The organism is Providencia sp. PROV004, from assembly GCF_011045615.1.
GTDB lineage: Bacteria > Pseudomonadota > Gammaproteobacteria > Enterobacterales > Enterobacteriaceae > Providencia > Providencia rettgeri.
Window position 1 is genome coordinate 3,683,111 of sequence record NZ_CP042859.1, and the last position, 56,728, is coordinate 3,739,838.

Below are 56,728 nucleotides of genomic sequence, written 5' to 3' on the forward strand. Positions count from 1 at the left end.
GCTGGTCTTGATGGCCTACGTGCCGCAAAAGAGGCGAATATCACCCATGTGACCTACCTGTCACGTAAAAGCCCTGCAAGCTGGCGCAATGGCGCGGCTGAGCGTTATGTCGATTTATCACAAGTGACACAGCCCACGGTGTTCTTTAGTGGCAGTGCCCGTGAAGCGGCACTGAATTTTCCAGCGAATGCCAATGTGGCTGCCACTGTTGCACTGTATGGCATAGGGATGGATGCCACCCAAGTACAATTGGTTGTTGACCCGACTACCACACAAAACTCACACCGCATTGATGTTACGGGCGATTTTGGCCATTTCTGCATTGAACTCAATGGAAATCCACTACCTTCAAATCCGAAAACATCGATGTTAGCTGCTTTAAGTGCTGTTGAAATTTGTCGTCGAGTCGCTGAACACCGAGCTATTTAATAGGAGCCCTATTATGAACAAAATGGATATTTTTGTTGGCGGTAAATGGCAGCTAGGTCGCGGGCCTGAAATGCAATCGCGTTTTCCGGGGGATAACCAGGTGATTGCAATCCTTAACAGTGCAAGTTTGGAAGATGTCGAAGATGCCGTAATTACGGCAGATAAGGCATGGAGATCGCCTTCTTGGCGTAATCTTCCCGCTCACCAGCGGGCAACTATCTTGTACAACGTGAGTCGCTTAATTGATGAAAACTGCGAAACATTAACTCAATTACAAACTTTGGATAACGGCAAGCCTTGGGCAGAAGCACGTGGCTTAGTGATGAGCGCAGCAGCAACCGCTCGCTACTTTGCGGCGGTTTGTGAAGTTTCAGGTGGTGAACTTCCTCCTCGTCGCCAGCCAGAGCTGATGACCATAAGTACCTACCAACCTATTGGCGTGATCGCTGCAATCACGCCATGGAACTCCCCGATTGCCAGTGATATGCAAAAAATTGCCCCAGCGATTGCGGCCGGTAACGCGGTCATCTTAAAACCCGCGGAAGCCACACCTCTAATTTCATTAAAATTGGCTGAGTTATTTGAGCAAGCAGGTTTACCCAGCGGCCTGTTGAGTGTGCTACCGGGTAAAGGTTCGATTGTCGGTGATGCACTGGTTCGCCACCCTCTGGTGAAAAAAATCTCCTTTACAGGTGGCACCAATACCGGACGACAACTGGCTCATATTGCAGCGGATAAACTTATCACCACGTCACTTGAACTTGGGGGAAAATCCCCAACTATCGTGTTGTCAGACGCTGACCTTGATATCGCTGCACATGGTGTTTGTTACGGTATCTTTAGTTCGATGGGGCAAGCATGCATCGCCGGTTCGCGCCTATTTGTGGCTAAAGATATCTACTCATCCTTTATGGAAAAGCTAACACAATTGACCCGCAACCTGATTATTGGTGACCCAAGGCAAGAGCGTGTTCATCTAGGGCCATTAATTTCCCCTTCGCACCGAGATAGCGTCAGAAACTATGTCGAACAAGCCGTTCAGCAAGGGGGGAAGATCCGTATTGGTGGAACTGCACCCGCTGACCCGGCACTCAAAGATGGCAACTACTTTTTACCGACGATTATCGAAGGCTTAAATAACCAATCTACGGTTTGCCTAGAGGAAATTTTCGGCCCCGTGCTCGTCGTAATGCCATTTGATGATGAAGAAGACCTCATTCAGCAAGCTAATGATTCTGTTTATGGGCTTGCCGCAGGTATTTGGACAAAAGATTACACTCGAGCATTTAAGCTCGCCGATGCGCTTGATGTCGGCACTGTTTGGGTCAATACCTACAAAGTTTTTTCTATTTCAACGCCATTTGGCGGCTTTAAAGAAAGTGGCATTGGCCGTGAAAAAGGCCTTGAAAGCCTCAAAGCCTATATGCAACAAAAAAGCCTATTTCTGGCACTTAACCCACAACCAAACCGTTGGTGTGAATAGCAAATCCGTCACCGGATTATGGCAGCATTGAGGAGAATAAAATGTCTGAAATGATTACAGTTGGCGAAGCTATCGCCAGAACACTTGAACAATACCAAGTCACAACGGTTTATGGGGTTATTTCAATTCATAACTTACCCATAGCAGATGCTATCGGGCGCCGGGACGTGATTGATTTTACGCCAAGTCGTGGGGAGGCAGGGGCCGTCACCATGGCGGATGCCCATAGCCGTTTTAGTGGCTTAGGGGTAGCGCTAACCAGTACAGGTGCAGGTGCTGGAAATGCTGTAGGATCAATGATTGAAGCTATGAATGCATGCTCCCCCATGATCCACATTACAGGCCAAGTTGAAAAAGCTTATCTGGATATGGACGCAGGGTTTATTCATGAAACACATGACCAACTCGGCTTTTTACGTTCGAGTTCAAAGCACGCTTTTCGTGTTCATACCCCCGAACAAGCCGTCGCCACGCTGCATAAAGCCATTCAAGTTGCTCAAACTATACCTTGTGGCCCTGTCTCTATCGAGATCCCAATTGATATTCAAAGTGCGCAAGTGCCATTATCTGTACTGAGTGCACCACTTCCCCCTTATAGGTTGCCTGACAGTTGTACATCGTTAGTCAATGCAATTTGGGACAAACTTCAACACGCTGCACAGCCGTTATTGTGGGTTGGCGCAGGAGCCCTACAAGCAAAAGATGCTGTCAAACGCCTTGCTGATGCAGGTATTGCCGTCATCAGCAGTACCCATGGACGAGGTATTTTATCGGATGACCATCCATTCAGCTTACGCGCTTTTCATAATGCAGATTCCGTTGATGCATTAATGCGTTCATGCGATTTAACTATCGTCGCAGGCTCACGTTTACGCAGTAATGAAACCAAAACATGGTCATTACCTTTGCCACACCCCATCATTCAAATCGATATAAACCCACTCGCCGCCAATCGCAACTATTTAGCTGACTTGACGGTAACTGGGGATTGTAAAAGTTTACTTGAAGCACTTGCCGATAAAATCGAACAAGCCAAGCGCCTTATCTCTACTCAGTGGAAAAAACAAGTGCAAGAGGCCGTACAGCAGGCTGAAGAACAACTAAGGCAACAATGTGGCCCTTATAGCCAACTCAGTGATGCCGTAGAGCAAGTCTTACCAAGCGATGGTATTTTTGTCCGCGACATTACGGTATCAGGGAGTTTATGGGGAAGCCGTTTACTCAAAGCGACCCAGCCAATGCACAACATTCACTCCTTAGCAGGCGCAATCGGGCTAGGACTCGCCATGGCAATTGGCAGTGCCAAAGCAAACCCTAATGTACCTGTTATTGGCTTAGTTGGTGATGGCGGGTTAATGTTAGGCGTAGGCGAATTGGCCACTATGGCACAAGAGCAGCTCCCAATTGTATTGATTATTATGAATGACCAAGGTTATGGCGTAATGCGAGGTATTCAGGAAAAATATTTCTCAGACCGCCAATACTATAATGAGTTACTCACCCCTTCATTTAGTCAATTAGCTCAATCGATGGGGATTCAAGCATTTACGATAGATAAAGCCACCGATTTTCAATCAACGCTCCGCCAAGCTGTCGACTTGAAGCAACCTGTTGTCGTTGAAGTGTTAATGAATCATATTGGTACAATGAATTTTTCAGGCCCCCCACAGAAAAAGTTATTTTAACTTTCACCATGGTTAGGGTGGCAATAAGCTACCCTATTTCATTGATAGATAATGATGCAAACGATTAAAGCCATCTGCTTTTTAAATTATTATAGTGGGGAACTATAGCACCCGACTAAGATTATAAATTTGGCTTAAAATATTGCGTATAAATAGAAACCGCTTGCTCTTTTAAGATGCCTTTAACCACTTCAGGTTTAAAGGGGCTTTTGTCAAAGATTTCATCACTCCCCAACATAATATTAAAACCGGCAATCTCGGCTAGTTCATCATGAGAAAGACTATAAACCATCCGACCTAATTGGCTCCATACCATTGCACCGGAACACATACAACACGGCTCACAACTGGTGTACAGCGTATAATCGGATAAATCCATGACTTTATGTTCAGAACAATACTGGCGTATGAGACCCAACTCCGCATGATAGGTTGGGTCACTTTCAGTATGAATATGATTTTCACCTGTCATAACGACTTGGTTATTTTTAACTAATACTGCACCAAAGGGTTCATTGCCATTTTTCGCAGCATCCGTTGCCAAAGCCAAAGCTTGCGTCATAAACTGAATATCTAGCGCATTTTGCTGCTCATTGTTGTTAAGCTTATTTTCCATATACACACCTTTTATGCATAAATTAATTTAATTTTAAAATAACCTAAATAGGTTATATCAAGTCTAGTTATGAATTAATACAAAATAACCTGCGTGTGCACAATTTCCTTGCACATTTGGGAGATGCAAAACATTTGCCCATGTTTTGTTAGTACAAGGGTGCTACTGAAACTATCAAGCTTAAATATATGAAAAGGATTTCAATAGATTCAATCTTTAGGTCACCAAAAGAATTGCAATATCAATCACATAATTTCAAAAAACCAGTAAATATACGAATTAACAAGAAATGAAAAGCTGAAATGAATTACAAAAGTATTTAGGGGTAATTAGCGTGATATGCTTTAGAAAAACAAAAAAGCCACTTACGATGAAGTGGCTTAATGCGCTGATTTAACAGCTAAAATTTGGTGGCCCCTGCTGGACTTGAACCAGCGACCAATCGATTATGAGAAACTTGATAGGGTTATATAAAACAACAAGTTACCTTACATATCATGTCATTAGAAGAAAATAGAGGAAAATAGATGAAATGCTTACTAAGCTAGTGAGACACTTTTGAGACACTTTCAATCTTGCTCAAATTTACTTCTTATATCTCTTGGTGGTACCATTAAAAAATCAAACCTATCATCATTTATGATAGCAAGAGACCAAAATAATATATGCTCATCAATTCCAGAGGATAGAATACTCTTTAATATACTTGTCTGATTTTTTTCGCTATCTATTATTTTCAAGCATAGCTGTTGAACTAAAGGGTAAATGTTATTCAAACAGGCATAACCATCCGCATGGTTATAAGCATATTCTTTCGCATATTTATTAATATTAGATTTTAGATTGTTATCCGCAATTATTTGATTTGATAGCTCCATATCCCCTGCTGACACACCACCAGAAGAGATGCCCATATTACACCACATAAGGAGTTTAATAAAAGATAAACTAAGTCGATCAAAATATTGCGTCTCAATACCATTCGCAAACCCTGTTAACGTTTTATTTTCTTTTATATTCTTATGTATAAGATTGATTATAAAGTTAAAGTTATTAAGTTCAGACTCATGTTGCGCTATTTTTATTTGCTGCTGACTAAAATGTATTGTTTTTCTAAAAGTACTTACCAAAATGACAACCGAAGCAAGTGTAAATAAAGCTGTAAAAAAGGAAAAAACCCCGCTTAAAAAAGAGCCAAAGCTTCCCCAGTTTGCATTAACTTTAGAAATCCCCAAATCATAAAAGTAATATCCGTAGATTAGAAAGGGAGCTACAAATAATACAATTGCTAAAAGTACCAACGTAGTGATTATTGCTGCATTAATTTTCATAAATCATACTCAGCGGATTAAATTTCACTGCATCTTCCAAATGGTCAGGGGAAAAATGAGAATATCGCATAGTCATTTTTATATCCGTATGGCCTAAAATGCGTTGTAATACCAGAATGTTACCACCGTTCATCATAAAGTAAGATGCGAACGTATGACGTAAAACGTGTGATGATTGCCTATCTGGCAATTCAATACCAGTTCGTTTCATTGCTGACCTGAAAGCAGAATAGCAAGGCGTAAAAAGTTGCCCTTTTCTTTTAGGAATTTCGTTATAAAGAGATTCGCTAATAGGAACGGTACGATTACGTTTCCCTTTCGTTTTTGTAAAGGTAATTTTAAACGGTGTAATTTGTGACCTTGTTAAACTTTCTGCTTCCGACCACCTTGCCCCTGTGGATAAAGCAATTTTGATAATAATTTCTAAATCTTTAGCTGTGCTTTTTCTGCTTTCTTCAAGTAGTGACTCAATTTGTTTATGGGAAAGAAAAGCCATTTCTGATTCATCTGTGCGAAATGCTCTGATTTTCTTTATTGGATTATCACCTGTCCACTCACCAAGCCTGTCTAGCTCATTAAACACAGACCTGAAATAAGCAAGTTCAAGATTAACGGTTCTAGGTGCTACTTTATCAATTCTAGTTGTTCTTGATAACTTACCTGATAAGCGTTGTTCGCGATATTTAGAAAATAACTGGGCAGTAAATTCTAAGGCTAAAGGGTCTCCCATTTGTTCACATGCCCAAAGCATTACAGATAAGCGCTTCTTTCCATCGCTTAATGTAACTCCGTGTGAGTTATACCATGAGTTAACTAGTTCGCTCATTTTTCGTGTATCTGTTTTAGTATCTTCAATCCACGGTTTACCCTCGGCCTTATCCAACTCATAGCGTTCATACGCTATAGCTTCACCTTTGGTGGCAAATTTTTTACGAATGCGTCTACCTTTCTTGCCGTCGGTTCTGTTTTCAGCATAAAAGTCAGCGATCCATTCGCCTGTTGATAATTTTCTTACACCCATAAATAAAGTTCTTATGTCAGTAATCTTTGATTTCTTTTATTACTCGCCCAAGTATTGTTAAATCTTTTAAATCACAATCAAAAGCCATTCCGATACCAGATACACGAACACGTTGAACTGGAATGCGAGTTAATTCTCGGATGCTAATTTTCCCTTCAATATCAACAAGCCATTTACCATCAAAAATGTCACCAAATGATTTATCAATTAAGTAGTAATCCCTATCGATTTGTACGCAAATTGGTTCTGTTGGCATTGGCTTATTAGATGGAAGCATAACTTTATCGAACATTACAGTGCTAGCCCTTTGCAGCTCTCCGTTTAGTTCTTTGAAATTAGTTAACTTCAATATATCAACTCGTTCGTTGTCAAATGGATTACCTGTTCCCCAGACTAGCCATTCAAGATTAGCGCTGGTTTCATGCATGCACCTAACAACCATATCAGCAGGAAAGATATTGCGTTTATATCTTCCAGAAAGAGCACTAGCCCCCATATTGAAGTGTTCAGCTAACATCATTTTTGAAGAAAAACCATAGGCTTCAATAATTCTATCTAAAACAGCACCACTGTTTTCACATGATACAAAATCAAATGAATCATTCATTTTCATTCCCGTAAACTTTACGTTATGCAAAATAAAAGCATCACAACGTTGACACTTTGCGTTAAGTGAAGTAAATTACGCCTAAAGCAAAGTGAAAATAGATGCAAATAGATGTAAATAGATACCAATAGGAGATTTTGCCTTATGCGCCCAAATATTACAATAACCATTCCAGACCCTTATGTAACTGTCAGTGAGTATAGTAAACGCACCGGACTAACAGAAAGATCAGTAAGAAACATGATTGCAGATGGTCGTTTGCCAGTTCGTGAAAAGAGCAAAGACTTAAAGCAAGGAACTGTGTTTATCAATCTTGCTGCAATCACAGTTGAAGCCCTTTCTAAATCAAAAGTTTCGCTTCAAGCGTAGTTATTATTCGCTTTAGGAGAAAAAATACCATGTTTGATTATCAGGCTTCCAAACAATCACACTTTGACAATGCATGTCGTGCTTTTGCAATTACTCACAAAGGTGACCTTGTTCAGATAGCGGAAGCAATCGGCATGAATGCGCAAATGTTGCGTAACAAGTTAAACCCAGAACAGCCGCACCAATTAACATCAAGTGATTTAGTTAAAATTACGGATGCGACAGAAGATGCCACGTTGTTAGATGGTTTATTAGAGCAGCTTCAATGCCAGCCGTCTGTACCTTTGAATAATGCATGTGAAGGAAATTTTCCTGCACATATTTTAAATGCAACGGCAGAGGTCGGAAAGTTAGCTAGCCAAGCGGTTTTAGGTGGTCATATTAATAATGCCCGTTCCGCTGAAATTAAACAGAGCGTAAATAATGCGATCCGTTGTTTAGCATTAGTTGGTGTGACAATTTCAGCCCGTTTACATTCATCCCCTGCGTTTGTATCAGCGATTGATACCGTTGTGGGGTTCAGTCAAGCAATGGTGTGATTATGACTCAAGCACATAAACAGCAGTACAAATATAAAGTCACTGGCGACTCATTTAAACGTTTGGAAGAAATCAGCGTAAACAAAAAAGATGGTTCATTAAAATATATTGTTCCCGTTATTTTGTTTGCAACTATTTATTTAATTTCTAGAATATAGGTGATTATTATGCAACATAACCCATCATTTATAGAAAATCGTATTAATGAAATCCCACTGGATATGCGTGTTAGTGGACTAAATAAAACATCCGAAATTAAATCAAAAGTTTTTGGTTTAAGTAATGATGCACTTAAATTCTTTATGTTAGAAATGCGTGACCGCTTTAGCCAACATCATGAAGAAAACAAGAAGTTCTTAGGTGTTATTCTCTATATGGCAGGCATCGAAAAAGAACGCCATGATTGCAAATTTGAAGATTTAACCACAACAGAGATATTTAATATCGTCAAAGCTATTAATCATATTAAGGCTGTCACTTCTTTATTACCAAAGAATTTAGCATTACCACTTAATTAAATAATACCCAATTAAATAAATGACGTTAGCGCGTCAGGGATTTTTACACTCTAAATTTAGGAATTAAATAAATGAATATACCAGAACCAACATTCACACCCGTATTAGATGCCACTTCAAATGATGCAATTTTAATTGATGGTTGCATCAACTGGAATCGTAATGATGAACGCAAAGTTTGCAATGACCGTTACGCTTCTCGCCTGCGTAAGCTTCAAATGTATGTGCTGCAAGAAAAAACCAGATTATGCAGCAATCAGTCAGTTACTAGAAAGTGAAATTAATCACATTGAAAATATGGTGGTATCGCAATGAAATTTAACTTTTCTTTTTTAACAAAAGTTTTTCAAAAAAAAAGAGGTGATTTATATCCCTTACCTTATGGCTCAAAGGCCTACCCGTGATTTCTATCAAATAGAAGTTACTGCAATTAATAAAGCATTAAAAAGGATAAAGAAAGAATTAGAGCAACAAGGTTTTAAAGTTATACATCGCGGCAGTAACACAAGGGAAAGTTATTTTGATAACTAAAGTAGAACACAATAGCGACGTATATATTTCAATACGTCGCCAACAAGAAGAAAATAAGCCAGAGTTGCCGAAATCAGCGACTCTGGCTGAGCGCATTATGTGGGATGCCAATAAAGATGATGCCGAGTGGCGTCATGAAATATTCGCGCATGTTCCCGATTTCCTCGCTATTTACTTTGCTACCAAATACGCACGCCTTTTTAATCAAAAGGGTCGTCGTCGTGCCAATGAATTTTTACGCAAAACCGCTAAAAATGTATTGCCACGATTCGAACGTGTCATGAAACATTATGAGTTTAAGCATCGTGTTTCAGGTGATAGACCATTCCCCTTTATTGAGCAACTAGAAAATATTGCGCAGTTAGATAGAACGGTTATCAAAACTTTAGCAAATGATATTGCCAGTTTTATGAGTGATAACTATGAAGCTGCAACAAAGCAATACGCCAACAGCGACCCAAAAGATGAGTATGACGCCCGTCAGCGTCTTGATAAAACTTATGCTTTCATTGCTAAGTTAACATTACAGTCAGGTACCCAACCGCCATATTGGCAGCAATTCATTAAAGGCAGAATTAAACCGAGTGAGGATAAACTTTGCGCGGCATTACTTCGCATGTTTGATGCTGCTTGGTGGTATCGTCGCTTAAAGCGTTTATGTGACCTGAAACGTGAGCACCTTGCTATCGCGATTGGTCAAGTTCAAAAATCGGCATCCCCTTATGTTTCAAAAACAACCTTGCATCGCTGGGTAGAGCAAAAGCGGTCAAATTGGCAATTTCTTAAAGACTTTGAATTAGAAGACGAAGACGGCAACCGAACCGAACTTACAAAAATGGTTTTAGGTAGTATTGCAAACCCAGCCGTTCGTCGTTGCGAGCTAATGGCGCGTATGCGCGGGTTTGAAGACCTCGCCAAGGAAATGGGCTGTGATGGTGAATTTTACACAATGACAGCTCCATCAAAATACCATTCAGCCTATCAAGCAGGCGGATTTGTTGATAATTGGAACGGATGTGATCCAAGAGCAACTCAAAAGTATCTATGTAAAACGTGGGCGAAAATACGCGCAGCTTATAGCCGTGCAGGTATCCGTGTTTTTGGTTTTCGTGTTACTGAGCCGCACCACGACGGTACACCGCACTGGCATATGTTGCTGTTTGTTATGCCTGAACATAAAAAACAATTACGTTCTATTTTTAGTCACTATGCACGTTTAGAAGATAGAGACGAACTTACCACACCTAAAGCATTAAGAGCCCGTTTTCATGTGGAGCCTATCGACGAACGTAAAGGAAGTGCAACAGGCTATATCGCTAAGTACATTTCAAAAAATATCGACGGTTACGCAATGGACGATGAAGTCGATAAGGAATCAGGCCAGAAGTGCAAAGACATGGCGCGTGCGGTTTCCGCTTGGGCTTCACATTGGAAAATTCGCCAGTTTCAACAAATAGGCGGTGCGCCTGTGTCGGTATGGCGTGAACTGCGCCGCATGGGAGATGATACCGAAGCATCAACAGGTTTAGATGTTGAATTTGCCGAAGTTCACAAAGCAGCCGATACCAGCAACTGGAGCGAATACACCAAGTTGCAAGGTGGTGCATTTGTGCGTCGTGCCGACCTTATCGCCCGTCTATGGTATGAGCGTGAAGAAAAGACCAACGTATATGGTGAGCCCGTCGATTGCATCAAGGGGGTTTACTGTACTTTAGTGGGTAACGACTCCCCAATTATCACACGTATTAAGAACTGGCAGATTGTGCCGAAGTTAGCCGAAGCGACAGCGGAGGCTGGTTTTGATGGCGCGATTAGCGCCCCTTGGAGTTCTGTCAATAACTGTACGCAGGCACGGAGGACGATTAAAGACAAAGAAACGGTTATTCCCGATATTGTCAGAAAAGCCAAAGAAATTGGCATCACTTTAGACCCCGAAAAAGACCCTTTCATGATCCATTCAATAGCAAGAGGGGCAATTTATACAGAAAACGGTCAAAGCGTGAAGTTTCACGCGAATGGCCATATTCAAAAAATCGTATTTAAGTCAGATAAAGTCAAAAAATCACTGGCTCGGTGTGAGTCGGCTATATCTCGAATTCATCAGAGGATAAAAGAAAATGGCAAAAACAGCAGCGGAGCGCAAAGCGGAACAGCGTAAGCGACAAAAAGACAGTGGCGAAACGAAATTTGAGCTGATGGTTGATAGTCAAGAATTGGAAATGTTGAAAAATAATTGTGCTATTCGTCGACCAGGGCGGGAGCCTTACGAAATGAATGAGTACATTCAACTATTAATTCGCCAAGATACTGCTCGACTAAGTGACAAAATTCACGAGTTATCAAAATCAACCTGTAAAAGATGTGGTGAGCAATTGCCTGTTAGTCAGTGTTGCTTATCAGGTGCGTCTGATTGTTGGAATACAAACGGCTGGCATGATTTGAAGTTGGATAATATTGCCGTGACATGTCACAAAGCGGATAGTTTATAAATGAATCACATAACCCTGTAATTCAAAAGAAATTTTAATTATTTCTGATTTACAGGGTTTCCCAATGACTTTATTTATGTATACTGTACAAATATCCAGTATACAAATGGGAATTTGAATATGAGCGATTTATTACAGGAATCGGTAGCGTTTGAGCGCATTAGTGTTATTGCAAAGCTAGGGAGTTTAGAGGGTTGCAACCATTATGAGCGTCAAGTTGTACTCACACTGATTACTGAACTTGCAGACGGTGCAAGGGAAGAAATAGCAAAAAAGAGCAATCAAAAAATTAGGCTGCTAAATAGCAGCCCTGATGTAAATCAGCAATCATGCACCCTTTGAGGTTAATAACCCTAGCGCCAGTTGGCGCTGTTCAGGGTTAAATTTTTCAATCATGGATTGAATCAAATCATCTGAGTGGGCACTAGGGCTGATTGTGTGACTAAACGTTAGATTTAAAACATAGGTGTGACCGCATTCAACATCATTACAGGCGCAATAAAGGTCTGAAATTTCACGATGTTTACGATTCGATTTGCGAATTGTCGCGCGTTGGCCGCAAATGGGGCAGAATATTTTTAATACTCGCACGTTCCAGACCTCCGATTGTTGATAACGTCTTAATTTTACCCTATTTTTAGACATTATTCATTTTCCTTAATGGTATTTTGACGGAAATTTAATTTCAAAGGCTCATTTCTACCGATTTTACTATTAACCGCATTCATAAATAAATTTTGTACAGGGATAACTTCATCTTGTCGATAGGCTTCTCTTGCTTTTAAGGGGTCACCTAAGCCGCCAGAGCCTAAGCCGGGAATGATGCCAGCAAGGCCTGCGGGGAAGCGGTGAGCATTTAAGATATCTTGCGCACTAATACTTTTCACATTGCTAAACTCATCGTTTGCAGAGATATCCCCAACGGGAATAAATTTGATGCCATCAGGGTCACCATTCGGCACACTCACAAACATAGTTTCAAAATTACCAATCCCTTTGCTTTGGCTGAGTTTTTGGATAATTTGTTCTTCTACTTCGTCGGTCATATTCGGGTCATTACAGTAAATCATCCCGCCCGTGTGTGCCCCGTTATGGTAATAACGACGACGAAATATAGTGGCTTCACTGTTTAGTAAAGCTGCGTGGATACCGCCAATATAGTCCGGTAAACCGTAGACTTGCTGTTGTGGGTCATACATCTTGATATAAATGATTTCATCAGGGGTATAAACTAGATGTTCACCTTCTTGTAAAATGACAAAATCACCGTCTTTACGCCTGCGCAAGTAAAGTGAGGGCAAAACCTCCAGTCCGATGGTTTCGCCCCAACCGTTACGCACTTTTAAAATGGCCACATCACCAAACAAAAAATAATTAAAAACGGCTGCTTTTAGTTGCTCATGGGTTAGGCCACCGCCTATATAGTCACTGGTAACCATATTATGACGAGCATAAAGAACGCCCCCATGTTGGCCATTTAAATTCACTAACTGCGCAAGTGCTTCACGGTCTATTGGGGGTGTCCAATGATCAAAATCATTGTCATACCAAATATTTTGATAATCAGTATGAGTCGTTAAAATCGGCTCTGGTTTGCCAAGAACGATGCTAAATGCTTTTTTTGGCGCAGTCGTAGTCTGTGTCATTTGTTTACGAGAATTCCGTTTCTTTTTCATTATGCAGCCTTTGGTAATATATATTTAGATTTGCGCTTTTTATCCGTGTTAAGCGGCTCTTTAATTACTGCGTGAGACGTTGCCCAGAAAACATCCGCGTGGCCTGTTTCTTGTGTTCTATCTGCGACGAATGTCATTGCGCCACCTTTACCTGTAGTTGTGTGACGGATGCATAAAAATGACGCGGGGATTTCTTTCTGATCCATATCCCATTCAATGCGTTCTTCGTCGACAATATCTATCATTTTCATCACAAGTTGCGTTTTCATTTGCAGACTATAAAGAATGGGCTGTGTGATACGTGGCGCAAAATCTTGCACCATTTCATATACGGATTGACCTATCCCTGTGGTATCAATGCCAATATGTGTGAAACGATATTTCTTGGTTAAGTCTTCAATCAATTTTGCTTGATGTCGCCAGCTAAACCCTTGCCAATAAAATGTTGCCAATACCCGAAATACTTCGGGTGCCATCATGGGTGGTGCAACGATAACAAATGTTGACGTGTCGCCAGAGCGTGCAGGGTCATACCCGCCCCACACTTCGCGATTGCCAAATGGGCGCGGGTCGTCGGGTTTATGGTCTTCCCATAAATTCACATCAACACCGCATTTCATTAAGGTGTCATATTTAAAGACAGACTTACCACTATCAATAAATACGCACATATACAACATGTTGAATGTGTCAGGGTTATATCGTTGTCGTAATTTATCGATAGACGCTAAGTTAAAGCCGCCTTTTATCGCATCTTCAAGGGTAATGATATAGCGCCATTGCCCATCGGGGCACTCACGCCCCCCATCACGCATTTCTTTCTCACTTGGAAACTCGACGTTCTTACGTTTAGGGTCATTGCCGCGCCATTCATCCCCCATCCAAAATGGATAAGCTGGATGTGTTTTAGAGCTAGGCGTGGAAAAATAGGTGATACGCCAGCGGTCATGTGTTGCCATTGCAGATGCAACATCATTTAAGCGTTTAAAATCAGGAACCCAAAAATATTCGTCACAATATAAATGACCACTATAAGATTGAGCCGTGTTTTTATTGGTGGATAAGAAGCGCAGCTCTGCGCCATTACTTAAACGGATGGGATTACCCGTTAGCGATACACCAAAGAATTGCTCCGCAATATTCACAATATATGACCGGAATACTTCCGCTTGGGGTTTTGACGCAGATAAAAATATCTGCGGGTCACCCGTCAAGCAGGCATTCTCAAAGGCTTCAAAGGAGAAGTACCACGTTGCCCCGATTTGACGGCTTTTTAATATATTGCGCACTGCCTGCGTGATATTAATGCGCAAATGCTTTTGATAACCAAACAGCATTTCATCAGCAAAGCGTTGGAAATCTTCTGGCATCAGGCTAGAAATGTCATTTTTACGATAACGTTTCTTTTTCTTCGGTTCGCCATCTTCATTCATTGTATAATCAGCACCGCCTTGCATATCCGCTGATTGCGATTTTAACGCTGCCATTTTTTCAGCGTGTTTATTCGCTTGCGCCATTAATTTAACGTGGCTAGCAATCAAGCGGTCTAACTCATCTAATTCAAGCTCCGTTTTTTTAGTTCGCTCGCTCAATAAAACAATGCGACGGTTAATTGCTTCAATCACACTCTCATGACTGAGCATATCTGCCCAATTCCATTTTTCTGCCCAATAGTAAACAATCCGACGATTAGGCAGGCTCAATTCCTCCGCGATTTCCGCTGGAGTATAGCGTCGCAAATATAACGATTTTGCGACCTGTATTTTTGCATCCGTGTATTTAACCATAGTAGATGCATTGTGCCCCGACCTTTAAACGCTGGCATTAAGCGGCTTTCGGCAAAGCATTTATAACCGAATCGAACTTGTCGCCAGTGAAAAAAATGTGGGCAATACTGAGCACCTAACGAAATGGAAGTAATAAACCCAAGGATGGGAGCAACATGTAAATGTCGCAATTGAGAACAACATGGTTATGTATCGCGACTGAGGGTGACACTGTTGATGGTCGTATTATCGAACGCCAACATTTAATTGAAGCCGCTGAACTTTATGATTACACGCTATGGGCAGCGTTGATTTGGCCTGAGCATAACCACGAAGTTGATCCAGTGGGTGAAGTACTTGAAGTCATGCTTGATGAAGATAATAACGGAAACTTGCAACTTTTAGCGATTATCCGCCCATTTGTCAGTTTGCTATTAGCAAATACAGAAGATAAGTGGCTATTTACCTCGATTGAATTAACGCCAGATGGAAATTTTCGCGGTACGGGAAAACACTATTTAGAAGGTCTGGCTGTTACTAATAGCCCGGCAAGCGTAGGAACAACACGGCTACACTTTAGCCGCAACAAATCTAAGGATGGAACCATGTCAGACAAAAAAAACTGGCGCAAAAAATATAATATCGCAGACCCTGCACCAACACCGGAACCAACACCGGAGCCAACACCTAACCCCGACCTTCAAGAGTTAGCCGAAGCGCTGGCAGCTGCCGAAGATAAAATTGTAGAGCTGGAAGCGAAGCTAAATGAAACGTCGCAGGAAGTGACTGAAGTTCAAGAAGATATCGAAGTAGTAAAAGAAGTCGTCGATACAAATGAATTTAAACAGTTGCGTGATAGTTTGCCGGATTTAGTTAAAAATTTCAGCAAACTAGATAAGGTTGTGACTAAAAAACCAAATCCAAATCCTAACGGGGATAAAAACGCTCGTTTTAATTTTCTGTAAGGATAAAAAGGAAAGGAATCCATGCAATTAAATACTCGTGCAAGGCAGTTTCTAAAAGAATATGAAGCTGGTCTGCGTAAAAGTTATGGGGTTGACGATACGTCAAAATACTTTGCCATAACTGATCCAAAAGAAACATCATTGCGCAATGCGTTGATGGAGCAATCTGCATTCTTAAACATGATTACATGTGCTGATGTAGACCAACTCCAAGGGCAAGTCGTATCAGTAGGAAACCCCGGTATTTTTACAGGTCGTAAGCAAGGTGGGCGTTTTATTCGTCAAACTGCGAACGATGGTAATGAATATAAACTGGTTGAAACTGATTCCGGTGCAGCACTTGATTGGGCGCTTTTATCTGTATGGGCGAACTCGGGATCTGAAAATGAGTTTTTCCAACGCATGCAAGCCTTTACTAATGAAACGTTTGCATTAGATATGATCCGAATCGGTTGGAATGGTACGCATGTAGCAAAATCAACAGATTTTGAAGCCTATCCGAACGGAGAAGACGTCAATATTGGTTGGCATCAAATCGCAAAAGATTGGGACGGTGGTAAACAGGTAATTACTGACCCAGTCAAATTAGATGATAAAGGGGATTATCGGTCATTAGATGCAATGGCATCCGACCTGATTAATACCTGTATTCCGGTGCAATACCGCAGTGACCCACGCTTAGTTGTATTAGTTGGGCCTGATTTAGTCGCGGCTGAACAATACCGACTTTATCAAGCGGCTGACAAACCAACAGAAAAAATCGCAGCTCAAATGTTGGGAACCACAATTGCGGGTCGCCCTGCGATTATCCCGCCATTTATGCCGGGCAAACGCATGGTTGTGACATATCTGTCAAACCTGCATATCTACACCCAACGCAATACGCGTCAGCGTAAAGCGGAGTTTGTAGAAGACCGTAAGCAGTATGAAAACAAATATCTGCGTAATGAAGGATATGCGCTGGAATATCCAGAGTTATATGCCGCTTATGATGAAAGCGCGGTCACAATTGGTGAAATTACTGAACCTGCTGAAAAGGTCGGTGAATAAACCATGTTATCACCTGCTCAACGTCATCGGGCTAGCGTTGAACTACGCCAAAAGCTAGAACAGCAACAGGCCGTCACTATCGCAGATGGTGCTAGTATGCACTTACAGGCGAGAGCGATTGAGCAGGATGTCAAAAGATTGCGTGAGCAACCGACAACGGCTGACCGCGTGGAAATGAAAAAGCGGGAGTTACTCCCCGCTTATCTTCCCACCGCTGAACGCTATTTGTCCGAGGGGGAGGTCTACCGAAACCCGATTTTTGCTTACTGCACCGTTTGGCTATTTGATGTTGGGGATTTCGACAAGGGATTGGATTGGGCAGATATTGCCATTGAGCAAGGACAGCTCACCCCAGACAATTTCCGCAGTAATTTTCCGGCCTTTGTCGCTGACACTATCTTAGCGTGGGCAACATTGGAAAATGAAGCGGGAAACAGTATTGAGCCTTATTTTTCAAGAACCTTTAAAAATGTCACTGAAAAATGGCGAGTTCACGAAAAAATCAGGGCGAAATACTACAAATTTGCTGCATTGAATTTGCTAAGAAGCAATATCAATCAGGATGCGAAAGCCAGTGCCATTGACTGTGTCGATACATTGGAACAGGCCGCATCCTATATGGAAAAAGCACGACAGCTTAATCCTAAGGTGGGTGTTGATACGCACTTAAAACGGATCGCAATGCGCATTCGAGCGTTAACAGCCGAATAAAAACGACTACCGCAAGCCAATCGGGCGTGGTGGAGATGATGCAATTTATTGCTTTCAATCTTGGAAGCCAGTCAGCCCGATTTTTTAAAGGATAAAAAATGAAAGCATGGATGATAGGTGTATTTTTTGCGCTGGTATTTTCAATGAGTTTAATTGTCGGTAATAAATTTGATATTGAAATATTAACGGATATTGGTGTTTCAATGGCGTGGGTATCTATTGTTTTTTATTACATTATTTCCGCGTCGATTTCATTAGCTCTATTTTGTTTTTCATTTGGTGATGCAAAGCAAAAGGGAATTTGTAGAGAATTTATTTTAATATTTAATGAAACTAATTCAAAGCCAAGAGCACTTTTCTATTTAATTAATAACGTTTTCGCAATTGCGTTTCTATTTTTATCGGGATTTATTATCACAGGTGTAAGTCTTGCTGTAATGGCTCTTGTATCGCGATATCTAATTAAAATTGCGGTAAGGAAAATATTATGCTCAATGGCAATGAATTAAATTATCAGTCCGTTGAAATAACGAATGATGTTTTTTGGCCTGATATTAATTTAGCTGATTTTCAAAAACAGCGGAAAATACCACCGGATTTAAATCATGAGTTATTAACGGATGCGTTATTAGCCAGTGTTGCTGAAATTAATTTATCGCTGGAATCACTGAAAAGACAATTAATGTCTAAAGGTTATAACACTGCCAGTGATGCACCGGGTGCTAAAGCTAACGGACAAAACGCATTATGTGCGCAATATAAAAAAGCACTCTACGCACGAGCTAAAGCGGATTTGATAGGTGAAATAACCTCAATTGTCAGTCGTGCGGCGAATCCGAAGCAAGAAAACCCTGAAACAAAGAATAATTTACTCGCAGAAGCCGCATTTGTTATCCGAAATATGAAAGGCTTAAAACGTGTCACGGTGGCGATGATATGAATAAATTAAAAAGTCTAACTGATTTTTTAAAAACCAATTTACCGCTACGCGTCTGCGACGTTGAATTTAAAAGCGAAATGGACGAAATACAGTTTATTCGTGCCCATCGGGATTTAGGTTTAGACCAGTATCAAATGATGATACGACAAAGTGAAGCTGTCATTTCATGGGGGCGTTTTCCTTATCGACTGATTCATCCTGATTATATCCCTTTGCTAATTGATGCGTGGGCATGTGAACAAGATAACGAGTTAGGCAATAGCAATATCGAACAAGAACCGCCATCTATGATTGTTGAAGTTGATGACGAAACAGCTGTTGTCATTGTGTCAATTTCACTCGCTGAGCCCGTTGTGATGAAAGAAGACATAAACGGGATTGTTCCTTTTGATGGTAAACGTTGGTCACTGGCAGATACCGAATTTGGATACGCAGAACATGCTGAAATTTATAGCGACGTAAAAAATGATAATTAAAGGCCAATTGAGCAAAGAGCAATTTGCAGAAATGCAAAAAGCGTTAAAAAACCTTGAATTACCAGAAAAGAAAAAACAGCGTTTTTTATGGCGCATGGCGAAACATGGCGTAATTGCATCAGCAAAACGAAATGTTAAAAATCAACAATCGCCTGATGGTGAAGCTTGGAAAAAAAGGCAAAGTAATTATAAGAAAAAAATGCTTCGTAATATGCCTAAATTATTGCATATCAGGGAGATGCCTGAAACAGATTCGGTAAGAATTTATTTACAAGGTGGAAATTATCATAGTGGCGGTAAAAAATTAAGTGCGGGTGTTGTTGGTTTCACTCAACAACATGGAATGAAAGCAACAATAAGAAAACGTGATGTTCAATCAAAAAAAACAACTGAGCGTGAAGCCACAAAGAAACAAGCAAAAAAATTACGTGATTTAGGATATCAGGTTAAATCTGGGAAACGTTGGAAAAAACCAACTGTAAAGCATATTTGTGAAAATATGGATATGGGGCAAGCAGGTTTATTAATTAGAAAGTTAAGTGAAAAGCCACCTAAAAATACATGGTCGATAGATGTTCCATCCCGTGTTTTTTTAGGCATGAGCGACAGCGATTTTAAAAAGGCACTCGCAAGGCAGTTACAAGGGATTGGATTTGGCGCTGATGTTAAAGCGCAGGATATTAAATAAAAGGACTTAACTATGTGGCCTAACATTCAGGTTAATCAAGTCAATCAGTTACAAGGCGAAACTAAAGAAATTGAGCGTGTTTTGCTGTTTGTGGGCAAAGGGAAAAGCCATATTGGTGAAACCTTACCTATTAATACTCAAACTGATTTAGATACATTATTGGGGGTAGAAAATAGCCCTTTAAAGTCGAATATCAAGGCAGCAATGGCGAATGCTGGGCAGAACTGGTTTGGTTATGTTCACGTCTTGCCGGAGAGCGCAGCCGAAACCGATTTTGTTGATGCGGTCATGAAAGCGCAATCTGTTGCCAGTGTTGAGGGCTATGTCTATATCGGTGATACCACCAAAGCCACCATTAAGGCCGCGCAAACACTCCGCGCCAATTTAATGGCGAAGTTTGGGCGCTGGACATGGGCAATTCTTTCTGTCGCAGGGTTACAAGCAAAAGAAACGTGGCAACTAGCATTAACGCGCCTTGGTGAACTTCAAAAAGGCGAAGCGGTTGAATCTATTCAATTAGTGCCCACATTTTGGGGAAATGAAGCGGGCGTATTGGCGGGTCGTTTATGTAACCGTGCGGTTACCATTGCTGATAGCCCGGCTAGGGTGAAAACAGGCACTTTGCTTGATTTAGGTAGCGTTGATAAACCTAAAGACGATAGCGGTGTAGAAATTGATTTAGCCACCTTGCAAGCGTTGGAAAAACTCCGTTATAGCGTGCCAATGTGGTACCCCGACTATGACGGCATGTATTGGTCGGATGGTCGCACTTTAGATATTGAGGGCGGTGATTTTCAAGCGATTGAAAACCTGCGTATTGTTGATAAAGTCGCGCGTCGCGTTCGTTTACAAGCTATTGCAAAAATTGCAGACCGTAGCTTAAACAGTACACCAAACAGCATCGAAACCCACAAATCCTATTTTGCTCGCACCATGCGTGAAATGTCACGCAGTGCAGAAATTAACGGTGTTACGTTCCCCGGTGAGTGCAAGCCACCGCAAGACAATGACGTCGTGATTGTGTGGAAAACCAAAAATACTGTTGAAATTTATATCACAGTAAGAACGTATGAATGTCCGAAAGGAATTACGGTCAGTATCTTACTGGATGCTAGCTTGGAGAGCGCATAATGAGCCAACGTTTATCTGGTCAATCCTTTGACTTTAATATTGATGGTGACTTAATTCACGTCGAAAAAGTGAGCCTATCCATTACTGATAATACCGCAGCCGCGCAAACCAAAGGTATACCCGACGGTTTTGTCGCGGGTGATGTGAGCGCAGAGGGTGAAATCGAAATTAGTACAAAATATTTTGAGATTATCGTCGCAAAAGCGCGGGCGGCAGGTTCATGGCGTGGGATTAAGCCAATGGATTTCTTATGGTATGCCAAGGCAGGCAATGAAGAAATGAAAGTCGAATCATTCGGTAATAAATTGATTTTGACTGATATTTTAGATACTGACCCCAAAGGTGGCGCACTCAATACTCACAAAATTAAATATCTGGTCACCAGTCCTGATTTTGTGCGTATTAAAGGTATTCCTTATTTGGAATCTGAGTTAACTCAAACCCTTATCGGATAATAGGGATAATTTGTTCATGGAAGAACACGAAAAAACATTTATTACAATGGTTATTATCGGGGCGCTAATTAGCATTGGTCAAATGCTAACAGGGGCTGAACCTATCACCATCAAGTTATTTGTGAGTCGGGTGATTTTAGGGGCGGCAACCTCTGTCGCTGCCGCTGCACTTTTAATTTGGATCCCCGACCTTTCTCCGCTTGCCCTTGTTGGGTGTGCGTCCGCATTAGGGATTGCCGGATACCAAGCGGTTGAAATGTGGATTAGAAAACGTGGAAGCGCACTGTTAAAAGGGAAATTTAAGCAATGAGCAAATTACCACCAAGAGGAATTCGTAACAATAACCCCGGTAATATCCGCCACGGTGATAAATGGCGAGGTTTACACCCTGAGCAAACAGATAAATCATTTTGCCGATTTATCGCACCGGAATGGGGGTATCGGGCACTGTTTATTTTAATGCGTAACTATGAGCGCAAACACAAAATTTGCTCTATTCGTGAAATTATTAACCGTTATGCACCGCCAGTGGAAAATAACACGGAGGGCTATATTCAGCGTGTCGCAAAAGAGTTAGGGGTTAGTCCTGATGATTGCTTATCTGTTATGCAAAAAGACGTTTTGTTTGCTTTAGCGGATGCCATTACTCGTGTCGAAAATGCGGGGCAGCAACCTTGGGGCATTGCCGAATTCGAAAAAGGATATGCATTAATATGACAAAACAACTCGCGCTGATAATTGCTTTATTGGCCTGTGCCTTTGGCGCGGGTTGGAAAGTCAACAGCTTATATCACGATAGCATTGAGCTAACCGCAAGTAGGACAGCAGCAAAAATCAAAGGGGATATTGAAAAAATATCGAGTGAGTCCGGTCAAAAGCTGGAAGAACAATTGGAGGGGATTGCCAATGCTGCCCCCAGAGAAATACGCACTGAAATTATTAAGCCTGTGTTTACTAACGTTTGTGTTAGTGATGAGTTTGTCAGCATGTACAACCAAACCGCCGACAATATCGAGCGTGAACTATCAGGAAAACCTGTTAAAAAAATGCTCGACGGACATTCCGAGACTCGCGGGAACAACAGGCCGTGATATATCAGAGCCATTAGAAAAAATGGCTATTTTATACGGTCAATGTGCCGCACGGCACAACCAATTAACGGACGAAATCAGAAAGAGAAAGGAACTATCTCATGACTAAAAAAATTATTACGTTAACTATCAATGAAAAAGACGTTAGCTTTGAGCCAAATATCACGGCTTATAATGGCATGATTAACGATATGTCGATGGACAATAAAGTTGCCCCGCTCACCACTTATTTAAAACGTATTGTCACCGCTGAAAGCAAAGAATATTTAGACGAATTACTCAGCTTTCCCGGGGCTGCCGCACAACTTGCCGAAGCAGTAAACAAAGAATACGCGCCAAAGCTGGAAATTAGCGTAAAAAACTAAAAAACCGTGTTCGTGCAATTGAGCGCAATGAGTTAGAGCAATTCATTGCGCTCAGAAAACACTATTTACCTCATGAGCCGGACACGGAAGAAAATATCGCTACTGCAATCTGGTTAGATAACCGTCACTGGGAAAACACGCAAATTGCAGTCGCAAACGGAATTGTATTAGCGTTTAAAGGTGACTCATGAGCGAGTTAGATTTTACTCTCAGCCTTATCGACAATATCACAAAGCCTATTCGACAAGTGCAATCGGCTGTCTCTAATTTTGCTAGAGATAGCCAAGTCGCCTTTGGTAAAATTGCTGTAGGCGGTGCAGGTCTTGCCGGGGCGTTCTGGTCTATTAAAAGCATCCTTGACCCTGCCATTGAAATGAATGATGCCATGATGAGTGCATCATTACAGGGTATTGATGATGGCATCATGTCTAAAGTGTCTAAAGACGCCCTGAAATTCGCATCCCAATACGGAAAATCATCCATTGATTTTGTCAATTCCACTACGGCAATCAGCAAAGCCATTAACAATGTCACGCAGCAAGATTTGCCGCAATTAACCCGTATCACAAACACAACCGCAGCGGCATTAAAAACTACATCAACCGAAGCCACCGAATATATGGGGCAAATGTTTAACCAGTTTGAAAGCCAAGCAAATACCGTTGGGCATGTTAAATTTGCCGAAGATTTAGCAGGTAAGGCCGTGTATATGTCAAAAGCCTTTGGCGTATCGATGGCTGAAATAACAGGTTTGATGGAGGGCGCAAAAAATGCAGGTACGCAATTTGGCGTCGGGATTGATGAGCAGCTTGCGGTATTGGGTGAACTGCAAAGAACGCTAGGCGGTGAGTCGTCGGGAGCGTATGAAGCATTCCTCAAAACAGCTACCGATAGCGGTAAAAAACTCGGCCTGTCATTCGTCAATGCGTCAGGTCAGATGTTATCCATGCCTGAAATGCTGGATAAATTGCAGGGCAAATATGGCAAGAGTATTGAGGGCAATTTAAAAGCCCAAAAAGAAATTGAAGCGGCCTTTGGTGATTCTGCCGTCGTGGTCAAACAGCTTTATGGCAATGTTGATATTTTGCGTAAAAATATTGGTTTCTTAGGTGCCAGTGATGGAATGAAGCGCACCACGGAGCAAGCCGCAAAATTAGCCAATCCGTGGGAACGGCTTATGTCTATTTGGCAATCTATCCGTATCGCCATTGGTATGACGTTATTACCTGTCATTACCCCATTAATCGATAAACTCGCGGAAGGCGGTCAAACCCTTGTACGATGGTTTACGTTATTCCCCAACATTGCGCGCTGGGTCGGTTATATCACAATGGGCACACTCGGATTTGCTGCCGCAGGTGCTGCCGCCAATATCGTGATGGGCATTTCCAAATTTATCATGGCAGGGTTAAGTATCACCATGGGGGTATTTAGTGGTGTGCTAAAAATGGGCACTGCTGCTATTTGGTTATATCGCACAGCAATATTGGCATGGAATACCGCCCTTAAATTTATTCGCGGCACATTGTTAGCGGTGCGTATTGCTGCAATGGCGGCAGGTGTTAGCTTTTCATTTATGAGTTGGCCTGTCTTATTAGTTATTGGCGCTATCGCGCTTTTAGCTTATGGCATTTATAAACTCATTAAACATTGGGATGATGTTAAAGCTGCAGTAATGAACACAACAGCATTTAAAGTGGTTGCGATTGCAGTGCATGCCGTCGGGCTTGTTGCTATGCAGGCGTGGGAATGGATGTCACAAAAGTGGCTAGAATTTACGGCCTATTTTGCTGATACATGGGCATTCAAGGCGATCATGATAGTGATTGACACTTTGAAGACTGCATTTATTCAAACGTGGCAGGCCATTACGGATGGGTGGAATACGGTTTGCAATTTCTTTAGTGATTCACCTATTGATAAAACATTTGAAGCAATGGGAAATAGTATTAAAGCTATTTTTTCAAAGGTTTGGCAATCAATTACGGATTCTTTTCGTAGTGTATATAACACCATTGTAGAAACACTAAATTACTTGCCGGGCGTCAATATTGAAACCAAAGCCACCGGAACCGTTGACGGTTCACCCGCCCCAGCAGGCGCGGCAGGTTTATTAGTCGGTGGGCAACTTAGCGGTGTAGAGAAAGGCGGCATTAGTCGGCAAATCAGCAATAACCGAACCCAATCGATTGATAACAGCAAGCGATACGATACAGTAAATATCAATGTGACAAACGGAATGTCACCAACGGATTTAGCGGAATGGACTGCGCTTGATAATGGATAACTTACTCTACATTGATTTATTAATTACAAACCGAGATTTGACATTAAACTCCGGCAATGAACCGGAGTTATGCAATAACCGTCAATCAATCACCCAAGATGTGGCACACCGTATTATTGAAAGCGGACTCGCCACCCAATTAGTGGCAGAACGTAGCCCAACATTACGCGCGGACATTCGCACGCAAATGGAAATTTTGGTTGAAAGTGATGAACGGTTAGTTCCGGGTGCCGTTGTGATTGATGAAGAAAATACTAAGCGACTTTGGGTAACCGCGGATACGTATGATTTTGGCCGTATCAATTTAGGGGTAAATTATGAACAGTAAAAAAATCCCTGAAATTGATTATGAACAGGTTTTACGTGATAGCGGGATGCCTGTCTCAGAGGAAGAAATTAGCGATAAATTTGCGGAAATTGTCCACGATGAGGGCTTTGTTACTAACACCTCGGACATGTCACCGTTTTGGCGCTTGATTAATACCATTGTAACAAAGCCTGTTCGCTGGCTCACGGAAGCATTAATTAATGTCACCTTGAAAAATATGTATTTAGCTACCGCATCAGGGCAATGGCTAGATATGTTTGCATGGGGCGTCAATTTAACGCGCAAACCTGCCACCGAAGCAAAAGGCGTCATCCGTTTTTATCGTGCCGCAGGTGCGGGAACAGTCACCATTCCTGACGGAACCATAGTGCAAACAGAGCGTATCAACGGAATTATTTACAGTATGAAAACCGTTGAAACTAAAGCGATAAATACCGATAGCGCATTAGTGCCGGTTATCGCTGAAAATGCCGGAGGGGCTTACAATCTTGCTCCTGGTTATTTTCGTATTTTACCCGTCGCGATTACAGGTATTGAGCGCGTTCAAAGTGAAGAAAATTGGTTATTAGTTCCGGGTGCGAATGCAGAAAGCGACAATGATTTGCGTGACCGCTGTCGCAATCAATATAACTTAGTCGGTCAATATCACACTGACGCAGTGTATCGCGGCATGATAGCGAATGTTGTCGGCTTGAGTATTGACCGTATTTTCTTTTTGCATGATGCACCGCGCGGCGCGGGAACGGCTAACGCCTATTTGTTATTAGACAGTGGTGTCACTAGTCAGCCATTTATCGACAAAGTGAATGATTATATTAATGCACAAGGCCACCACGGACACGGTGATGATATGCAGTGTTTTCCCATGCCAGAAACACAGCACGTATTAAAAGTGACTTTATTTGTGCAAAGCGTGGAAAACTTTACCGCAGAGGAATTGCAAAAACTTAAACAAGATACGGGTGATTTAGTACGCTGCGCCTTTCGTGAAAACACCAATTATGACGTTAAAAAAACATGGCCATATTCACGTTTTTCATTCTCAAATTTAGGCCGTGAGTTACATAAACAATTTTCCGTCTTGGATTCTATTGTGTTTAGCATACCCGACATTGTCAGTGATTTAAGCGTCCCACGCCTAAAATCGCTCACGATAGAGGTGCAAAATGCCCGAGTTTAAAGAACGATTAAAGCGATTGCAGTTGCCGTCATGGATGAACCTTGGTGAGCTTGCCACATTATTGCGAGCCGCAAAGCGGTTTTGGGAAATAATTTATAGCTGGTTAACGTGGCCTTTGGCGCAATTAGACCCCGATACATGCACCGAGCCATTATTAAACTTGTTGGCCTATCAGCGCGATATCCACCGCTTTAATAATGAACCGTTGGATTTATACCGTAAGCGCGTGAAATATGCATTTATCAACGCTAAAGACTCCGGCAGTGTTGCAGGATTTATTGAGATATTTAAACGCCTTGGTGTGGGCTATGTCGAAATTAACGAGCGACAACCGGATATTGACTGGGACGTCATTATTTTACGGGTCAGTGATGGTCAAATTGCCAATAACCCGGATTTGTTATTACAAATCATTAGGCAGTACGGGCGAACATGCAGACGCTATCGCTTTGAGGTCATGGCGGTGCATGAGTTAGGAATGCGAGTGGGCTTTGTTGAGGCCGAGTATATTTGCTATTACGCCACGCTCCCAAATCAGCCATTATTTATTCGAATTGGACAAATTACCGCGTCAAGTGAAACCTTTGGCGCATCATTAATGTAAAGGACTACATTCATGGCATCAGTTATTACTTTAGCTTTCGAAAATTGGAAAGCCCAAGAAGCGGCAAGCGGTAAGGCCGTATTGTTGGATGAATTCGTGTTCGCTAACGTGCCGAATTTAGACCCGGCACAGCCGATTGACCGCAATGAAAAATTACCCCCTGCAAATCAAATTGTTCACCGTCAAACGGTCAATAAAGCAGGTTTAGCCAGCGAAAATGCCGTGGCCTATAGCGTCACGATGGGTGCTGACATTGGTAACTTTGATTTCAACTGGATAGGCTTATTAAATAAAACGTCTGGCACAGTGGCTATGATTACGCACGCGCCAACCCAAAAGAAACTCAAAACCCAAAGCGGGCAGCAAGGAAATGTATTAACCCGTTCATTTATCTTGGAATTTCAGGGCGCAGCCGAAGAAACCCAAATCAAAACCAGTGCGGAAACGTGGCAGATTGATTTTACTGCTCGCTTGTCGGGCATTGATGAAATTCAGCGCCTGATTAACGTTGATAGTTACGGAGCAGCGGCTTTTTTTAATGATGGCTTTGAAGTCACTCGCAGTGGTGAACAATATACCGTTAAAAAAGGCTTGGGTTATGTGGGCGGTTTACGCGGTGAACTGGCACAAAACCAGATTTTAAATGGCCTGCGCAATACTAAGATTTACGCTGATTTTTCTTATCAGGGCAACATTGTTAGTCAGTGGAACACAGTCATTAAAATTACTGCTGCCGCAACATTGAATAATTATGTTGATGCTGCTGGATTTACGCATCAAGTATTCGCCATTGCCAGTATTGACGCATCCGGTAATGTGAAAGATTTACGCCAGATGGGGGCATTAAGTAGTCAAGAAATTAGCGCGTTAGAAGCTCGTTTAAAATTAGATTTAAGTAAAAAAATTGATAAAGCCAGTATTACCCATCAAATGGGGAATAGTACAGAGTTGGTGGTTAGTCAACAGCTTCTGGCTACCGAATTAGGCAAGAAACAACCAGCCGGAGATTATGCCCCTGCCGGAGACTATGCAACGAATGCAGCATTAAACAGCGGGTTAAATGGGAAGTTTGATAAAACGGGTGGGAACATTTCAGGAAATGTGACAGCCGAAGGTGATGTCGCTTCAAAATATAATAGCTATATCGTTAAGTTAGAAACGCGTGGCGGAAAAACGGGCATTGTCTCATCGACTGATAACCAAAAATATCATACCCATGTATTACAGGGAAAAAGCGGCACCTTAATGCATTTGGGGGATGGTGGCTGGATGTCGGATACGGGTGCCGTATTTGGTGGTATTTCATTATTATCAGACTATCGTTTTAATTCCATAGGGTATGCTTATTCTGCCTCTCAAACTGATACCTACCAGAAAACCAATCATCATTTTTTAAATGTTTTTGGTTATGTAAATAGAAATTACGGTGTTCAGCTTGCCTTTACTAACAATGGTCGAGTAGGTTTTCGTAATATAGAAAATAATACCACAAAAGAATGGGAAGATTTTTACACAACTGCCAATACTACAACGGATAGAAATGGCTACTTGCGTGACCTATCAGGGAGCGAAGACCTCCAAAGTGTTCCGATTGGCGGCTCTATTTTGTGGAACGGAGAGTGGGATGTAAATCACCCTAGAGCGGAATTCTTTTGGCCTAATGAAGGGCGTTCATTTTCGGCTGTTACGCACCCTGAACTTGCCAAGATTTTCCCATCACTAAGATTGCCTGATGACCGCGGGTATGCAATCCGTATCGCAGATAATGGAAAAGGCATTGATGCGGGGCGTAAAGTTGGCACATATCAAGAAGATGCAATGCAGAATATCACAGGCGAAATTGGATGGACAGCGAATGGCTTATTCACAATTGCAAATGGTGCATTCACACCGACAGAATCCACATCAAATAGAATTGCATCAGCAGGTGACGCAGGTCTAACAATAGCTAAAGCAAAATTTGATGCATCAAACCAAGTGCGAACCGCGAATGAATTTCGCATGAAAAACGTGGCTAAAATTTTAATAACGAGAGTGAAATAATGAAATACACAACTGAAATTCGACAAGCACAATTTGACAAAGATGGACTTGCAACTGTCTCAGGGTGGGCAACAGTTTACATTTGTGACCCGTACACACGAGAATATGTCAGAGCATCGTTGGATAATGTTCCGTTAGGTGGGTCAGTAGTCGCTGATGCTTACTTAGATAAACCCGAATTACCAACTAAAGAAAACATTGCCATTGTGCGAAGTGCTGATGAGAAGTCATGGCTTCATGTCACAGACTATCGCGGCAAAACAGCGTACAGCACAGAAAATCGACAGGCAATTGATATTGATTTTATTGGTGATTTGCCCATCACATTAACGCTTTTAGAGCCCAAAACTGAGTTTGACGTGTGGAATGGCAAAAAGTGGGTAACAGATACAGAAGCACAAAAAGCGATGCTAGTCGAACAAGCTGAAAGCGAAAAATCGCAGCGGTTAGAAGATGCAGAGCAAAATATCTTAATGCTTGAGCGCAAAGTGCGCTTAGGAATGGCAACCGATGAAGAAATTGAGCTTCTTAGGCAATGGGAAATTTACAGTGTCAAAGTATCTGAGATTGATACCTCAACCGTACCGGATATCGAATGGCCAGTGAAACCATAGTTCATCCAAGATGGCGTAAATCATTGATGAAAATGTCCCCGACTATGTCGGGGTTAACATGTTCGATGGTGCCTGCTCACCCATTTGTTTACGGGCTTGGGCAAAAAACCGATACAGGCTGCTATTTAAGCCCAACCAACGCCATTAATCACATTGCAAAGAAATTAGCGGGTGCGGGTGAAACTGACATTGTTGTCATGATGGTGTGCGCTAAATCACAAGTCGAATTTATGTCATTGTTGCAAGTGTTTTCGTCTGTATTTCCATTGCCTGTTTTCTCACAGGTGGAACGTATGGCAAAAACAGCGGCTAATCTGCAAGTTACCAAAATGCAATTGCCGAGCAAACAGTTTGGCGGCTTACCCAAGCCACAGGCACTATCAACATCAACAAGTCGGGCAACAATTAATGCCCAACTGATTGAACAGACCAAAAACAGTGCGGGCAGTGCAAGCAGTATCGATACCATGAAATCAGCGATGTCAGGATTTAAATCAGCGAGAGAGACCGCGCTTAAAGAGATTGGCAATAAACTCACGGATTTACTTGGAAAATCCGTGGTTATTTGGAGTTTTACGGGCAAAGGTACAGGTGATTATTTAGCGGAACAGCTACAAAAAGATATCCCTGAGCCAGATGCCATTTTTACATTGGCTACACTGTTCGCAGGAAGCGAACTTGCACCACTAAAGGGAATGCTTCATGATCCAACAAAATCAATCAACAGCACAGAACCCGACAATTACGCTCGCCCTTGATGGTGAAGCTATTCCGCTGAAAAACATCAAAGTTAATTCGTCAATTCAATTTCAAGATAAAGACCAGTCCGGTCAAACGTCAAGCACATCCGTTGCAGAGCAAGGCATTAAGCCACAAGAGTTGCGCATAACGGGCGTGATTAATTTTATTGATGAAAAAATACTCACACGCCTATTTACCTTAGCGAGAGCCACCGAAAACGGAAAGCTAAAACGTTATCGGGTGGCAAACCACACAGCTAAAGCGATTAATTTTCGCATTGGTACTTTTACCAACAATATTGATGCCAGTGAAATTGACGGGCAGATGGCGTGGCAAGTCACATTCACATTAAGAGAGCATTTATCTGTTTCTGAGAAAAAAGACGCCAGAGCCGCAGCCCAAGTCAAAGCGAAAAAGCAGACGGGCAACCCGAAAGCACCGACGGCAGAGTCACAAGAAGAAAAAGACGAATTAACATGGTTTGAAAGTACGGTTTTGAAACCGATTAATGATTATGGGAATAAATAATAATGAAACCGATTAGCCGTTGTTATTTATCTAATGATGAAGTCCATATTGTGGATGCTAAAATCATGCTTGAACTATCAGCCTGTGGTCGTGGTTTTTTGACGGTTGAGACAGAAAATGATTACATAGGTAAATTAGTTCGCTTTGATACGGGGTACACGGATTCATTGTATCGGTATTTCACTGGATATGTTGAGCGGTCACAACCTGCCGATAATGGCTTTCAAAAATTATTTGTTCGTGAGCTCGTTGGCTTGTTTGATAAAATGTGGCCATGTTCATTCCAGCACCCTACATTAAAAACCATCACCGACTATCTACACGAAAATAGCGGCCTAACCTTTATTTTACCCGATGCGAAATATATCAATACACCTATTCCTCATTTCACCCACAATGGTACCGGATATCAACTACTCACTAATTTAGGGGCAGTTTTTAGTATCACTGATTATGTGTGGTACCAAATGCCCGATGGTAAAGTTTTTGTCGGCAGTTGGGTTGATTCGATGTTCACAGCCGATAACCACGAAATACCTACAGAGTTTTCGAAAAATCAATCTGCTGGTAACAGCGCCACTTATCCATTAATCCCCGCTTTACGTGCTGGAACCGTGGTAAATAATCAGCGGGTTAATAAAATTCAGCTTGAAAATGACGATATTACGCTCTATTGGACAGCCGCAAATCCACTGACAGGGAAAGCCGAAAATAAGAGTCCAATTCAAAAGCAAATTGATAAAGCTTATCCCGAATTATCAGCGGGTTTGCATTTACCAAAATTCGCGCGAATTGAATCACCGAGCGAGTCAGTTAGTGCCGGTGATATTTCTGACCCATTCAGACCGAAATATGCCGTTGACGTACAATTGCTAGATAGTGACGGTAACGAATCAGCCGCACCAACTTACAAAGCCGTACCTTTACCACTACCAATGGCAGGCGGTGAAAGCGGTATGTTTCAATTTCCACCGGAGGGAACATTAGTCGAAATTGCTTTTGAGGGCGGCAGGCCAGATAAACCGTTTATCCGGCAAACGCTCAGTCAAAATAATACCCTACCGGACATACAACCAGGGGAGCAATTGCAGCAACAGCGCAAAGAAGTTTTTCAGCGTGTAACCCAAGATGGGAGCTGGAACCGTGAAACTGACCAAAGCATTAATGAAGCGTCAATGTTACGTATTATCAAAGCGGACAAAGAACAGCGCGAACTGGTCGCGAGGGAAACCACAGTACAGGCCAGCGACACATTAACCATTCTAGGTACACGAAAATTACTAGCGGGCGCTATACAGCAATTATCAGAGGGTGACTACTCAATCGCCACATCATCAAATTATGTCGCCAGTATTGAAAAAGACATGACACTTGATGTTGGACAAAACTCAACTATCACCGTGGGACAAAAGCTGATAGAGAAAGTTGGACAAATAAAACAAAGTATCGCAGGCGCACAGCAACAAATTATTGCCCCTGTTGTTTGGATAGGTAACCAGCAAATCAACGTCGCACAGCTAATGATAGACACACTTGATGTAGTGAAAGAATTAGCAGAATTGACAGCAGCACACACTCACAGCAATACAGGCGCACCATTAAACGCGCAAGATATCAAAGGCACAGGCACCAAGTCAGACACCTTGAATAAAAAGTATTCTCCCGTCATTGGTAAGTAAAGTTATCGTCCACCATTTGCCCACCGAGTGTGGGCTTTTTTATGCATCCAATATAGCAGCCTGAGCGCAACTCAGAGCGCGCCAATTACCCAACCACATCACGCAATAAATAAAATGGATCGCACTTACTGTATTGCGCTGGCGAGTCACAGCGCCCACGAAATAAAAGATTTCACCACGTAAAACGCACTACACCGCACCCGCCTGCACAATTTGGATCTAAAAATTATTTCAGTTTTAAAATTCTACAAAACATATCGCCAAGCCGCGCCAATACTAGAGAGTTGCCAAAAATCTCAAACTGAAATGTGTGAAAAGAATTTCAATAGATTTCAGTTTTTAGATCACGAAATAGATCGCGCTAAAAACACAACACAATGAAATATATGAATATTTCATATTTTACGTGGGTTTCATTGGATCGCGATATTAGCCGCATAATTTCAAAAAGCCAGTAACCATGCGGCTTAAGAGGAATTGAAAAACTGAAATGAGTTACAAAAATATTTGGAGAAATTAGCGTGACATACTTTTTAAAAAATAAATCACGCTGTGACATGTCACGAAAAAATAAATCATTCAGATATTTGAAGTGGAGCCAGAAGCCTGTCTTTTTGTTGTGTAAACTCTTTCTTAGTAAGAACACCATCATTAGTTAAATCGCTAAGTTTATCTATATCATCACAGAGCTTTAAAATATTAATTTCTAATTTATTATTTGAGGTTGTTGATAAAGAGAATTCTTTTATTATTGAAAACTCCTTGTTAGTAATAACATCAAAGTGTTTAAGTTCTTCAAGCCTTTCCAGTATTTCAATGAGTAAATCAGTATCAGACTTCACTGGGCTAGGATTTGTGGTATTTGGTGGCGGTGTGATAGTACTACTTTCTGCTGCTTGTAATGAATTGATAGCATTAGAAAACATTAAGGCAGATTCTTTATCAACTCCACCAAAAATTAATTGGGAATTTTTTAGGCTAATAGTTAATGTACAACTCAATAAGTGATTCTTGGAATCAATATTAACTATATCTTTAGATAATACCTTTTCAAAACTTAGACCTTTAAAAAGCCCTGAACTAACTAAATACAAATTAGTATCTGTTAACAGTACAACGCGATGTTTTCTTCCATCAAGATCACCTCTAAAAACACTTAGAGGAGTTTCTTGAGACCCCATCTGCCTTATGATGTAAATAAATTCGCTTTTTTTGCGTGCTGCAATTGTATTTTTACCACCACTTAATCTTGCTAGTTCAGAGACAAGAACCTCATTAGATGCAGAAGAATAATCCATACTCATCAACCCTCTTAAAAAAGTGATACTGAAAATCACTGAGACACTTTTGAGACACTGGCTTTCAGATACAAAAAAGCCACTTGCTAAGAAGTGGCTTAATACGCTGATTTAACAGCTAAAATTTGGTGGCCCCTACTGGACTTGAACCAGTGACCAATCGATTATGAGTCGACTGCTCTAACCAACTGAGCTAAGGGGCCAAAGTGGAGAGGATTATACGTGTAGTTTTAGCTTAGGTCTAGTGTTTCGAAACCGTATGCTGAAATTGTGTTCAACTCAATCCCTCCTCTTATAATTCAATGCGATAGCATAAGCAATTGCTATCATTTGAAAGTCGTTTCCTGCAATTTTAATGAGCTCTACTCTTTTTTATTTAAATCAGTTTCTCACACCTTATCTATATTTAACTTTTACCAATATCAAATTAATAATAAAAACAACATCATAATGGCAACTAAACTTATTAAAAGCTCTTAATTCAAATAATTGATATAAAACAATATTTTTACATTCAGACCTCACAATATAGTTTATAGATAATTCGCATATAGGACAGAAATGATGAAAAAAGTACGTGTAGTTCAATATGGTTGCGGAAAAATGGGTAAATTTTTGATCCGTTACTTGTAAGAACATGGTGCTGACGTTGTGGCGACTTTTGAAATCAATAAAGCGGTTATTGGCAAAAATATAGGCGAAATCACAGGAGCGAGGCCAACAGAGGTTAAAGTACAAGCGCTACATAAAGCAGCGAAATGTTAAAGCTTGATGTTGGCATCATCGCCCACCTTTCGGTGGGCGATTACTGGCACCTAATCTTAGCGCGGTTTCACCATCTGCCATTCTAAGTGATGTTTTATCGACGGCCATTCTGATTCGATAATGCTATATACACAGCTATCACGTAGCTCACCTGTTTTAGTTTTCATATGGTTGCGCAAAATACCATCGAGCTTGGCCCCTAAACGTTCAATAGCTCGACGACTTTGACTATTTAAAAAGTGCGTACGAAACTCCACTGCAACGCAATTTAATTCCTCAAAAGCATGCTTTAACAGCAAATATTTAGCCTCTGTATTTAATGCAGTACGTTGTACTTCGACCCCATACCAAGTGGCACCGATTTCAACCCGTCTTACCGCATGGTCCACACGGTTATAAGAAGTAATACCAACAGGCTTACCAGTGCGTTTATCAATCACCACAAAAGGTAAACATTCCTTTTTCTGGAAATTTTCCAGACGCTTTTCCACATCTTGAGAAAAATGCTCAGGCTCAGGAACTAAGGCATACCACAAATTATTTAACCCATCTCGTCGAATGATATCTGCCAGTTCGACATCATATTGGTGAGATAGAGGTTCAAGGCGAACGTATTCACCTTCTAAAGTAATAGCTTGGCAAATCTCTTTCATCATTGTTTCCCCTATATCGTTCTTTATGCTGTGTGTCTCTTTTTTTAATCTCTGTTTATGACATAAAAATAAAAAAACACCTATTTTTTATGACACTCAGCTATTTAACCGAAAACATATGATAAAAATCACAAAATTTTAACATCTTTACCAAATTGCAGCTTCATTACGCTACAGTTGACTCATCTGACCTGTTAATGAAATCCCGAATGGGAGTATAATAATGAGCAATTTTCCACACCTTTTTACCCCGCTTGATTTAGGCCACACTATCCTAAAAAATCGCATTTTGATGGGCTCGATGCATACTGGGCTTGAAGAGCACCCGCAAGGCAGTGAACGACTGGCACATTTCTATCGCTTACGCGCCGAAAATGGTGTCAGCCTCATCATTACCGGTGGCATCGCCCCCAATCCTGAAGGGGCGCTTACCGCACATGGCGCGGTACTAAATGATGAAAAACAGCTGTCATTTCATCAACAAATCACGGATGCCGTCCACCAAGCTGACGGTAAAATCGCCTTACAAATTTTGCATGCAGGGCGCTATGGGCTACACCCCAAATTAGTTGCCCCAAGCCCTATTCAAGCTGAAATTATTCCATTCGCCCCCAGAGAGCTCTCAACTGATGACGTTGAAAAAACGATTGATGACTTTGTGACAACAGCCAAACTCGCTCAACAAGCAGGCTATGATGGTGTCGAAATTATGGGCTCCGAAGGCTATTTAATTAACCAATTCATCACCAAACGTACCAACCATAGAACCGATAAATGGGGTGGAAGTTACACAAACCGAATTCGTTTTCCTATTGAAATCGTACGGCGAATACGGGAAGCTGTTGGCGCTAACTTTATTATTATTTATCGACTTTCCATGTTGGATTTAGTTGAAGAAGGTTCAATATGGGAAGAAATCGAATTACTCGCCAAACAAATTGAAAATGCAGGCGCCAGTATGATTAACACGGGTATTGGTTGGCACGAAGCTCGAATACCGACGATAGCAACGCAAGTTCCCCGTAGTGCATTTAGTTGGGTTACCCAGAAATTAATGGGAAAAGTGAATATTCCGCTGATAACCACTAACCGCATCAATGACCCTTTTGTTGCAGAACATATTATTGCCAATCATCAAGCCGATATGGTTTCAATGGCTCGGCCGTTTCTGGCTGATGAAGCGTTTGTTCGTAAAGCGGCAGAAAATAGAGCAGACGAAATCAACACCTGCATTGGCTGCAACCAAGCCTGTCTCGACCTCATTTTTAGTGGCAAACTGGCCAGTTGTTTAGTTAACCCACAAGCCGTTAGAGAAATGGATTACCCCAACGAAAAAGCCCCACAGAGTAAATCTGTTGCAGTTGTTGGCGCAGGGCCTGCTGGGTTGTCTTGTGCAATTTACGCGGCAAAACGGGGGCATCGCGTCACTTTGTTTGAAAAATCTAACCACATAGGTGGGCAATTTAACCTCGCAAAGCAAATACCCGGTAAAGAAGAGTTTCATGAAACTATCCGTTACTTCTGCCGACAACTAGAACTATTACATATTGATGTACGCCTTGAACACCAAGCCGATGTTGACTGTTTATCGGGATTTGATGAGGTCATTATTGCAACGGGCGTCACCCCACGGAAAATCCAGCTCGAAGGCATTGAACACCATAAAGTCATTTCTTATATCGATGTCATCACCAAACAGCGTTCTGTTGGTAAAAGCGCCGCTATTATTGGTGCTGGAGGGATTGGCTTTGATGTTGCTGAATTGCTAACCCAGGAAGGGAAAAGTAGCAGTTTAGATACTTCACTATTTAATAAAGAGTGGAATATTGATACCTCAATTCATTCTAAAGGTGGCGTATTCCCCCCACAAAAAGTCCCTATGGCATCAGCCCGTCAATTGTACTTATTACAGCGTAAAAATAGTAAAGTTGGGGCAGGCCTTGGTAAAACGACGGGTTGGGTTCACCGTTTATCACTGATGAAACGTGGTGTTCATATGCTAAATGGTGTTGAATACATGCGAGTTGATGACGAAGGGCTCCATATTCGCTATCAAGATAAAACGCAGTGCCTTCCCGTTGACAATGTGATTTTATGTGCAGGACAAGAGCCTTACCGTCCATTAAAAATACAATTAGCAGAACGTGGCATTAATGCCCATGTTATTGGCGGTGCTGATGTAGCAGCCGAGCTTGACGCTCGCCGCGCAATTGAACAAGGAATGAAAATCGCGTATCAGCTTTGATTGCTCGTTCTGTTGGTGAGGTTTGTCACTGACAATTAACCGTATTTTCAAAAATAAAGGCAGAGATTGTTTTCACGATCCCTGCCTTTTTATTTAGTTCACTTGCTCATTAATCACGGTGAGATAACCGCGCTTCCGCGTTCGCCAGTTTCTCATCTTCCGCTAAACACACCGCCGCAGTAAATAACACGTCAGTTGAAGAATTAAGCGCCGTTTCTGCTGAATCCTGTAACACGCCAATCATCACACCAACTGCGACCACTTGCATCGCAATCTCATTTGAAATACCAAACATGTTACAAGCTAATGGGATCAGCAATAGTGAGCCCCCCGCAACCCCAGAGGCGCCACATGCACAAACTGCTGCCACAACACTTAATAATAATGCCGTTGGGATATCAACAGGGATCCCTAACGTATGTACCGCAGCTAACGTCAGAACAGTAATCGTTACCGCTGCACCTGCCATATTGATTGTTGCACCTAATGGGATAGAAACAGAGTAGGTATCTTCATGCAGATTCATACGACGACACATCCCCATATTCACAGGAATATTCGCTGCAGAACTACGTGTAAAGAATGCCGTTACCCCACTTTCACGTAAACAAGCGAAAACTAATGGATATGGGTTGCGTTTCATTTTCCAATACACAATTAGTGGATTAACAATGAAAGCAACAATTAACATACAGCCAATTAATACTGCGAGAACATGTATATAGCCTTTTAAGGTTGCAAAGCCTGTCGTTGCGATAGTTGAAGCAACTAAGCCAAAAATCCCTAAAGGCGCTAAGCGGATCACAACACGTACCAGTTGTGTTACTGCATTAGAAAAGTCATGAACTAAATTTTTTGTGGTTTCATTTGCATGGCGCAGCGCAATACCCAGCCCGATCGCCCACGCTAATATACCAATATAATTACCCTTAATCAGTGCGTCGACAGGATTCGCAAATATATTGATTAGCAAACCTTTTAACACTTCGGCAATATTACCCGGTGGATTTAACTGTGTATCCCCCACGGCTAAAACTAAACTTGACGGGAACAGGAAAGAACCAATAACGGCAACAACCGCGGCAAAAAATGTTCCCAAAATATACAACACCAGGATCGGTTTGATATTGGTTTTTTGCCCTTGACGATGGTTAGCAATGGATGACATCACTAACACCCATACCAATACCGGAGCAACCGCCTTTAACGCACTAACGAATAAATCCCCTAACAACCCGACATTTTTTGCAGCAGATGGCCATAACCATGCAAGCAAAATACCCGCGACCAAGCCAACCAGTATCTGTTTGACTAGACTACCTTGGCTAATAACTCGCCATAACCCTGTTTTATTTGTATCCATAATAGACCTATATTATTTATCTTTATTAGGAATTAAATGTGTTTGCACAGCAAGTATAAGGAATAATAGTCGCCTGAAAAGGCAATTATTCAAAATATACACAATGATTGACTTTGTTTAACAAACATTTTACATAACTGTGATCTCAATAGAGTTTTGTTTCTTATAGTAGAATGAGAGGAGTAAAATGGTTGAGTATTTTCATAGGGTTAAAAAAAATCCCCTACTTTTACAGTAGAGGATTTAAAAATAAAAAAGTTAAATTAACTTTTTGCTTCGTTACGTTTATTAACAATGGCATTAATGATTAACGTTACGACTAAGATTGAGGCAATTACCCCCAACGAAATCGGCGTTGGAATATGGAAAATATCAATCAATAGCATTTTTATACCGATAAAGCTTAAAATTACTGCTAAGCCGTATTTTAGCATTGAGAACTTTTCAGCAACTCCAGACAACAAGAAATACATCGCACGTAGGCCTAAAATGGCAAATAAGTTCGATGTTAAAACAATGAATGGGTCAGTCGTTACCGCAAAAATAGCAGGTATGCTGTCCACCGCAAATATCACGTCACTAATTTCAACTAAAATCAGCACTAAAATAAGTGGGGTCGCAAATAGGACACCATTACGTTTAATAAAGAATTTTTCACCATGCAATTCATCCGTCATACGTAAATGAGAACGAACCCATTTTACTAACGGTTTATCCGTGATTGGCGAGTCATCTTCTTTAGCAAAAGCCATTTTCAAACCAGTAAATAGCAAAAACAAGCCAAATACATATAAAATCCAGCTAAATTGTGTGACTAACCAACTACCTGCAAAAATCATAATCGTACGAAGTACGATAGCGCCTAATACTCCATAAACCAGCACACGACGCTGTAAATTTGCAGGGATTGCAAAATAACTAAAGAGCATTAACCAAACGAATACGTTATCAACAGCTAATGCTTTTTCTAATAAATAACCCGTTAAGAACGCCATTGTTTGGCTATCGGCAAACTCACGTCCCACGTTTTCATTAAGATACCACCAAAAGCCCGCCGCAAAGAGAAGCGAAAGCGTTACCCACACGATACTCCAAGCCGCAGCTTGTTTCATCGACATTGCTTGGCCTTTGTGTTTCCCTTGCCAGAACAAATCAATGAGTAACATAAGTAAAATAATAACGGCAAAACTACCCCATAAAATTGGGTTACCAACTGAGTGCATTTTCCTTTCCCTTAAAAACAAAAAACGGCTGATATCCAGAAGACATCAGCCGCTTAAAATTCATTAACCACAAGTTATGTCTTTTGGTTGTAAATTATGAGCAAACCTCGCCTTCTGGCAAGGTCTCACTTACAACACAAATAACCCGAAAACAGGGAACTGTGGTGCTCGGCTACCGGGTGTAATGAGTACACCGTAATGACGATAAACCGACAAGAAGAAGTTACTCCCCTTTGCTATGGCGATAAGATACGGTAAATAGTCTTAAAATGCAATAATTAGCCATTATTGTTTTATCGTTATTTTTTTACATTAAAAGATAAATTAACCAGTATATTTCGCATACTCTAAGCAAAAAACAGGCTAAAAGCCGTTTTTAAGCACTTTACATCATTACATGGCACACAGTAATTTGTAAAAATCGGCCGAAACTTAAATGAATTCTAAAAATAAGCTTAAAATTTGCTGTTTAGTTATTTTCTGTTTTGTTAAAGTGAGCGTGCTTTACACTAACAGCCTGAGGAAACACTACTTTCACTTTGGCATTCACTTAATCCATTTCTCCCTGCCCAACAACAAGTTTGTTGCTGTTATTGCCGTTTAGGAAACATTAATGGAATTAGTTAAAGAACTTTTTTTCGCCCTTTGGCACCAAGATTATGTCACCCTATCTAACCCTGCGTTAGTGTGGTCGATTTATTTCATGCTGTTCGCTATCTTGTTTCTTGAAAACGGGGTATTACCTGCAGCGTTTTTACCTGGCGATAGCTTGTTGATTTTAGTTGGTGTACTCATCGCTAAAGGCACATTAAGTTATCCACTCACCATCGTAATTTTAACCGCTGGCGCCAGTTTAGGTTGCTGGGTAGGTTATATACAAGGGCGATGGCTAGGGAACACACGTATTGTTAAAGGCTGGCTAGCACACTTACCCGAACACTACCACCAACGCGCTCATGGCTTATTCCATCGTCATGGCCTCGCTGCCTTATTAATTGGCCGTTTTTTAGCTTTTGTTAGAACACTGCTTCCAACAATTGCAGGCCTCGCAGGTTTGCAGAATGGCCGTTTCCAAGTATTTAATTGGTTAAGTGGTCTGTTGTGGGTGTTAATTTTAACGGCTATCGGTTATGGCTTTGGTAAAAGCCCAATCTTCCTACAATATGAGCATCACATTATGAATGTATTGATGCTAATTCCTGTAGGCTTATTAATCCTTGGGTTAATCGGTAGTATTGCTGTTGTCGTAAAGAAAAAACTGTCTAGCAAAAAAGCAAATTAATCCGCCTATGCGAGAACTTCGAGTTCTCGCATTTTTATTTTTACCTAATTTTACGTCTTAATATTTCTATCCCTTACAACTAAGTTAACCTACTAATATTAAAAATATTTTCCTAAATACTATTTTTTACATTTTTTCTGATCCCATAATTTATTATCGAATAATTCATTGCACTTAATGCAAAAACAGTTATTGTTAATACAGTGAAGTTTCTTTTCTATTGATAGGAGGTTCTATATGTCATTAAATCATTCATCAGAAGACCTACGTGCGGAACTAAAAGCGTTAGCAGATTCTCTTGAAGCCGTATTGAATGATACAGGCGAGAAGTCGAAAGAAGAGATTGAAAGCTTAAAATCCAAAGCGAAAGATGTACTTTACTCATCTCGTGCTAAGCTCGGCCAAACCACCGAAAGGATCACTGAACAAACTAAAGAAATTGCGGGTCGCGCAGACAACTATGTCAAAGAAAATCCATGGACTGGTATCGGTATTGGTGCTGCCGTTGGTGTAGTTCTTGGCGTACTTCTCGCGAAACGTTAATTGCTTATGGAACAAAATCAACAACGTCAGGGCCCCGGTAAAGGGGTCCTTGAAATACTGCAACGCATCGCCAGTATTACCGTTAATATTGTTGAAACTCGCCTTCAGCTCATTGCCGTTGAGCTCGAAGAAGAGAAAGTTAATTTTATCCAGTTGCTATTATTAGTTGGGCTAGCGCTTCTTTTTACTGCTTTTGGCCTGATGTGTCTAATTGGGCTCATTTTTTGGTCTGTAGACCCTGTTTACCGTTATCAAGCACTGGCTATCACTACAGGGAGTTTGGTTCTACTCGCCATTATCTTTGCTAGTTGGGCGCTCAAAAAAGCGAAACAGTCCACTTTATTGAGCTCCACACGGGAGCAACTAAGCCAAGATGCAAATGCATTAGCAGGTAAGGATAATGACCAGAAATAAACGCCAATTACTTGCCGAAAAAAAACAACGGTTACTCAACAGAATTGAGCAGCAACGGAATGACCTTGCTGCCAGTTCTGAGGATTGGCTACATGTGACAGCCCCTTATGACCGTACATGGAAAGCCTTCGTTACCTTCCGTCCTTTGTTTATTGCAGCAACAGGCCTGCTTTCGATTTATTCACTAAAAAAACCACAACGTATACTTCAATTAGGGAAAAAAGCCTTCACAATGTGGGGCATAGTAAGAACAATTCAAAGTACAATTAATGCAGGAAAAAAATAATTCAACTTAAAATCAATAGGTTAGTCTAACCACTACACTTCAACTCATTTCCCCCTCACCACAGTTCAAATTTTTTGACCATCTTTGTGAATAAGCTTTGCTTTTTATTGAATAAGCAAATGACTATTATAAGCCCATCGAATGTTTTCTTACCTATTTGTGCTGAAAACAACACTACAAAGCGACATATATCGCAACTAATTTATATTTAATGACTTATTAGTCTGGAGAATCTCAATGAAAAATTTAGAGAGTGGTGCGGTATTATTAGCTCGCATTATGATGCCAATTCTGTTCATTGTCGCAGGGTATGGAAAACTGGGAGATGCATACGCTGGAACACAACAATACATGCAAGCAATGGGTGTTCCAGGCTTTTTATTACCTTTAACCATTTTATTAGAACTTGGCGGTGGTTTAGCGGTTTTATTCGGTTTCTTAACTCGGACTGTCGCTTTATTTACCGCAGGCTTTACGGTATTAACCGCACTCCTGTTCCATATCGACTTTAGCGTTGCACCAAATAGCTTAATGTTTATGAAAAACTTTACTATTGCCGGCGGTTTCTTACTGTTAGCTGTGACCGGCCCAGGAAAATTTAGTATTGACCATTTATTAAATAAAAAATGGTAATTCCGATTTCATTATCACCCTTATTAATTTAGCTTCATTTTTTGTCCAACTTATACCTCCTTCGGGAGGTATTTTTTTATTCAAAATAATTGTTTTGAAGTTAATAGAAACTAAATCATCGTTATCAGTAAATGAAAATTAAGCTGGGCAGCTTTATTTATTCTTGTTGAATCCCCACTAATATCACGCGACTCGTAAGCTCTAAATAGTTTGAGTTGTAGGTAGGTGGCAAATTGATGTTGATGGGTTTATTTTTCAACCTCAAGTTAACTTCTAAATAATTCGTACTGTAGCAAGGCTGCAAGCTCACTAATCCCTAGGAGCATACATAAGTATGTGACTAGGGTTAGTGAGTGAAGCTAACACCGCTACAGTGCGAAGTATGACGAAGTTATAATCGGAAAAGTTTGGGGATTTCTCGGAGACACCACGACTTAGCCTCCCCCATACTATCTCGCCGCCACGCCATAATAATATTCGTCTCATGGCTATACTCTGCGCCAACTACTTTTAAACGCCCTTCACGAATATCTTGTTCAACCATTGGATACGGCATTGTTGCAACACCAAGACCAGCCAATAAAGCATTGCGTTTATCTTCAATTGTCGACACGGTTAATCGTTGTTGTTTATCCAACAACTGCACCGTTATCACAGGTCGCTCACGTGCGGTATCAGCTACTGCAATTCCACGGTACTTCACTCGAGTCGCATCAGATAATGGTTCAGGTTCTTGATGAATGGGGTGATCCGGGCTCGCAACATAAATATGATTAATGGTGTATAACGATTTAGAGTTAATTTCTGAAGATGATCGAAAATGCATATCAGGGGCAATGACAATATCCGCTTTACCGCTTTCAAGGCGTTCCCATGCTCCCGCCAATACTTCAGTAATCAAAGATAACTGTGTTTCTGATTTTTCCGCCAGTCGTTCCACCAGTGGAAAAAGTGAATTAGCAGGAACTAAAGCTTCACACACGATAGTTAAATGCGTTTCCCATCCTTTTGCAAGGGCTTCCGCGTCAGATGTTAGCTTATCAGCGGCTTCAAGTAGGATCCTTCCTCTATCAAGTAACATCCTACCGACATTCGTAAATTTAGTTCTATGCCCTGAACGGTCAAATAAAATGACATCGAGCTCTTCTTCTAATTTTTGCATGGTATAGCTTAGTGCAGACGGGACTCGCCCCAACTCTTCAGCAGCTGCAGCAAAACTACCACGGCGGTCGATTGCATCCATAACCCTTAATGATTCAAGCGTTAATGCTCTCTCTTTACTCATGAAGTTTCTCTTTCAGGAAATTTGAACAAGGGAAACAGATTAACTGGCTAACAATTCAACGTCCAGCTATTTATTATAACAATAGATTATTAACTTATTTATTTTCGATGGGGGTTAACCATTATGATGACACTGAGACCCGCTAACCATTGCGGAAAAGCTGATTATGGTTGGCTGCAAGCGCGTTATTCCTTTTCATTTGGCCATTATTTTGACCCAGATTTTATGGGTTTTAAAACACTCAGAGTGCTGAATCAAGAGGTTATTGCGCCACAAAATGCGCTACAGCCAAGAACCTACCCTCATGTTGATATTTTAAATATCATCCTAAAAGGGCACGCAGAATATCGAGACAGTTTAGGTAATACCATCCAAGCGGATGAAGGTGAATGTGTGCGTTTCTCACCACGCCCAGATCTTAGCTACAGTGAACAAAATGTGTGCCCCAAAACACCACTAACGCGTTTACAGCTCTGGTTAAATGCTTGCCCACAGCAAGAATCTTTGCCCTTGCAAAAAATAGCCATTAGTGAAAATGAGAGTAAGCTTATCGCCTCTCCTGATGGGGAAGATCAAAGCATTCAATTACGTCAACAAATTTGGATCACTCAAATTCACTTGGCAGCCGATGAATCAACAGCGATCACGCTAAAAGGAAAAAATTCATTCCTTCAGTCTATACATGGTGGAGCAACATTACGAACACCAAAAGGCGAACAACTCGGGATGAATTGCAATGATGGGGCATTTATCCAAGATGATAATCAAATCATCATTAGTGCAGATAAACCGTTTAGAGGCCTGTTAATCGACCTTGGGGAACAAAACTAGCCACTTTCCTGCTATAACAGCATGAATTTTGCGAACGGATTCGCAAATTTCATCATTTACATATCCTACATATTGACACGCTTGTGTTAGAGTCCTGCCATTAGCGAGCAAAAAAGACGTAATTTTATTGCTCAAATGCTTTTTCGTTTTGATTTTAAAGGTGTTTCCGTGGCTCTATTCACTCAACAGCGACATAATCAAATTTTTGCTCAAATTCTGAATGAGGTTGTTCCTCAAGACGAATTAGCAAAAAACTTTTCCGTTTCTACTCGAACTATTCGTTCTGATATCAATGAAATCAATGAATTGATACAGCCATATAGTGCACATATTGTGTATGAACGAGGTCGTGGTTACCGGTTGAACATTGAAGACGAAGCCCTATTTGCGACCTTTACTCAACAAAATGATGAAGACGATCATATCCCTCGAACGAGCAAAGAGCGCATTGATGCACTGCTATTAAAGCTCTTAATGCTATCACTTCCCGTAAAGCTTGATGATATCGCTGAGGAATGGTTTATCAGCCGAGGCACTTTACAACAAGATATGGGGGCGGTGAGAGAACAGCTGCAAAAATACCAAATTGCATTAGAAAGTATTCCTCACCAAGGTATTCGTTTGAATGGTAGCGAGTGGGCAGTTCGAGCTTGTATGACTGAAACTTTATGGCGTCGTTATTGCGCACAGATATCGCCTGATTTAACCACTTTCCGCCCCGATTGTCTGGATAATTTAGACCTGTCATATATCGATAAAGTATTACATAACAGTTTGAATCGTTTTGATATTCGGATTAGCAATGAAGGCCATTTATACCTAGTTTTTAATTGTGCGGTCACTATTTTGCGTATCACTCGCGGCCATGAGCTCACCACTGCGGTCAAAAACGATGACAGTGAAGAAGTGATCCGTAAAGCGTGCGATGAAATCTCCAAAGGTTTGATCTACTTTCTTGGCAATGACCTTTCTGGGGCGGAACTCAGCTATTTGCATGACCAAATTGTTGCCCAACGTATTAGTAACCAAGACTCTAGCACGCAAAAAAGTGGTACTCATAATGAGCTATGTGAATATATTTTAAATTATATTAATGAATTATATAATTATGACTTACGAAATGATGAAAAGCTCAAAAAAGATCTCAATACGCATCTTGCGGCCTTAATCACTCGCCTGCAGTATCATATTTCTACACCAAATCCGCTATTATCTGATATTAAACAATACTATCCGTTTGCCTATGACGTCACACTCAGCGCATTAACCAGCGCAAGTAAACAATTACTCCCCCACTCAATCAGTGAAGATGAACTGGGTTATCTTGCAGTTCATATCGGTGTTAGCCTCGAACGTAACTATGGCGCAGGGTCAATTCGCCAAACAGAAGTACTGGTAGTCACCGATGCAGGAAACTCCACGTTTCGCGTGGTTGAATCTAAAATCATGCGTGAGTTTCCACAACTCAAATTTAGTCGAGGGTTAACATTACAAGAGTATGAATCCTTGGATGAAGTCACTGAAGATTTCGTGATAACCACAGTACGAATTTCAGAGAAAAACAAGCCTGTTATTAAAATCGCGCCTTTCCCAACGCCCTATCAGCTAGAGCAAGTTGGCCGCCTAGCTATGGTTGATCAAACTCGCCCTTATATTATTGAGCGTTTTTTTGATGAACGGTTCTTCATGGTAATTAATGAAAAAATTAGCCAAGAAGAGCTCTTTCAAATGGTTTGCCATAAATTACAGCAAGAAGGCTATGTAACCCCCGATTTTTATCCATCACTACAAGAACGTGAATCAATTGTTTCCACATTGCTCGGGGAAGGCATCGCATTACCCCACTCTTTAGGCTTACTTGCCAATAAAACGGTGGTTGCAACCGTTGTGGCCCCAAAAGGCATTGAATGGAATAAAGAAACCAAAGAGAACGCTTATGTCATTTTCTTGTTGGCTATTAGTAAAACAGACTATGAAGAAGCGATGGCTATTTATGATTTATTCGTTACCTTTGTAAAGGAAAAAACGACTCGTCGCTTAGTAAGTGTCAAAAATTTCAATGAATTCCAAGTGATAGCTAAAGACAGCTTAGCACGTATCCTCTAATCTGATAGCAACTTCCACTTCGTAGTGGAAAAGTGGAAGTTGCTGACTTTTACGTGATCCTAACCACAACTCTCGCAAATATTTTCCTATCCTAAACGGCCTGTTTTACGCACAGAGTAACTAAGTGGAAGCTATTGCAATCAACACAACATAATTTCCATTTATTGTTTCCACTTTTCTTTCCAGTTCCTTTTTTCAATTCCATTTTTTATGTAAAAAAATAATCAATTGATAAACAACATATTTTATTCGAAGTATTGTTATTTTTATCCTTTTTAGATAATTGATTGATGTCAATTTTTCCACTTAACTTCCACATAGAACAAAAAACATACCAACCCAACTAATATTTATTTCCAAATAATTTCCACTTTGAAGTGGAAATTCACTACCTGCAAAAAATACCAATAAACGTCTAATGTATAAGGCATGAAGGAACAGAGTAGTCTAACTTGCAATATTACTTTGGATTTTAAATAGTTATGAGTGAATCAGTTGTCGTTTTTAAAATGTTAGAACATAACCTTGATATTGATGAGGTGACACAAAAACTGCTAGCAGTGATTACTGACTGGCTCAAGCAGGAGGATTGCTACACCACGGATGTACAACAACAGATGTTGGAGTCTCATTTACGTGCCATGGTCGGTAGAGCAAAAACGGGTGAAGCCTTACCAGAAGTTGATATCAGCCTATTTGATGAAATCTCTGAACATTCGATTACGCTCGCGCAACGGGTTGTTGACACACTTCCCGGTTTAGCACCTGAAGAGACCTATTTACTCTCTGTTCACTTTGAAGTTGCACGTTCAAATGATTAATTACTAATTTGGTAGGATTTGGAGAATATTTTATGAAACAGATAGTTGTTGTTATCGGTGACCGTTTAGGTAAAGGCCAAAAAGTAGCGGCGGGTGTTGAAGCTGCTGGCGGTAAAGCGATTGTTGTTCCAGGTGTCGCCGCTGACATGAAACTTGGCGATGTGATGAACGCAGAACAAGCCGATTTAGGTATCTCATTTTGTGGAAGTGGTGGCGCTGGTGCAATCACAGCTCAAACTAAGTATGGCTATAAAGCTCGCTATGGGATGCGCTCCATTGAAGAGGGAGAAACCGCAATTGCAGACGGTTGCAATGTATTAGGTTTCGGTTTTATGGACAAGGAAGAGTTAGGCGAGCGCTTAGTAAAAGCATTCAATAAAAAATACGGCAACGCTTAATGAAAAAATCTATCGAAACGGTTGTACGGGTTACAGGGCAAGGCGACACTAAGCAAAAAGCGATAGCTGACGCCTTAAATTCAATTCAAAAAACCGTACTGAAAAACAGCACAGACATCATCCTACGAATTGAACCAAAGGATGTTGAAGTGATTAGTGCTCACTCTCATTCGCGGACAGAAAAATTTCTTTTTCTCTTTTTGCCACGCAAACGTGAACATTTTCGTGTTGTACTCGACGTTTCGCTGGATGTCACTTTACTTTCTGTCAACGAAATACCATTTACAGAACAATAATAGCAATCAGGTCTGGAGTTAATTCCATGAGTGAAACTGCATCTTTTCTAGAAATATTGGGCATGTCCCTGATCATCGGTGGGCTCTGCGGCTTTGGCTTAGGCGCAGGGGCTGCGCGTATGTTCCACGCACCAACCGTACAAGGTATGGGGGCATTCCGTACATTGGGTGAGCTGAACGCGTGTGAAGGCGACCCAGCATCTCACTTTTCTTTTGGCTTAGGATTTTTCTTTAATGCATGGGCATCATCAGTTGCTGCAGGGGCATTTACACAAGACGTTGACCACCGCATCATCCCAAACTGGGGTGCGGCAGCGCTGTTAACCAAAAACCGTAGTGTCGCTGACACACTGCATAACCCGAAAAAAATGGCGATTGCTTGTGCCATCATCGGGGCATTAGTTGTCGCCTTCTTAAACACAACTGCTTCCGCAGTTCCGGCTGCACTGCAAACAACAGCCATTAACGTACTAGTGCCTGCCGCTAACTTGTTAGTTAACACGGTGATGCCAGTTATCTTCTGGTTAGCCGCTATGGATGCCGGGCGTCGTTCAGGTTTCTGGGCAACATTATTTGGTGGTTGTGCTCAGTTAATCATGGGGAATGCTATCCCTGGTTTAGTTTTAGGTATCTTGATTGGTAAAGGCGTTGATGACAACGGCTGGAACCGTATCACTCGCACAATGATGATAACCGTGGTTCTCTTGTTCGTTCTCAGCGGCTTCTTCCGTGAGTTCGACCTGAAGATGATCACCTCTTTCAACCTAGATAAACCATTGTGGCTTGAATACGTCCACGGTCTGCTGAGCGGGAAATAATCATGACAACTGAAATTAACAAACAAGATTTTTGGTACGCAGAATGGTCCTTTCCGATTTTTGTTGGGCTGCTATCCGCAGGGATCTTCGCAGGTACCCACATGTATGTCGTCTACGGCTTTGGTGCATTTAACGAAGTAGCGTTCGTCGCCATGTTACGTGCAGGCTTAGATACAGGGGTTTACGGTGCAGTCGCCGCATTCGGTGCAAGTTTCTTATTTGCTCGAATCATCGAAGGGTCACTGGTTGGTATTTTAGATATTGGTGGGGCGCTGCAAACTGGTATTGGGCTGGGTGTTCCTGCTCTATTCCTCGCTGCGGGTTGGGATATTCTAGTCACTAACTTCTGGCTTTCATTAGTGACAGGTTTATTCCTTGGGGTATTAATCGGTTTACTGATTGTCTTTGCACGTAAATTCACCATTGCCCAAGCCAACTCAACCTTTGGTGCAGACGTCATGATGGGTGCGGGTAATACTTCAGGTCGATTCTTAGGCCCATTGATTATCTTAGCCGCCATGGCAGCTTCTATTCCAATCGGAATTGGTTCATTAATCGGCGCATTGATTTTCTATGTATGGCAAAAACCAGTTGCCGGTGGCGCCATTTTAGGTGCGATGTTATTTGGTTATTTCTTCCCAATCGTCGCCTAACTAGTATCCTCCCGGAGCATCTGCTCCGGGTTACTGAATAACATCATTAAAAACAGGCTCGAAATAGTTCAAAGAGTAGCGTAAGAGTAACCAACAACGCTGCGGTTGGCATTATTTAGAACAAGTATTCAAGTATTTAAGCATGCTCTAGATAATTCAAATTGCAGCTAGGCGGCAAACGACGATATCCCTAGGAGCATACAAAAGTATATGACTAGGGTAGCGGAAGTGATGCCAACAACGCTGTGGTTGGCATTATTTAGAACAAGTATTCAAGTATTTAAGCATGCTCTAGATAATTCAAATTGCAGCTAGGCGGCAAACGACGATATCCCTAGGAGCATACAAAAGTATGTGACTAGGGTAGCGGAAGTACTGCCAACAACGCTGCAGTTTGAAGTATGACGAGCATCGAGTATGAGTATAAAGAGGGCAACTATGTACACTCTAATCATCAAACAAGGTAAGCGTATCGATGGCTCGATTATCGATATTCTTATCAAAGATGGAAAAATCGAAGCAGCAGGCCCTGAGTTAGCCTGTAACCAGCAAGCTGACAAAATTATTGATCTCCAAGGTAAAACTTATGTCAGCGCCGGATGGATTGATTCTCACGCACACTGTTTTGTTGAGTCACCTATTTACTTCGATGACCCTGATTTAGCAGGAGCCGCTGGCGGAGTTACCTCACTGGTTGATGCAGGCAGTGTCGGTGCTGATGATATTGATAAATTTTATCAACTGACACAAAAATCGAAAACCAATGTCTTTTCTCTGTTAAATATTTCACGCATTGGCATCATTGCACAAAATGAATTGTCCGATATGAACAACATCAATGATGCCTGCTTTCAAGACGCTATCGAGCGCCACTCAGGCTTTGTTGTTGGTATGAAAGCGCGTATGAGTAAAAGTGTGGTTGGTGAAAATGGTATTGCACCACTGATTAAAGCTAAAGAAATGCAGAAAAAACACCATCTTCCACTCATGGTGCATATCGGCAACAACCCACCGGATATCGATGAAGTCGCTGATTTACTGACACGTGGCGATATCATCACTCACTGCTTTAATGGCAAACCCAATAAAATTTTAGGCGAAGATGGCTACCTAAAGCCCTCAATTGCTCGCGCACTCGCACGCGGAGTCATATTAGATGTTGGCCATGGCGGTGAGAGTTTTAGCTTTAAAGTTGCCGAACAAGCCATGCGCATCGGCACTTACCCTGACATTATCAGTTCCGATATTTACCACCGCAACCGCGTTAATGGCCCTGTTTATAGCCTCGCTTTTGTGATGACCAAATTCCTGTGTATGGGCTTTAGTGCGGAACAAGTGCTTCGCTGCGTTACCGAAAAAGCCGCCAATTTCTTATCATTACCCGCGAAAGGCTATTTAAGGCCGGGCTTTGACGCCGACATAACCCTTTTTGACCTTAAAGAAGAGCAAACCGAGCTCACGGATGCAGAAGGCGAACACCGTATAGGCACTCACCGCTTCGTACCATTGGCTGCTATCGTCGGTGGAAAACACATTATTCATGCACAAGGTGAATCAGAACATGCAATCGATTTATGATAAATATCAGTTAAAACACGTTATTAATGCCTCTGGCCGCATGACAATTCTGGGTGTTTCAACGCCAACTCCGGAAGTTGTTGAACGTGTTGCTTACGGATTAAATAATTATTTTGAAATTAAAGACTTAGTTAATAAAACTGGCGAATACATTGCTAATCTATTAGATGTTGAAGCCGCAGTTGTTGTTTCCTGCGCATCTGCCGGTATCGCACAAGCTGTTGCAGCGGTGATTGTACAAGATGATGATGATTTACTGCTTAATTTGCATTCATCCGACAAAGTTGTGCCTCGTGAAATTATTTTACCTAAAGGCCATAACGTTAATTTCGGTGCTCCTGTCGATACAATGGTGAGCTTAGGTGGTGGTAAAGTGGTCGAAGCGGGCTTTGCTAACGAGTGCAACGCCGCCCAGTTAGCTGCAAAAATCACCCCCAATACCGCCGCTATTCTGTATATCAAATCCCATCATACCGTACAAAAAAGCATGTTAACCGTGGAACAAGCCGCCAAAGTGGCTCATGACCACCAGCTACCACTGATCGTTGATGCTGCCGCTGAAGAAGAGCTCACAGCTTACTACCAAGCAGGCGGCGATATTGTGATTTACAGTGGCGCAAAAGCGATTGAAGGCCCAACAAGTGGCCTAGTTATTGGTAAAAAACAATATGTTGAGTGGGTAAAACGCCAAAGCCAAGGTATTGGCCGTGCGATGAAAGTGGGTAAAGAAGGTATTTTAGGCCTCACTCTTGCTATCGAACAGTACCTGACAGCGACAAAAGAAACTGGCCCAGAAATGGTCAATCGAATGAGTAAATTCATCAGCGATTTGAATGCAATTAAAGGTATCTCTGCTCAAGTGGTCTGGGATGGCGCTGGACGTGATATTGCTCGTACTGAAATTAGCTTTGATGAAAAAACAATAGGCAAAACTACCTACCAAATCATGGCTGAGTTAAAACAAGGTGATACCGCGATTTACTTCCGTGAGTACAAAGCCAACGAAGGAAAAGTGGAAGCTGACATTCGTAGTGTTAGTACTGAACAACTTGATGTTATTTCTCAGAATATTCGTTTGTTAGTAGAAGGAATTTAAAATGAAATTGTCACCGAATTTTTATCGTGACCGCGTGTGTTTAAACGTCTTGGCAGGCAGCCATCAAAATGCAAAAGATATCTATGCTGCAGCAGAAACCTTTGTTGTTGTTGGTGTTTTATCTAAAAATTACCCTGACTTAGAAAGCGCGATTGCAGATATGCGTATTTATGCCCAAAAAACCGATAATGCATTATCAGTTGGCCTGGGTGCTGGCGACCCAAATCAATCAACCATGGTATCGTTGATTTCAAAAGAAGTGCAACCGCAGCACGTTAACCAAGTATTCACTGGTGCCCCAATTAGCCGTGCACTATTAGGCCAAAACGAAACCTTCGTGAATGCGCTCATATCACCGACAGGCACGGTGGGTATGGTAAAAATTTCCACAGGCCCATTAAGTTCTCAAGCGCCAGATGGCATTGTTCCGATTGAAACTGCCATTATGATGCTTAAAGACATGGGTGCTGACTCTGTTAAATTCTTTAATATGAAAGGGTTAACATATATTGAAGAATATAAAGCCATTGCCAAAGCTTGCGCTGACTTTGATTTTTCTTTAGAGCCTACAGGCGGCATTGATTTAGATAACTTTGCTGAAATTTTGCAAATTGCTCTTGATGCAGGCGTGAAAAAAATCATTCCTCATATCTATAGCTCAATTATTGATAAAGATACTGGCAATACGCGCCCTGAAGATGTACGTCAGTTATTGCAGATGGTTAAGCAAGCGGTTAACTGATGGGGTAGTAAGTAGTATGTAAGAAAATAAATATAAGCGAGAAATAAGTATAAATAAGCAGTACAAAATCTGTCATCACGACAAAACAACAAGTTGCCCCGCTTATTATCATATGTAGCGGGGTTTTTTATTGTGCATCAATGGCCTATCATTCTTGCATTTGGAATAATATGAAACCAATAATTATCGGGTACTGGGCTATCCCAAACGCCAAAATACATAGCAACCCCAATAGTGATAAATAAAATTGCCAAGGTTAAAATAGCCATCATCCTACCCGATAACCGAAATTGATGTTTTTTTGCTGGCAATTGCAATGAAAAATCCAGTGTTGATGCAACAGGGCAAGATTCCACGCAAGTCATACACCCCGTACATTCGAGCGTTCTTACCTGAATTAATTTATCAACAGGGATGCGGGATGGGCAGTTTTTCGCACATTTTCCACAATCAATGCAACTTTCCACATTTCGCCGAATTTTAAATGGTGAAAATAACGAAAACAGCCCTAGCAATGCACCATAAGGACACAAATAACGGCACCAAGCATTACGAATAAACAAGCTTGCCACCACTAAAACCGCAACACTGACCAGCGCAAACAAGCTAATATAGCGAAAGAAATCCAACATTTTGACGTCAATGATGATCCCATAAGGTGACATCATAAAGTATTGGATCATCTGCGCAGACATGGAAAATGCAATATAGAGAAAGAAGCTTAATAGTAAATATTTTAAACCTCGTAGGGGGATATCTAGCCATTTAGGTAAACTGATTTGTTTTTGATAACCAAACAGTTTTTGGCCTATTTTTCCCGTATATTCCGATATAGTGCCTATCGGGCACATCCATGAACAAAATGCTTTTTTGAGCAGTAAGCTAATCAAAATAAAAGAAACAAGCAGAAACATTGAAGCCGCATGAATTGGCGGGAAACTCCCCGTTTCCAACGTATATTTTAAATTCATTAACCCCGCAATCGGCAGCCAACCTTCAATTCCACCAGGGCGAGGAAGGTGAACTGTCGCTCCTCCGGTTTCGTAGTAACGCACCCAAAAATAGAAGGTGATGCCAATATAAATATTGATCGCCAATAGCGTTAATTGTACAAATTTACGCCATGTTGATGCATTACGCCAATCATTCCAAGGGAGCTTACCCCCTGTAGTACCAGGGCGACGTTGGTACCTTACACGTGGTTTTTCTTTCATGTCCGCACATCTCTTTAACATGCATTATAAATACCACTATTGTATTTACATATTCACAGGGTGCATTGATTTGCATCAGAGGGTTGTGATGTTGATGAGTTGATGAGTTGATGTATCAAATGGTGAAGACAAGCCAGAAAAGAAAGAAGAGAAGTATTTTTATATTAAATCAAAAGATTATGATTTTTTCTAAATAGTTCGTGTTATACCGAGGCGGCAAAATGAAGACAGCGCGGGGAGCATACAAAAGTATGTGACCCGTGTGGCTGAATGCAGCCAACACAGGTACAGCTCGAAGCATTATAAACTGAAATTTTTTCTAAATAATTCGAGGTGTGCCAAGGCGGCAAAATGAGGAAATCCCTAGGAGCATACAAAAGTATGTGACTAGGGCTGACGAGTGACGCCAACACAGGCACAGCTTGAAGTATGACGAAAAAATGGGAGTTGGCCGATAAGCCGGGTTCTGTCTTGGACAACCATTCATCTAGGCCAGCACTTACGCACTGGCTCCAGCAACCTACCCGAGTTCAATGCGGGCCGCACCATATGAACCCCTATTTGGTCTTGCTCCGGGTGGAGTTTACCGTGCCACGAACTGTTGCCAGTCGCGCGGTGCGCTCTTACCGCACCCTTTCACCCTTACCTGATCCTGTAAACAGGCCATCGGCGGTTTGCTCTCTGTTGCACTAGTCGTAGGCTCGCGCCTCCCAGACGTTATCTGGCACCCTGCCCTATGGAGCCCGGACTTTCCTCCCCTCTACCCGTCTCCCGAAGGGACTACGATAAAGCAGCGGTTGTCTGGCCAACTCCGCGGCGAATTATAGGCACTTTGCTGAGTCTTGTACAGACTCTAACGACTTTCATTTACCACTTATATAAATGAACTCGTCTATTTGCTCAAGAATCATTCACCATCTTGATTATCAAGCATCAATTTATACAGCATATTTTTCTTGAGGCCATAAATTTCAGCCGTGATCGCCGCTGCTTTTTTAGGAGGTAATTCTTTTTGTAATAAATTTAATGTTCTCACCACTTCAGGGGAAACTGCGGAGTCATCGACTGGTTTTTTATACCCTTCGACAATCAACACCATTTCGCCACGGTGACGATTTTCATCTTCTTTTACCCAAGCGAGTAACTCTCCCACAGGGCGACCTTCAATAGACTCCCATGTTTTAGTGATTTCACGCGCTAAAACAACATGACGCTCCGGCCCCCAGACTTCCACCATATCTGCTAAACT

64 protein-coding genes, 1 tRNA gene and 1 other RNA gene (2 of these 66 cut by a window edge) are annotated in these 56,728 nt (G+C 41.5%); 50 read left to right on the forward strand and 16 right to left on the reverse strand.

Features of this window, described 5'->3' with window-relative positions:
• The 3 genes in view from FVA69_RS16820 to FVA69_RS16830 are tightly spaced (at most 41 nt apart) and all read left to right on the forward strand, a layout consistent with a single transcriptional unit that may run on beyond the window.
• Positions 1-429: the 3' portion of an aspartate dehydrogenase gene (locus tag FVA69_RS16820; RefSeq protein ID WP_164529129.1), read on the forward strand. The gene continues 363 nt to the left of window position 1, outside the view; 429 of the gene's 792 nt are visible here — the last part of the coding sequence; its start codon lies off the left edge, out of view; it ends in the stop codon at positions 427-429.
• A gap of 13 nt (positions 430-442) precedes the next feature.
• The gene (locus FVA69_RS16825; protein ID WP_164529130.1) at positions 443-1,912 is read left to right on the forward strand and encodes an aldehyde dehydrogenase; all 1,470 of its coding nucleotides are present in this window, start codon (positions 443-445) and stop codon (positions 1,910-1,912) included.
• Positions 1,913-1,953: 41 nt separating this feature from the next.
• Entirely contained in the window at positions 1,954-3,597 is a 1,644-nt protein-coding gene (locus FVA69_RS16830; protein WP_164529131.1) for a thiamine pyrophosphate-binding protein, read from the forward strand.
• A gap of 121 nt (positions 3,598-3,718) precedes the next feature.
• On the opposite strand, the gene FVA69_RS16835 is transcribed toward FVA69_RS16830, so the two are convergent.
• The 4 genes from FVA69_RS16835 to FVA69_RS16850 all read right to left on the reverse strand — a co-directional run bounded on the left by FVA69_RS16835 (position 3,719) and on the right by FVA69_RS16850 (position 7,172).
• Positions 3,719-4,213, reverse strand: a complete 495-nt coding sequence (locus FVA69_RS16835; protein ID WP_109911730.1) for a nucleoside deaminase — start codon at positions 4,211-4,213, stop codon at positions 3,719-3,721.
• A gap of 569 nt (positions 4,214-4,782) precedes the next feature.
• Entirely contained in the window at positions 4,783-5,544 is a 762-nt protein-coding gene (locus FVA69_RS16840) for a hypothetical protein (protein WP_164529132.1), read from the reverse strand.
• A complete protein-coding gene (locus FVA69_RS16845) occupies positions 5,534-6,565 on the reverse strand; it encodes a phage integrase (protein WP_164529133.1) in 1,032 nt (343 codons plus the stop codon). Before FVA69_RS16845 ends, FVA69_RS16840 begins: the two co-directional genes overlap by 11 nt.
• Before the next feature lie 16 nt (positions 6,566-6,581).
• Complete coding sequence (locus FVA69_RS16850; RefSeq protein ID WP_164529134.1) at positions 6,582-7,172, reverse strand: phage repressor protein CI; 591 nt, start codon at positions 7,170-7,172, stop codon at positions 6,582-6,584.
• A gap of 144 nt (positions 7,173-7,316) precedes the next feature.
• Here FVA69_RS16850 and FVA69_RS16855 point away from each other — a divergent pair, with 144 nt between their 5' ends.
• The 8 genes from FVA69_RS16855 to FVA69_RS16890 all read left to right on the forward strand — a co-directional run bounded on the left by FVA69_RS16855 (position 7,317) and on the right by FVA69_RS16890 (position 11,960).
• Positions 7,317-7,541, forward strand: a complete 225-nt coding sequence (locus FVA69_RS16855) for a regulator (protein WP_164529135.1) — start codon at positions 7,317-7,319, stop codon at positions 7,539-7,541.
• Positions 7,542-7,570: 29 nt separating this feature from the next.
• Complete coding sequence (locus FVA69_RS16860) at positions 7,571-8,080, forward strand: phage regulatory CII family protein (protein ID WP_164529136.1); 510 nt, start codon at positions 7,571-7,573, stop codon at positions 8,078-8,080.
• A gap of 2 nt (positions 8,081-8,082) precedes the next feature.
• Positions 8,083-8,238, forward strand: coding sequence for a hypothetical protein (locus FVA69_RS21755; RefSeq protein ID WP_164529137.1), 156 nt, complete (start codon positions 8,083-8,085; stop codon positions 8,236-8,238).
• Between the two features lie 9 nt (positions 8,239-8,247).
• On the forward strand, positions 8,248-8,598 hold the full coding sequence (locus tag FVA69_RS16870; RefSeq protein WP_164529138.1) for a DUF5347 family protein: 351 nt from the start codon (positions 8,248-8,250) through the stop codon (positions 8,596-8,598).
• Between the two features lie 71 nt (positions 8,599-8,669).
• A complete protein-coding gene (locus FVA69_RS16875; protein WP_164529139.1) occupies positions 8,670-8,876 on the forward strand; it encodes a hypothetical protein in 207 nt (68 codons plus the stop codon).
• 242 nt (positions 8,877-9,118) lie between these two features.
• Positions 9,119-11,287: a replication endonuclease gene (locus FVA69_RS16880; protein ID WP_238789259.1), complete on the forward strand. Its 2,169-nt coding sequence runs from the start codon at positions 9,119-9,121 to the stop codon at positions 11,285-11,287.
• Positions 11,247-11,618: a hypothetical protein gene (locus tag FVA69_RS16885; RefSeq protein WP_164529140.1), complete on the forward strand. Its 372-nt coding sequence runs from the start codon at positions 11,247-11,249 to the stop codon at positions 11,616-11,618. Before FVA69_RS16880 ends, FVA69_RS16885 begins: the two co-directional genes overlap by 41 nt.
• Positions 11,619-11,738: 120 nt before the next feature.
• Positions 11,739-11,960: a hypothetical protein gene (locus FVA69_RS16890; protein WP_096864691.1), complete on the forward strand. Its 222-nt coding sequence runs from the start codon at positions 11,739-11,741 to the stop codon at positions 11,958-11,960.
• Here the strand turns inward: FVA69_RS16890 and FVA69_RS16895 are convergent.
• The 3 genes from FVA69_RS16895 to FVA69_RS16905 are packed head-to-tail and all read right to left on the reverse strand — an operon-like array spanning position 11,946 to position 15,081.
• Entirely contained in the window at positions 11,946-12,263 is a 318-nt protein-coding gene (locus FVA69_RS16895; protein ID WP_141395919.1) for an ogr/Delta-like zinc finger family protein, read from the reverse strand. The two genes, FVA69_RS16890 and FVA69_RS16895, sit on opposite strands and share 15 nt — an antisense overlap.
• A complete protein-coding gene (locus tag FVA69_RS16900; RefSeq protein ID WP_164529141.1) occupies positions 12,263-13,294 on the reverse strand; it encodes a phage portal protein in 1,032 nt (343 codons plus the stop codon). Before FVA69_RS16900 ends, FVA69_RS16895 begins: the two co-directional genes overlap by 1 nt.
• Positions 13,294-15,081, reverse strand: coding sequence for a terminase large subunit domain-containing protein (locus FVA69_RS16905; protein ID WP_164529142.1), 1,788 nt, complete (start codon positions 15,079-15,081; stop codon positions 13,294-13,296). The genes FVA69_RS16900 and FVA69_RS16905 overlap by 1 nt, the downstream gene beginning before the upstream one ends.
• A 161-nt stretch (positions 15,082-15,242) precedes the next feature.
• Here FVA69_RS16905 and FVA69_RS16910 point away from each other — a divergent pair, with 161 nt between their 5' ends.
• The 23 genes from FVA69_RS16910 (at position 15,243) to FVA69_RS17015 (ending at position 32,936) form a co-directional block, all read left to right on the forward strand.
• Positions 15,243-16,025 carry a GPO family capsid scaffolding protein gene (locus FVA69_RS16910; protein ID WP_164455387.1) on the forward strand — a complete coding sequence of 261 codons (783 nt, stop codon included), beginning with the start codon at positions 15,243-15,245 and terminating at the stop codon, positions 16,023-16,025.
• 21 nt (positions 16,026-16,046) lie between these two features.
• The gene (locus FVA69_RS16915) at positions 16,047-17,075 is read left to right on the forward strand and encodes a phage major capsid protein, P2 family (protein ID WP_048608874.1); all 1,029 of its coding nucleotides are present in this window, start codon (positions 16,047-16,049) and stop codon (positions 17,073-17,075) included.
• Positions 17,076-17,078: 3 nt separating this feature from the next.
• Entirely contained in the window at positions 17,079-17,786 is a 708-nt protein-coding gene (gene gpM, locus FVA69_RS16920; RefSeq protein WP_164529143.1) for a phage terminase small subunit, read from the forward strand.
• Positions 17,787-17,884: 98 nt separating this feature from the next.
• Complete coding sequence (locus tag FVA69_RS16925; protein ID WP_164529144.1) at positions 17,885-18,295, forward strand: hypothetical protein; 411 nt, start codon at positions 17,885-17,887, stop codon at positions 18,293-18,295.
• A complete protein-coding gene (locus tag FVA69_RS16930; protein ID WP_164529145.1) occupies positions 18,274-18,726 on the forward strand; it encodes a head completion/stabilization protein in 453 nt (150 codons plus the stop codon). Before FVA69_RS16925 ends, FVA69_RS16930 begins: the two co-directional genes overlap by 22 nt.
• Complete coding sequence (locus tag FVA69_RS16935) at positions 18,723-19,202, forward strand: phage tail protein (protein WP_164529146.1); 480 nt, start codon at positions 18,723-18,725, stop codon at positions 19,200-19,202. Before FVA69_RS16930 ends, FVA69_RS16935 begins: the two co-directional genes overlap by 4 nt.
• A complete protein-coding gene (locus FVA69_RS16940; protein WP_164529147.1) occupies positions 19,192-19,890 on the forward strand; it encodes a hypothetical protein in 699 nt (232 codons plus the stop codon). The genes FVA69_RS16935 and FVA69_RS16940 overlap by 11 nt, the downstream gene beginning before the upstream one ends.
• 12 nt (positions 19,891-19,902) lie before the next feature.
• Positions 19,903-21,021, forward strand: a complete 1,119-nt coding sequence (locus FVA69_RS16945) for a DUF2586 domain-containing protein (RefSeq protein ID WP_164529148.1) — start codon at positions 19,903-19,905, stop codon at positions 21,019-21,021.
• On the forward strand, positions 21,021-21,476 hold the full coding sequence (locus tag FVA69_RS16950) for a phage protein (RefSeq protein WP_164529149.1): 456 nt from the start codon (positions 21,021-21,023) through the stop codon (positions 21,474-21,476). Before FVA69_RS16945 ends, FVA69_RS16950 begins: the two co-directional genes overlap by 1 nt.
• Before the next feature lie 16 nt (positions 21,477-21,492).
• The gene (locus FVA69_RS16955; RefSeq protein ID WP_048608858.1) at positions 21,493-21,786 is read left to right on the forward strand and encodes a phage holin family protein; all 294 of its coding nucleotides are present in this window, start codon (positions 21,493-21,495) and stop codon (positions 21,784-21,786) included.
• Positions 21,783-22,193 carry a structural protein gene (locus tag FVA69_RS16960; protein WP_164529150.1) on the forward strand — a complete coding sequence of 137 codons (411 nt, stop codon included), beginning with the start codon at positions 21,783-21,785 and terminating at the stop codon, positions 22,191-22,193. Before FVA69_RS16955 ends, FVA69_RS16960 begins: the two co-directional genes overlap by 4 nt.
• Positions 22,190-22,567, forward strand: coding sequence for a hypothetical protein (locus FVA69_RS16965; RefSeq protein WP_164529151.1), 378 nt, complete (start codon positions 22,190-22,192; stop codon positions 22,565-22,567). The genes FVA69_RS16960 and FVA69_RS16965 overlap by 4 nt, the downstream gene beginning before the upstream one ends.
• Positions 22,568-22,668: 101 nt before the next feature.
• On the forward strand, positions 22,669-22,932 hold the full coding sequence (locus FVA69_RS16970; protein ID WP_096864679.1) for a putative phage tail assembly chaperone: 264 nt from the start codon (positions 22,669-22,671) through the stop codon (positions 22,930-22,932).
• A 107-nt stretch (positions 22,933-23,039) separates the two neighbouring features.
• A complete protein-coding gene (locus FVA69_RS21850) occupies positions 23,040-23,123 on the forward strand; it encodes a DUF6890 family protein (protein WP_375084321.1) in 84 nt (27 codons plus the stop codon).
• Positions 23,120-25,219: a phage tail tape measure protein gene (locus FVA69_RS16975; protein WP_164529152.1), complete on the forward strand. Its 2,100-nt coding sequence runs from the start codon at positions 23,120-23,122 to the stop codon at positions 25,217-25,219. Before FVA69_RS21850 ends, FVA69_RS16975 begins: the two co-directional genes overlap by 4 nt.
• A complete protein-coding gene (locus tag FVA69_RS16980) occupies positions 25,212-25,547 on the forward strand; it encodes a DUF2590 family protein (RefSeq protein WP_164529153.1) in 336 nt (111 codons plus the stop codon). Before FVA69_RS16975 ends, FVA69_RS16980 begins: the two co-directional genes overlap by 8 nt.
• Entirely contained in the window at positions 25,537-26,727 is a 1,191-nt protein-coding gene (locus tag FVA69_RS16985; protein WP_164529154.1) for a baseplate J/gp47 family protein, read from the forward strand. The genes FVA69_RS16980 and FVA69_RS16985 overlap by 11 nt, the downstream gene beginning before the upstream one ends.
• Positions 26,714-27,331 (forward strand): phage tail protein, encoded by a 618-nt coding sequence (locus tag FVA69_RS16990; protein ID WP_164529155.1) that lies wholly within the window; start codon positions 26,714-26,716, stop codon positions 27,329-27,331. The genes FVA69_RS16985 and FVA69_RS16990 overlap by 14 nt, the downstream gene beginning before the upstream one ends.
• Positions 27,332-27,343: 12 nt before the next feature.
• Positions 27,344-29,374 carry a phage tail-collar fiber domain-containing protein gene (locus FVA69_RS16995; RefSeq protein ID WP_164529156.1) on the forward strand — a complete coding sequence of 677 codons (2,031 nt, stop codon included), beginning with the start codon at positions 27,344-27,346 and terminating at the stop codon, positions 29,372-29,374.
• Positions 29,374-29,988, forward strand: a complete 615-nt coding sequence (locus FVA69_RS17000; protein ID WP_164529157.1) for a tail fiber assembly protein — start codon at positions 29,374-29,376, stop codon at positions 29,986-29,988. Before FVA69_RS16995 ends, FVA69_RS17000 begins: the two co-directional genes overlap by 1 nt.
• Positions 29,970-30,746, forward strand: a complete 777-nt coding sequence (locus tag FVA69_RS17005; RefSeq protein ID WP_238789260.1) for a hypothetical protein — start codon at positions 29,970-29,972, stop codon at positions 30,744-30,746. The genes FVA69_RS17000 and FVA69_RS17005 overlap by 19 nt, the downstream gene beginning before the upstream one ends.
• Positions 30,691-31,257, forward strand: coding sequence for a hypothetical protein (locus FVA69_RS17010; RefSeq protein WP_164529158.1), 567 nt, complete (start codon positions 30,691-30,693; stop codon positions 31,255-31,257). Before FVA69_RS17005 ends, FVA69_RS17010 begins: the two co-directional genes overlap by 56 nt.
• Before the next feature lie 2 nt (positions 31,258-31,259).
• A complete protein-coding gene (locus FVA69_RS17015) occupies positions 31,260-32,936 on the forward strand; it encodes a hypothetical protein (RefSeq protein ID WP_164529159.1) in 1,677 nt (558 codons plus the stop codon).
• Between the two features lie 575 nt (positions 32,937-33,511).
• Here the strand turns inward: FVA69_RS17015 and FVA69_RS17020 are convergent.
• From FVA69_RS17020 to FVA69_RS17035, 3 genes are all read right to left on the reverse strand, one after another.
• Complete coding sequence (locus FVA69_RS17020; protein ID WP_164529160.1) at positions 33,512-34,234, reverse strand: PH domain-containing protein; 723 nt, start codon at positions 34,232-34,234, stop codon at positions 33,512-33,514.
• Positions 34,235-34,360: 126 nt separating this feature from the next.
• A tRNA-Ile gene (locus FVA69_RS17025) sits at positions 34,361-34,437 on the reverse strand.
• Between the two features lie 618 nt (positions 34,438-35,055).
• Positions 35,056-35,652, reverse strand: a complete 597-nt coding sequence (locus tag FVA69_RS17035) for a GNAT family N-acetyltransferase (RefSeq protein ID WP_109911818.1) — start codon at positions 35,650-35,652, stop codon at positions 35,056-35,058.
• A gap of 223 nt (positions 35,653-35,875) precedes the next feature.
• Here FVA69_RS17035 and FVA69_RS17040 point away from each other — a divergent pair, with 223 nt between their 5' ends.
• A complete protein-coding gene (locus FVA69_RS17040) occupies positions 35,876-37,897 on the forward strand; it encodes an NADPH-dependent 2,4-dienoyl-CoA reductase (RefSeq protein WP_164529161.1) in 2,022 nt (673 codons plus the stop codon).
• A gap of 109 nt (positions 37,898-38,006) precedes the next feature.
• On the opposite strand, the gene sstT is transcribed toward FVA69_RS17040, so the two are convergent.
• Both sstT and FVA69_RS17050 read right to left on the reverse strand, forming a co-directional pair.
• Positions 38,007-39,260 (reverse strand): serine/threonine transporter SstT, encoded by a 1,254-nt coding sequence (sstT, locus tag FVA69_RS17045; protein WP_004908393.1) that lies wholly within the window; start codon positions 39,258-39,260, stop codon positions 38,007-38,009.
• A 263-nt stretch (positions 39,261-39,523) separates the two neighbouring features.
• Positions 39,524-40,483: a TerC family protein gene (locus FVA69_RS17050; protein ID WP_109911701.1), complete on the reverse strand. Its 960-nt coding sequence runs from the start codon at positions 40,481-40,483 to the stop codon at positions 39,524-39,526.
• Between the two features lie 613 nt (positions 40,484-41,096).
• Here FVA69_RS17050 and FVA69_RS17055 point away from each other — a divergent pair.
• The 5 genes from FVA69_RS17055 (at position 41,097) to FVA69_RS17075 (ending at position 43,641) form a co-directional block, all read left to right on the forward strand.
• A complete protein-coding gene (locus FVA69_RS17055; RefSeq protein WP_004908389.1) occupies positions 41,097-41,765 on the forward strand; it encodes a DedA family protein in 669 nt (222 codons plus the stop codon).
• Positions 41,766-42,002: 237 nt separating this feature from the next.
• Positions 42,003-42,308, forward strand: a complete 306-nt coding sequence (locus tag FVA69_RS17060) for a DUF883 family protein (RefSeq protein WP_109911700.1) — start codon at positions 42,003-42,005, stop codon at positions 42,306-42,308.
• Between the two features lie 6 nt (positions 42,309-42,314).
• Positions 42,315-42,722: a phage holin family protein gene (locus FVA69_RS17065; RefSeq protein ID WP_004908385.1), complete on the forward strand. Its 408-nt coding sequence runs from the start codon at positions 42,315-42,317 to the stop codon at positions 42,720-42,722.
• The gene (locus tag FVA69_RS17070) at positions 42,709-43,008 is read left to right on the forward strand and encodes a YqjK-like family protein (protein WP_004908381.1); all 300 of its coding nucleotides are present in this window, start codon (positions 42,709-42,711) and stop codon (positions 43,006-43,008) included. Before FVA69_RS17065 ends, FVA69_RS17070 begins: the two co-directional genes overlap by 14 nt.
• Positions 43,009-43,245: 237 nt before the next feature.
• Positions 43,246-43,641 (forward strand): DoxX family protein, encoded by a 396-nt coding sequence (locus FVA69_RS17075; protein ID WP_004908378.1) that lies wholly within the window; start codon positions 43,246-43,248, stop codon positions 43,639-43,641.
• Positions 43,642-44,032: 391 nt separating this feature from the next.
• Here FVA69_RS17075 and FVA69_RS17080 read toward each other — a convergent pair whose 3' ends face one another.
• Positions 44,033-44,926 carry a LysR family transcriptional regulator gene (locus FVA69_RS17080; protein ID WP_117162551.1) on the reverse strand — a complete coding sequence of 298 codons (894 nt, stop codon included), beginning with the start codon at positions 44,924-44,926 and terminating at the stop codon, positions 44,033-44,035.
• A 123-nt stretch (positions 44,927-45,049) separates the two neighbouring features.
• Here FVA69_RS17080 and FVA69_RS17085 point away from each other — a divergent pair, with 123 nt between their 5' ends.
• The 10 genes from FVA69_RS17085 to dagF all read left to right on the forward strand — a co-directional run bounded on the left by FVA69_RS17085 (position 45,050) and on the right by dagF (position 54,265).
• Complete coding sequence (locus tag FVA69_RS17085) at positions 45,050-45,757, forward strand: pirin family protein (protein ID WP_109911697.1); 708 nt, start codon at positions 45,050-45,052, stop codon at positions 45,755-45,757.
• A gap of 135 nt (positions 45,758-45,892) precedes the next feature.
• The gene (locus tag FVA69_RS17090) at positions 45,893-47,863 is read left to right on the forward strand and encodes a BglG family transcription antiterminator (RefSeq protein WP_164529162.1); all 1,971 of its coding nucleotides are present in this window, start codon (positions 45,893-45,895) and stop codon (positions 47,861-47,863) included.
• A 482-nt stretch (positions 47,864-48,345) separates the two neighbouring features.
• Positions 48,346-48,684 (forward strand): PRD domain-containing protein, encoded by a 339-nt coding sequence (locus FVA69_RS17095; protein WP_004908366.1) that lies wholly within the window; start codon positions 48,346-48,348, stop codon positions 48,682-48,684.
• 32 nt (positions 48,685-48,716) lie between these two features.
• Positions 48,717-49,082 (forward strand): SFCGS family glycine-rich protein, encoded by a 366-nt coding sequence (locus tag FVA69_RS17100; protein ID WP_004908363.1) that lies wholly within the window; start codon positions 48,717-48,719, stop codon positions 49,080-49,082.
• The gene (locus FVA69_RS17105) at positions 49,082-49,378 is read left to right on the forward strand and encodes a DUF4312 family protein (protein WP_004258180.1); all 297 of its coding nucleotides are present in this window, start codon (positions 49,082-49,084) and stop codon (positions 49,376-49,378) included. Before FVA69_RS17100 ends, FVA69_RS17105 begins: the two co-directional genes overlap by 1 nt.
• 26 nt (positions 49,379-49,404) lie before the next feature.
• Positions 49,405-50,196 (forward strand): DUF4311 domain-containing protein, encoded by a 792-nt coding sequence (locus tag FVA69_RS17110; RefSeq protein ID WP_004258184.1) that lies wholly within the window; start codon positions 49,405-49,407, stop codon positions 50,194-50,196.
• 2 nt (positions 50,197-50,198) lie between these two features.
• The gene (locus FVA69_RS17115) at positions 50,199-50,849 is read left to right on the forward strand and encodes a DUF4310 family protein (protein WP_004908356.1); all 651 of its coding nucleotides are present in this window, start codon (positions 50,199-50,201) and stop codon (positions 50,847-50,849) included.
• Positions 50,850-51,287: 438 nt separating this feature from the next.
• Positions 51,288-52,427, forward strand: coding sequence for an amidohydrolase/deacetylase family metallohydrolase (locus FVA69_RS17120; RefSeq protein WP_109911695.1), 1,140 nt, complete (start codon positions 51,288-51,290; stop codon positions 52,425-52,427).
• A complete protein-coding gene (locus tag FVA69_RS17125) occupies positions 52,411-53,523 on the forward strand; it encodes a DgaE family pyridoxal phosphate-dependent ammonia lyase (RefSeq protein ID WP_004908346.1) in 1,113 nt (370 codons plus the stop codon). The genes FVA69_RS17120 and FVA69_RS17125 overlap by 17 nt, the downstream gene beginning before the upstream one ends.
• Position 53,524: 1 nt before the next feature.
• Positions 53,525-54,265, forward strand: coding sequence for a 2-dehydro-3-deoxy-phosphogluconate aldolase (gene dagF / locus FVA69_RS17130; protein ID WP_109911693.1), 741 nt, complete (start codon positions 53,525-53,527; stop codon positions 54,263-54,265).
• Positions 54,266-54,402: 137 nt separating this feature from the next.
• Here the strand turns inward: dagF and FVA69_RS17135 are convergent, their stop codons facing one another.
• The 3 genes from FVA69_RS17135 to rsmI form a co-directional block, all read right to left on the reverse strand.
• Positions 54,403-55,479 carry a 4Fe-4S binding protein gene (locus FVA69_RS17135; protein WP_123382269.1) on the reverse strand — a complete coding sequence of 359 codons (1,077 nt, stop codon included), beginning with the start codon at positions 55,477-55,479 and terminating at the stop codon, positions 54,403-54,405.
• 439 nt (positions 55,480-55,918) lie between these two features.
• Positions 55,919-56,292, reverse strand: an RNA gene (rnpB, locus tag FVA69_RS17140) — RNase P RNA component class A.
• Positions 56,293-56,386: 94 nt separating this feature from the next.
• Positions 56,387-56,728, reverse strand: partial view of a 16S rRNA (cytidine(1402)-2'-O)-methyltransferase gene (gene rsmI / locus FVA69_RS17145; RefSeq protein ID WP_115167905.1) — the 3' portion only. It continues 531 nt past the right edge of the window; the window shows 342 of its 873 coding nt (coding positions 532-873); its start codon lies beyond the right edge, outside the window — the gene reads right to left on this strand; the stop codon is at positions 56,387-56,389.

Coding starts and splice junctions, on each gene's coding strand:
- FVA69_RS16825 (WP_164529130.1), top strand. CDS start 443: ATGAACAAAATGGATATTTTTGTTGGCGGTAAATGGCAGCTAGGTCGC.
- FVA69_RS16830 (WP_164529131.1), top strand. CDS start 1,954: ATGTCTGAAATGATTACAGTTGGCGAAGCTATCGCCAGAACACTTGAA.
- FVA69_RS16835 (WP_109911730.1), bottom strand. CDS start 4,213: ATGGAAAATAAGCTTAACAACAATGAGCAGCAAAATGCGCTAGATATT.
- FVA69_RS16840 (WP_164529132.1), bottom strand. CDS start 5,544: ATGAAAATTAATGCAGCAATAATCACTACGTTGGTACTTTTAGCAATT.
- FVA69_RS16845 (WP_164529133.1), bottom strand. CDS start 6,565: ATGGGTGTAAGAAAATTATCAACAGGCGAATGGATCGCTGACTTTTAT.
- FVA69_RS16850 (WP_164529134.1), bottom strand. CDS start 7,172: ATGAATGATTCATTTGATTTTGTATCATGTGAAAACAGTGGTGCTGTT.
- FVA69_RS16855 (WP_164529135.1), top strand. CDS start 7,317: ATGCGCCCAAATATTACAATAACCATTCCAGACCCTTATGTAACTGTC.
- FVA69_RS16860 (WP_164529136.1), top strand. CDS start 7,571: ATGTTTGATTATCAGGCTTCCAAACAATCACACTTTGACAATGCATGT.
- FVA69_RS21755 (WP_164529137.1), top strand. CDS start 8,083: ATGACTCAAGCACATAAACAGCAGTACAAATATAAAGTCACTGGCGAC.
- FVA69_RS16870 (WP_164529138.1), top strand. CDS start 8,248: ATGCAACATAACCCATCATTTATAGAAAATCGTATTAATGAAATCCCA.
- FVA69_RS16875 (WP_164529139.1), top strand. CDS start 8,670: ATGAATATACCAGAACCAACATTCACACCCGTATTAGATGCCACTTCA.
- FVA69_RS16885 (WP_164529140.1), top strand. CDS start 11,247: ATGGCAAAAACAGCAGCGGAGCGCAAAGCGGAACAGCGTAAGCGACAA.
- FVA69_RS16890 (WP_096864691.1), top strand. CDS start 11,739: ATGAGCGATTTATTACAGGAATCGGTAGCGTTTGAGCGCATTAGTGTT.
- FVA69_RS16895 (WP_141395919.1), bottom strand. CDS start 12,263: ATGTCTAAAAATAGGGTAAAATTAAGACGTTATCAACAATCGGAGGTC.
- FVA69_RS16900 (WP_164529141.1), bottom strand. CDS start 13,294: ATGAAAAAGAAACGGAATTCTCGTAAACAAATGACACAGACTACGACT.
- FVA69_RS16905 (WP_164529142.1), bottom strand. CDS start 15,081: ATGGTTAAATACACGGATGCAAAAATACAGGTCGCAAAATCGTTATAT.
- FVA69_RS16910 (WP_164455387.1), top strand. CDS start 15,243: ATGTCGCAATTGAGAACAACATGGTTATGTATCGCGACTGAGGGTGAC.
- FVA69_RS16915 (WP_048608874.1), top strand. CDS start 16,047: ATGCAATTAAATACTCGTGCAAGGCAGTTTCTAAAAGAATATGAAGCT.
- gpM (WP_164529143.1), top strand. CDS start 17,079: ATGTTATCACCTGCTCAACGTCATCGGGCTAGCGTTGAACTACGCCAA.
- FVA69_RS16925 (WP_164529144.1), top strand. CDS start 17,885: ATGAAAGCATGGATGATAGGTGTATTTTTTGCGCTGGTATTTTCAATG.
- FVA69_RS16930 (WP_164529145.1), top strand. CDS start 18,274: ATGCTCAATGGCAATGAATTAAATTATCAGTCCGTTGAAATAACGAAT.
- FVA69_RS16935 (WP_164529146.1), top strand. CDS start 18,723: ATGAATAAATTAAAAAGTCTAACTGATTTTTTAAAAACCAATTTACCG.
- FVA69_RS16940 (WP_164529147.1), top strand. CDS start 19,192: ATGATAATTAAAGGCCAATTGAGCAAAGAGCAATTTGCAGAAATGCAA.
- FVA69_RS16945 (WP_164529148.1), top strand. CDS start 19,903: ATGTGGCCTAACATTCAGGTTAATCAAGTCAATCAGTTACAAGGCGAA.
- FVA69_RS16950 (WP_164529149.1), top strand. CDS start 21,021: ATGAGCCAACGTTTATCTGGTCAATCCTTTGACTTTAATATTGATGGT.
- FVA69_RS16955 (WP_048608858.1), top strand. CDS start 21,493: ATGGAAGAACACGAAAAAACATTTATTACAATGGTTATTATCGGGGCG.
- FVA69_RS16960 (WP_164529150.1), top strand. CDS start 21,783: ATGAGCAAATTACCACCAAGAGGAATTCGTAACAATAACCCCGGTAAT.
- FVA69_RS16965 (WP_164529151.1), top strand. CDS start 22,190: ATGACAAAACAACTCGCGCTGATAATTGCTTTATTGGCCTGTGCCTTT.
- FVA69_RS16970 (WP_096864679.1), top strand. CDS start 22,669: ATGACTAAAAAAATTATTACGTTAACTATCAATGAAAAAGACGTTAGC.
- FVA69_RS16975 (WP_164529152.1), top strand. CDS start 23,120: ATGAGCGAGTTAGATTTTACTCTCAGCCTTATCGACAATATCACAAAG.
- FVA69_RS16980 (WP_164529153.1), top strand. CDS start 25,212: ATGGATAACTTACTCTACATTGATTTATTAATTACAAACCGAGATTTG.
- FVA69_RS16985 (WP_164529154.1), top strand. CDS start 25,537: ATGAACAGTAAAAAAATCCCTGAAATTGATTATGAACAGGTTTTACGT.
- FVA69_RS16990 (WP_164529155.1), top strand. CDS start 26,714: ATGCCCGAGTTTAAAGAACGATTAAAGCGATTGCAGTTGCCGTCATGG.
- FVA69_RS16995 (WP_164529156.1), top strand. CDS start 27,344: ATGGCATCAGTTATTACTTTAGCTTTCGAAAATTGGAAAGCCCAAGAA.
- FVA69_RS17000 (WP_164529157.1), top strand. CDS start 29,374: ATGAAATACACAACTGAAATTCGACAAGCACAATTTGACAAAGATGGA.
- FVA69_RS17005 (WP_238789260.1), top strand. CDS start 29,970: ATGGCCAGTGAAACCATAGTTCATCCAAGATGGCGTAAATCATTGATG.
- FVA69_RS17010 (WP_164529158.1), top strand. CDS start 30,691: ATGATCCAACAAAATCAATCAACAGCACAGAACCCGACAATTACGCTC.
- FVA69_RS17015 (WP_164529159.1), top strand. CDS start 31,260: ATGAAACCGATTAGCCGTTGTTATTTATCTAATGATGAAGTCCATATT.
- FVA69_RS17020 (WP_164529160.1), bottom strand. CDS start 34,234: ATGGATTATTCTTCTGCATCTAATGAGGTTCTTGTCTCTGAACTAGCA.
- FVA69_RS17035 (WP_109911818.1), bottom strand. CDS start 35,652: ATGAAAGAGATTTGCCAAGCTATTACTTTAGAAGGTGAATACGTTCGC.
- FVA69_RS17040 (WP_164529161.1), top strand. CDS start 35,876: ATGAGCAATTTTCCACACCTTTTTACCCCGCTTGATTTAGGCCACACT.
- sstT (WP_004908393.1), bottom strand. CDS start 39,260: ATGGATACAAATAAAACAGGGTTATGGCGAGTTATTAGCCAAGGTAGT.
- FVA69_RS17050 (WP_109911701.1), bottom strand. CDS start 40,483: ATGCACTCAGTTGGTAACCCAATTTTATGGGGTAGTTTTGCCGTTATT.
- FVA69_RS17055 (WP_004908389.1), top strand. CDS start 41,097: ATGGAATTAGTTAAAGAACTTTTTTTCGCCCTTTGGCACCAAGATTAT.
- FVA69_RS17060 (WP_109911700.1), top strand. CDS start 42,003: ATGTCATTAAATCATTCATCAGAAGACCTACGTGCGGAACTAAAAGCG.
- FVA69_RS17065 (WP_004908385.1), top strand. CDS start 42,315: ATGGAACAAAATCAACAACGTCAGGGCCCCGGTAAAGGGGTCCTTGAA.
- FVA69_RS17070 (WP_004908381.1), top strand. CDS start 42,709: ATGACCAGAAATAAACGCCAATTACTTGCCGAAAAAAAACAACGGTTA.
- FVA69_RS17075 (WP_004908378.1), top strand. CDS start 43,246: ATGAAAAATTTAGAGAGTGGTGCGGTATTATTAGCTCGCATTATGATG.
- FVA69_RS17080 (WP_117162551.1), bottom strand. CDS start 44,926: ATGAGTAAAGAGAGAGCATTAACGCTTGAATCATTAAGGGTTATGGAT.
- FVA69_RS17085 (WP_109911697.1), top strand. CDS start 45,050: ATGATGACACTGAGACCCGCTAACCATTGCGGAAAAGCTGATTATGGT.
- FVA69_RS17090 (WP_164529162.1), top strand. CDS start 45,893: ATGCTTTTTCGTTTTGATTTTAAAGGTGTTTCCGTGGCTCTATTCACT.
- FVA69_RS17095 (WP_004908366.1), top strand. CDS start 48,346: ATGAGTGAATCAGTTGTCGTTTTTAAAATGTTAGAACATAACCTTGAT.
- FVA69_RS17100 (WP_004908363.1), top strand. CDS start 48,717: ATGAAACAGATAGTTGTTGTTATCGGTGACCGTTTAGGTAAAGGCCAA.
- FVA69_RS17105 (WP_004258180.1), top strand. CDS start 49,082: ATGAAAAAATCTATCGAAACGGTTGTACGGGTTACAGGGCAAGGCGAC.
- FVA69_RS17110 (WP_004258184.1), top strand. CDS start 49,405: ATGAGTGAAACTGCATCTTTTCTAGAAATATTGGGCATGTCCCTGATC.
- FVA69_RS17115 (WP_004908356.1), top strand. CDS start 50,199: ATGACAACTGAAATTAACAAACAAGATTTTTGGTACGCAGAATGGTCC.
- FVA69_RS17120 (WP_109911695.1), top strand. CDS start 51,288: ATGTACACTCTAATCATCAAACAAGGTAAGCGTATCGATGGCTCGATT.
- FVA69_RS17125 (WP_004908346.1), top strand. CDS start 52,411: ATGCAATCGATTTATGATAAATATCAGTTAAAACACGTTATTAATGCC.
- dagF (WP_109911693.1), top strand. CDS start 53,525: ATGAAATTGTCACCGAATTTTTATCGTGACCGCGTGTGTTTAAACGTC.
- FVA69_RS17135 (WP_123382269.1), bottom strand. CDS start 55,479: ATGAAAGAAAAACCACGTGTAAGGTACCAACGTCGCCCTGGTACTACA.